Annotated in this window: 39 protein-coding genes and 1 pseudogene (1 of these 40 running past the window's edge); 26 read left to right on the top strand and 14 right to left on the bottom strand. The window is 72.8% G+C overall.

Annotation, left to right across the window (positions count from 1 at the left end; all coding sequences use genetic code 11):
* Positions 1 to 4,611: the 5' portion of a non-ribosomal peptide synthetase/MFS transporter gene (locus tag IEZ08_RS31160; RefSeq protein WP_189243533.1), read on the bottom strand. The gene continues 1,041 nt to the left of window position 1, outside the view; the window shows 4,611 of its 5,652 coding nt (coding positions 1-4,611); its start codon is at positions 4,609 to 4,611; its stop codon lies off the left edge, out of view.
* Complete coding sequence (locus IEZ08_RS31155) at positions 4,608 to 11,255, bottom strand: non-ribosomal peptide synthetase (protein WP_189243532.1); 6,648 nt, start codon at positions 11,253 to 11,255, stop codon at positions 4,608 to 4,610. The genes IEZ08_RS31160 and IEZ08_RS31155 overlap by 4 nt, the downstream gene beginning before the upstream one ends.
* Before the next feature lie 378 nt (positions 11,256 to 11,633).
* Between IEZ08_RS31155 and IEZ08_RS31150 the strand changes: the two genes are divergently transcribed.
* The 3 genes from IEZ08_RS31150 (at position 11,634) to IEZ08_RS31140 (ending at position 14,537) form a co-directional block, all read left to right on the top strand.
* Complete coding sequence (locus IEZ08_RS31150) at positions 11,634 to 12,785, top strand: aromatic ring-hydroxylating oxygenase subunit alpha (protein ID WP_068925896.1); 1,152 nt, start codon at positions 11,634 to 11,636, stop codon at positions 12,783 to 12,785.
* A 37-nt stretch (positions 12,786 to 12,822) separates the two neighbouring features.
* A complete protein-coding gene (locus IEZ08_RS31145; RefSeq protein WP_068925897.1) occupies positions 12,823 to 13,395 on the top strand; it encodes a hypothetical protein in 573 nt (190 codons plus the stop codon).
* 296 nt (positions 13,396 to 13,691) lie between these two features.
* Positions 13,692 to 14,537, top strand: a complete 846-nt coding sequence (locus IEZ08_RS31140; RefSeq protein WP_068925899.1) for a poly(ethylene terephthalate) hydrolase family protein — start codon at positions 13,692 to 13,694, stop codon at positions 14,535 to 14,537.
* A 132-nt stretch (positions 14,538 to 14,669) separates the two neighbouring features.
* Here the strand turns inward: IEZ08_RS31140 and IEZ08_RS31135 are convergent, their stop codons facing one another.
* Positions 14,670 to 15,152 carry an anthrone oxygenase family protein gene (locus IEZ08_RS31135; RefSeq protein ID WP_068925901.1) on the bottom strand — a complete coding sequence of 161 codons (483 nt, stop codon included), beginning with the start codon at positions 15,150 to 15,152 and terminating at the stop codon, positions 14,670 to 14,672.
* A gap of 240 nt (positions 15,153 to 15,392) precedes the next feature.
* On the opposite strand from IEZ08_RS31135, the gene dhbA reads away from it, so the two are divergent.
* Genes dhbA through IEZ08_RS31095 form a run of 8 tightly spaced genes read left to right on the top strand, consistent with a single transcriptional unit; the run spans position 15,393 to position 28,636 of the window.
* On the top strand, positions 15,393 to 16,163 hold the full coding sequence (gene dhbA / locus IEZ08_RS31130) for a 2,3-dihydro-2,3-dihydroxybenzoate dehydrogenase (RefSeq protein ID WP_203863568.1): 771 nt from the start codon (positions 15,393 to 15,395) through the stop codon (positions 16,161 to 16,163).
* 59 nt (positions 16,164 to 16,222) lie between these two features.
* Entirely contained in the window at positions 16,223 to 17,452 is a 1,230-nt protein-coding gene (locus IEZ08_RS31125; RefSeq protein WP_189243530.1) for an isochorismate synthase, read from the top strand.
* Entirely contained in the window at positions 17,439 to 18,980 is a 1,542-nt protein-coding gene (locus IEZ08_RS31120) for a (2,3-dihydroxybenzoyl)adenylate synthase (RefSeq protein ID WP_068925906.1), read from the top strand. Before IEZ08_RS31125 ends, IEZ08_RS31120 begins: the two co-directional genes overlap by 14 nt.
* 4 nt (positions 18,981 to 18,984) lie before the next feature.
* Entirely contained in the window at positions 18,985 to 19,638 is a 654-nt protein-coding gene (locus IEZ08_RS31115) for an isochorismatase family protein (RefSeq protein WP_068925907.1), read from the top strand.
* Positions 19,631 to 19,882 (top strand): phosphopantetheine-binding protein, encoded by a 252-nt coding sequence (locus tag IEZ08_RS31110; protein WP_229803712.1) that lies wholly within the window; start codon positions 19,631 to 19,633, stop codon positions 19,880 to 19,882. Before IEZ08_RS31115 ends, IEZ08_RS31110 begins: the two co-directional genes overlap by 8 nt.
* Complete coding sequence (locus IEZ08_RS31105) at positions 19,879 to 27,030, top strand: non-ribosomal peptide synthetase (RefSeq protein ID WP_189243529.1); 7,152 nt, start codon at positions 19,879 to 19,881, stop codon at positions 27,028 to 27,030. Before IEZ08_RS31110 ends, IEZ08_RS31105 begins: the two co-directional genes overlap by 4 nt.
* Positions 27,027 to 27,221 (top strand): MbtH family protein, encoded by a 195-nt coding sequence (locus IEZ08_RS31100; RefSeq protein WP_068925911.1) that lies wholly within the window; start codon positions 27,027 to 27,029, stop codon positions 27,219 to 27,221. The genes IEZ08_RS31105 and IEZ08_RS31100 overlap by 4 nt, the downstream gene beginning before the upstream one ends.
* A complete protein-coding gene (locus IEZ08_RS31095) occupies positions 27,218 to 28,636 on the top strand; it encodes an MFS transporter (protein WP_068925912.1) in 1,419 nt (472 codons plus the stop codon). Before IEZ08_RS31100 ends, IEZ08_RS31095 begins: the two co-directional genes overlap by 4 nt.
* Here the strand turns inward: IEZ08_RS31095 and IEZ08_RS31090 are convergent.
* From IEZ08_RS31090 to IEZ08_RS31070, 5 genes are all read right to left on the bottom strand, one after another.
* Complete coding sequence (locus tag IEZ08_RS31090) at positions 28,623 to 28,904, bottom strand: hypothetical protein (protein ID WP_068925913.1); 282 nt, start codon at positions 28,902 to 28,904, stop codon at positions 28,623 to 28,625. The two genes, IEZ08_RS31095 and IEZ08_RS31090, sit on opposite strands and share 14 nt — an antisense overlap.
* Positions 28,905 to 29,398: 494 nt before the next feature.
* A complete protein-coding gene (locus tag IEZ08_RS31085; protein WP_229803710.1) occupies positions 29,399 to 30,337 on the bottom strand; it encodes an RpnC/YadD family protein in 939 nt (312 codons plus the stop codon).
* Positions 30,338 to 30,452: 115 nt separating this feature from the next.
* A complete protein-coding gene (locus IEZ08_RS31080) occupies positions 30,453 to 31,589 on the bottom strand; it encodes an amidohydrolase (RefSeq protein ID WP_189243528.1) in 1,137 nt (378 codons plus the stop codon).
* Positions 31,589 to 32,707 carry an enterochelin esterase gene (gene fes / locus IEZ08_RS31075; RefSeq protein ID WP_176728586.1) on the bottom strand — a complete coding sequence of 373 codons (1,119 nt, stop codon included), beginning with the start codon at positions 32,705 to 32,707 and terminating at the stop codon, positions 31,589 to 31,591. Before fes ends, IEZ08_RS31080 begins: the two co-directional genes overlap by 1 nt.
* A gap of 31 nt (positions 32,708 to 32,738) precedes the next feature.
* Positions 32,739 to 34,844 (bottom strand): iron chelate uptake ABC transporter family permease subunit, encoded by a 2,106-nt coding sequence (locus IEZ08_RS31070; RefSeq protein ID WP_068925917.1) that lies wholly within the window; start codon positions 34,842 to 34,844, stop codon positions 32,739 to 32,741.
* 66 nt (positions 34,845 to 34,910) lie between these two features.
* Here IEZ08_RS31070 and IEZ08_RS31065 point away from each other — a divergent pair, with 66 nt between their 5' ends.
* The gene (locus tag IEZ08_RS31065) at positions 34,911 to 35,891 is read left to right on the top strand and encodes an ABC transporter substrate-binding protein (protein ID WP_068925918.1); all 981 of its coding nucleotides are present in this window, start codon (positions 34,911 to 34,913) and stop codon (positions 35,889 to 35,891) included.
* A 211-nt stretch (positions 35,892 to 36,102) separates the two neighbouring features.
* Complete coding sequence (locus IEZ08_RS31060) at positions 36,103 to 36,762, top strand: hypothetical protein (protein ID WP_189243527.1); 660 nt, start codon at positions 36,103 to 36,105, stop codon at positions 36,760 to 36,762.
* On the opposite strand, the gene IEZ08_RS31055 is transcribed toward IEZ08_RS31060, so the two are convergent.
* Positions 36,757 to 37,380 (bottom strand): TetR/AcrR family transcriptional regulator, encoded by a 624-nt coding sequence (locus IEZ08_RS31055; RefSeq protein WP_229803708.1) that lies wholly within the window; start codon positions 37,378 to 37,380, stop codon positions 36,757 to 36,759. The genes IEZ08_RS31060 and IEZ08_RS31055 overlap by 6 nt on opposite strands.
* An 86-nt stretch (positions 37,381 to 37,466) precedes the next feature.
* On the opposite strand from IEZ08_RS31055, the gene IEZ08_RS31050 reads away from it, so the two are divergent.
* A complete protein-coding gene (locus IEZ08_RS31050) occupies positions 37,467 to 38,264 on the top strand; it encodes an SDR family oxidoreductase (RefSeq protein WP_068925921.1) in 798 nt (265 codons plus the stop codon).
* Positions 38,265 to 38,330: 66 nt separating this feature from the next.
* On the opposite strand, the gene IEZ08_RS31045 is transcribed toward IEZ08_RS31050, so the two are convergent.
* Together IEZ08_RS31045 and IEZ08_RS31040 are read right to left on the bottom strand one after the other, a co-directional pair.
* Entirely contained in the window at positions 38,331 to 38,861 is a 531-nt protein-coding gene (locus IEZ08_RS31045; RefSeq protein ID WP_141704207.1) for a hypothetical protein, read from the bottom strand.
* Between the two features lie 65 nt (positions 38,862 to 38,926).
* Positions 38,927 to 40,147, bottom strand: a complete 1,221-nt coding sequence (locus IEZ08_RS31040) for a winged helix-turn-helix domain-containing protein (RefSeq protein WP_068925924.1) — start codon at positions 40,145 to 40,147, stop codon at positions 38,927 to 38,929.
* A gap of 210 nt (positions 40,148 to 40,357) precedes the next feature.
* Between IEZ08_RS31040 and IEZ08_RS31035 the strand changes: the two genes are divergently transcribed.
* From IEZ08_RS31035 to IEZ08_RS31020, 4 genes are all read left to right on the top strand, one after another.
* Complete coding sequence (locus IEZ08_RS31035) at positions 40,358 to 41,437, top strand: NAD(P)H-dependent amine dehydrogenase family protein (protein ID WP_068925926.1); 1,080 nt, start codon at positions 40,358 to 40,360, stop codon at positions 41,435 to 41,437.
* Positions 41,434 to 41,949 (top strand): carboxymuconolactone decarboxylase family protein, encoded by a 516-nt coding sequence (locus tag IEZ08_RS31030; RefSeq protein ID WP_189243526.1) that lies wholly within the window; start codon positions 41,434 to 41,436, stop codon positions 41,947 to 41,949. Before IEZ08_RS31035 ends, IEZ08_RS31030 begins: the two co-directional genes overlap by 4 nt.
* 201 nt (positions 41,950 to 42,150) lie before the next feature.
* Complete coding sequence (locus tag IEZ08_RS31025) at positions 42,151 to 43,794, top strand: GMC oxidoreductase (protein ID WP_084780576.1); 1,644 nt, start codon at positions 42,151 to 42,153, stop codon at positions 43,792 to 43,794.
* A 144-nt stretch (positions 43,795 to 43,938) separates the two neighbouring features.
* Positions 43,939 to 45,846, top strand: a complete 1,908-nt coding sequence (locus IEZ08_RS31020; protein ID WP_068925930.1) for a GTP-binding protein — start codon at positions 43,939 to 43,941, stop codon at positions 45,844 to 45,846.
* Positions 45,847 to 45,969: 123 nt separating this feature from the next.
* Here the strand turns inward: IEZ08_RS31020 and IEZ08_RS31015 are convergent, their stop codons facing one another.
* Entirely contained in the window at positions 45,970 to 46,317 is a 348-nt protein-coding gene (locus IEZ08_RS31015; protein WP_068925931.1) for a hypothetical protein, read from the bottom strand.
* Positions 46,318 to 46,412: 95 nt separating this feature from the next.
* On the bottom strand, positions 46,413 to 48,296 hold the full coding sequence (locus IEZ08_RS31010) for a flavin-containing monooxygenase (RefSeq protein WP_084780578.1): 1,884 nt from the start codon (positions 48,294 to 48,296) through the stop codon (positions 46,413 to 46,415).
* Positions 48,297 to 48,628: 332 nt separating this feature from the next.
* Here IEZ08_RS31010 and IEZ08_RS31005 point away from each other — a divergent pair, with 332 nt between their 5' ends.
* From IEZ08_RS31005 to manA, 8 genes and pseudogenes are all read left to right on the top strand, one after another.
* Positions 48,629 to 49,921: an ABC transporter substrate-binding protein gene (locus IEZ08_RS31005; RefSeq protein WP_189243525.1), complete on the top strand. Its 1,293-nt coding sequence runs from the start codon at positions 48,629 to 48,631 to the stop codon at positions 49,919 to 49,921.
* A 2-nt stretch (positions 49,922 to 49,923) separates the two neighbouring features.
* The gene (locus IEZ08_RS31000) at positions 49,924 to 50,892 is read left to right on the top strand and encodes a carbohydrate ABC transporter permease (RefSeq protein WP_068925932.1); all 969 of its coding nucleotides are present in this window, start codon (positions 49,924 to 49,926) and stop codon (positions 50,890 to 50,892) included.
* Positions 50,892 to 51,770 (top strand): carbohydrate ABC transporter permease, encoded by an 879-nt coding sequence (locus IEZ08_RS30995; protein ID WP_189243524.1) that lies wholly within the window; start codon positions 50,892 to 50,894, stop codon positions 51,768 to 51,770. Before IEZ08_RS31000 ends, IEZ08_RS30995 begins: the two co-directional genes overlap by 1 nt.
* Positions 51,771 to 51,891: 121 nt before the next feature.
* Positions 51,892 to 54,249, top strand: a complete 2,358-nt coding sequence (locus IEZ08_RS30990; protein WP_189243523.1) for a glycoside hydrolase family 2 protein — start codon at positions 51,892 to 51,894, stop codon at positions 54,247 to 54,249.
* Positions 54,246 to 55,211 (top strand): ROK family protein, encoded by a 966-nt coding sequence (locus IEZ08_RS30985; protein WP_189243522.1) that lies wholly within the window; start codon positions 54,246 to 54,248, stop codon positions 55,209 to 55,211. The genes IEZ08_RS30990 and IEZ08_RS30985 overlap by 4 nt, the downstream gene beginning before the upstream one ends.
* A gap of 20 nt (positions 55,212 to 55,231) precedes the next feature.
* Positions 55,232 to 55,390: pseudogene (locus IEZ08_RS30980) on the top strand (family 1 glycosylhydrolase); the annotation flags it as partial.
* A complete protein-coding gene (locus IEZ08_RS30975) occupies positions 55,362 to 55,598 on the top strand; it encodes a family 1 glycosylhydrolase (RefSeq protein ID WP_084781068.1) in 237 nt (78 codons plus the stop codon). The pseudogene IEZ08_RS30980 and the gene IEZ08_RS30975, both read left to right, overlap by 29 nt.
* Before the next feature lie 2 nt (positions 55,599 to 55,600).
* Complete coding sequence (gene manA / locus IEZ08_RS30970) at positions 55,601 to 56,743, top strand: mannose-6-phosphate isomerase, class I (RefSeq protein WP_068925941.1); 1,143 nt, start codon at positions 55,601 to 55,603, stop codon at positions 56,741 to 56,743.
* 230 nt (positions 56,744 to 56,973) lie between these two features.
* On the opposite strand, the gene IEZ08_RS30965 is transcribed toward manA, so the two are convergent.
* On the bottom strand, positions 56,974 to 57,671 hold a 698-nt coding region (locus IEZ08_RS30965; protein ID WP_189243521.1), incomplete at its 5' end, for a LacI family DNA-binding transcriptional regulator.

The raw sequence follows: 57,671 nt of genomic DNA, 5'->3' as shown, positions 1-57,671 counted from the left end.
CAGGTAGACGTGCCACACCTGCAGGTTCCCGGTCCACAGCAGCAGCCCCAGCGCGAGCTGGCTGCCGAACGCCCCGACGTCGCCCGCCAGCATCACCCGGCGCCGGTCCATCCGGTCGACGATCGCCCCCGCGAACGGTGTCACCAGTAGTCCGGGCACCAGCGCGAGCACGGCGAACAGGGTGAAGTTCGCCACGGAACCGGTGGTCTGGTAGATCCAGATCGGCACGGCGAACTCGGTGAGCGCCGATCCGAGGATCGACACGAGCTGCCCGGCGGCCACCGCGGCGAAGCGTCGCACGCTGGGCTCCGACACCTCGCCGGACTCGCGCGAACCACCGGGCGCGCCGGGGCCCTGGCCGCGCCGGGAGACCCCGGCCAGCCGCCAGGTGACGTCCGCCGCTCCGGCGTCGGCGGTCCCGGCGGCCGGGGCCCACGACTCGGGCGTGGACGGTACGGCCCGCAGCGCGGGCGCGGAACCGAACGACGGAACCTCCGTGAGGATCCGGGCCAGCTCAGCGGCCCGGTACTTCAGGAAGAAGTGCCCGGCCTCGCGGATGACGACGAGAACGGAGGTGTCCGTCAGGAAGTGCCACTCGCGGTAGCGCTCCTCGTAGAACTCCGTGGCCGGGTCGCGGTCGCCGACCAGGGTGACCAGCGGGGCGCGCAGCCGTGCACCGGTGCCGGTGCCGGTGCCGGTGCCGGTGCCGAGGTCCGTACCGGCGCCAGCGCCAGCGTCGGTGCCGGTGTCCGTGCCCGTGCCGGTGGCGGGGTCGGTGCCGACGACGCCGGTGAAGTACTCCTCGGCGCGTTCGGCCTCCCGGCGCATGTTCCGCACGATGCGCAGGGCGTGCTCGGGTTCGAGGTCGCTCAGGTCCACGCCCATCGAGGCGAGCCAGTTGCCGTAGGCGCGGTCGGAGGAGACGGCCGAGGCCCGCGCCAGCCTGGACAGTCCGCGCATCAGCCGGCCACGCGGCTTGGTGAAGGGGAAGGCCGCGCCGATGCAGACGGCCTCCAGGTCGCGCCCGGCCGCCTCGGCCCGGCGGGCGATCTCCACGGTGAGGGCCGATCCGACGCTGCTGTGGCCGTACAGGACCAGGGGACCGTCCACCCGGCGGATGATCTCCTCCACGCAGCGTTCGGCCAGTTCCTCGAAGGGCAGCGGCTCCTCGTCCAGCCCCAGGTCGTTGCCGGGGACGGCGACCGCCAGCAGCCGGTGGCCCTCGGGCAGCGCCTCGGCCAGCGGGCGGTAGACCAGCGCGCTGGCGCCGCCGTACGGCACGCACACGTACGTCACCGTCGCGGGTCCCGGGGGGGTGAGCTCGTGCAGCAGCGGGCGCCCGGAGCCGTCGTCCGGGCGGTCGACGAGCGCGGCGAGCCGCCGTACCGTGGGGTTGCGGAACAGGTCCATCAGGGACACGCCGTCGCCCAGCTCGCGGCGCATCCTCGCGATCGCCTTGGTCGCCGACAACGAGTGCCCGCCGAGGTCGAAGAAGTCCTCCTCGGCTCCCACCGCGTCGATCCCGAGCACCTGCGACCAGATCTCCGCGATGACGCGTTCGGTCCCGGTGGCGGGGAGATCGGCGGGCTCCCGGCGTTCCGCCTCCGGGGCGGGGAGGGCGCGCCGGTCGAGCTTGCCGTTGGGCGTCAGCGGCAGCCGGTCGAGCACCACCACGGCTTTGGGCACCATGTAGGCGGGGACGCCGTCGGCCAGGCGTTCCCGGAGCCGGGCCGGTTCGGCGTCGCCGACGACGTAGGCGACCAGCGCGTCCCGGTCCACGACGACGACCGCCTGCGCCACGCCGGGCTCCTCGAGCAGGCGGGACTCGATCTCGCCGAGCTCGATCCGGTAGCCGCGCAGCTTCACCTGGTCGTCGAAGCGGCCCAGGAACTCCAGCTGTCCGTCGGCGCGCCAGCGGACCCGGTCGCCGGTCCGGTACAGCCGTTCCCCCTCCACCACGGGGAACCGCTCGGCGGTCAGCTCCGGCCGGTTCAGGTAGCCGCGGGCCAGCCCGGTGCCGCCGATGTACAGCTCGCCGGGCACCCCGGTGGGGACCAGGCCTCCGGCCTCGTCGAACACGTACAGCGAGGTCTCCGCGAGGGGCCGGCCGATGGGCGGGCGCTCGTCGGAGTCGCGGAGCTCCGCGCAGGTGGCGATGACCGTCGTCTCGGTCGGGCCGTAGGTGTTGACCAGCCGGACCGCACCGCCGAAGCGCCGGTGCCAGGCCCGTACGGCCCACGGCTGCGCCTGGTCGGCGCCGAGGATGGTCAGGCGCAGGCCGGGGGGCCAGGCGACGGCGTCGATGTCGGCGGCGAGCTCGTGCCAGTACGGCGTGGGCAGGTCGAGCACGGTCAGTCCGGCCCCCTCCGCCGTGGCCAGGAAGTCCGGCAGGAACTCGCCCCCGCTGGGCAGCAGGGTGAGCGTGGCGCCGGAGGTCAGGCACGGGTAGACCTCTTCGACGTGGGTGTCGAAGCTGACCGAGGCGAACTGGAGCACCCGGTCGGCCGGGCCCAGTCCGTAGGCGTCGCGCATCCAGCGCACCCGGGCCGCCAGCGCGCGGTGGGTGACCAGCACGCCCTTGGGACGGCCGGTGGAGCCCGAGGTGTAGATGACGTACGCGGCGCGGGCGGGGTCGGGGGCGGGCAGTTCTCCCCCGCCCTCACGCGGCTCCGCCGCGGGGTCGAGCCGCAGCACCCCGGCGGGGACGCCGTCCGCCCCGGGATCACCGTCCGCCCCGGAGGCGCTGCCCGTCCCGGGAGCGCTGCCCGTCCCGGGGGCGCCGACCAGGATCCGGGCCTCGCTGTCGGTGAGCATGTAGGCCAGCCGTTCGGCCGGGTAGGCGGGATCGAGCGGCAGGTACGCGGCGCCCGCCTTCCAGACGGCGAGCAGCGTCACGATCAGCTCGGGCGAGCGCTCCAGGCAGACCCCGACGATCGACTCGGGCCCGGCGCCCGCCTCGCGCAGCGCCCGCGCGAGCCGGTCGGACCGCGCGTCCAGGTCCGCGTAGGTCAGCCGGACGCCTCCGTGGCTCAGCGCCGTCGCGTCCGGGGCCGCCGCGACCGCCTCGGCGATCATGCCGGGTACGGTCGCCTCACCGGCGGGGCCGGCGGGGCCGGTGCCCCACTCCAGCAGGCGGGCCCGTTCCTCCTCGCCCAGCAGGTCGACGGCGGACAGCCGTACCTCCGGGTCGGCCGTCACAGCGCGCAGCAGCCGGACGAACCGGTCGGCCAGCGCCTCGATCGTGGACCGGTCGAACAGGTCGCTGCGGTAGCCGAAGCCGAGAGTCAGCCCGTCCGGGTCGCGCCAGGCTTCCAGGGTCACCTCGAACTTGGCCGCGGTGTACCCGGTGTCGAACCCCTCGACGGTCAGGCCCGGCATGCCGGACGCCTGGCGCGGGTCGTCCTGGGTGTGCACGACGAGCATGGTCTGGAACAGCGCCGAGCGGCTGAGGTCGCGTTCGACCTTCAGGTCGGCCATCACCCGTTCGAAGGGGATCTCCTGGTGGGTGAAGGCGTCCATCGCGACCGACCGGGTACGGCCCAGCAGCTCCCGGAAGGTCGGGTCGCCCGTCAGGTCGCCGCGCAGGACCAGCGTGTTGAGGAAGTACCCGATCAGCGGTTCCAGTTCGAGCCGGGCCCGCCCGCCGGTGGGCGAGCCCACGCAGATGTCCTTCTGCCCGGTGTGCCGCATGAGCAGCGTCTGGTAGGCGGCGAGCAGCGCCATGAACAGGGTGCAGCCCTCGTCCGCGGCGAGCCGTTCGAGCCGGGCGGCCGTGGCGGCGTCCAGGCGGCGGCTCAGGGTGTCGCCCTCGGAGGTCTGCACGGGCGGCCGGGGCCGGTCGACGGGCAGGTCCAGGACGGGGGCGTCGGCGAGCTGCCCGCGCCAGTACTCCAGGGAGCGCCGCGCGTCCTCGCCGCGCAGCTGCTCGCGCTGCCAGAGCGCGTAGTCGGCGTACTGGACGGCGAGCGGCTCCAGCGGCGGCTCCCCGTCCGGGGACTCGCCGTCTGCGAGCTCCCCGTTCGAGGATCCGCCGTTCGAGGGCTCCCCGTTCAGGAACGCCTGGTAGACGACGGCCAGCTCGCGCATGAGCAGGGTGATGGAGACGCCGTCGGCGATGATGTGGTGGCACACCAGGCTCAGCACGTGGTCGTCGTCGCCGAGGCGGAGCAGCGCGACCCGGAGCAGCGGCCCGGTCCCCAGGTCGAAGGGGACGGCCACGCGCTCGGCGATCAGCGCCGGGGCGTCGGCCTCCGGCACCTCCAGATACTCCACGTCCAGGGGGGACGGCGGGTCCACGACCTGGACGGGGCTGCCGTCCTCGTCGACGAAGCGGGTACGGAGGATCTCGTGCCGGGCCACGATGTGGTCGAACGCCCGGCGCAGGACCGGGACGTCGAGCGGGCCGCGCCAGCGCTGGGCGAGGGACATGGCGAACGCGCTGTCGCCGGGGTCGAGCTGGTCGAGGAACCAGATCCGCTCCTGCCCGGAGGAGAGCGGCAGGCTCTCCGCACCGGGCGGGCGCGGGACGATCGAGGGCGGGGCCGGGGTGGCGAGACCGCCTCGCAGCCGCTGGGCGAGCAGGGCCTTCTTGGCCGCCGACAACGTGGTCACGGAGTCTCCGTCTCAAGCAGCCGGGCGGCCTCCTCGTCGGTGAGATCGGACAGCTCCTCGATGAGGAGCCGCTCCACCTCCACCGCGAGGCCGGCCACCGTACGGTTAACGAAAAGCGTGCGAATGGGGACGTCGATCCCGATGGAGGCCCGCAGCCGCGCACCGACCCGGGCGATCAGCAGCGAGTGGCCGCCGAGGGCGAAGAAGTCGTCGAACGCGCCGACCCGGCCGACCCCCAGCACCTCCTGCCAGACCTTCGCCACCAGTTCCTCGGCGTCGTTCCGGGGCCTGGTGAACGGCCGGTCGGCGTCGAGGTCCGGGGCGGGCAGCGCCCTGCGGGCGATCTTCCCGCCCGTGGTCACCGGCAGTTCGGGCAGCACCACCCAGACCTCGGGCACCATGTACGGCGCCAGCCCCTCGGCCAGGTGCCGCCGTAGTTCCTCCGGATCGGCGGAGCCCGCGACGTAGGCGACGAGCCGGTCGTCGCGGGCGGTGACGGCCGCCTGGCGCACGCCGGGGAAGGCGAGCAGGCGCTCCTCGATCTCCCCGGGCTCGATCCGGTAGCCGCGGACCTTCAGCTGGTCGTCGAGACGGCCGAGGAACTCCAGCTGCCCGTCCGGCCGCCAGCGGACCCGGTCACCGGTCCGGTAGAGGCGGTCCCCGCCCTCTCGGGTGGCGTCTCCGGTCCGGTAGAGGCGGTCCTCGCCGTACCGGGCGGTCACGAACCGTTCGGCGGTGAGGTCCGGCCGGTTCAGGTAGCCGCGGGCCAGCCCGGCGCCGCCGAGGAGCAGCTCTCCGGGAGCGCCGGGCGGCACGCGGCGACCGCGGGCGTCGGCGACGACCGCCCGGGTCCCGGCGATCGGCCGCCCGATCGGCGGGCGCTCCCCGGCACCGGTCTCGGCCCCAGCCCTGGCCCCGGCGTCGGCGCCGCTTCCGGCAGGGCCGAGGTCGGCCGCGGTCGCGATGATCGTGGCCTCGGTGGGCCCGTAGGTGTTCACCAGACGGACCCGGTCACCGAACCGTTCCCGCCAGCGGGCCACGGCGGAGGCGTGCACCTGCTCGCCGCCGAGGATGACCAGCCGCAACCGGGCGGGCCAGGCCACCTCGTCGATCTGGTCCACCAGCCGGTGCCAGTAAGCGGTAGGCAGGTCCAGCACCGTCACCGCGTCCCCGCGCGGCCCGGCGAGGACCTCGGGCAGCGTGATGGCGCCCCCGGGCAGGAGCTCCAGCGTCGCACCGGCGGCGAGGGCGGGATAGATCTCCTCGGCGTGCGCGTCGAAGCTGAGCGAGGCGAACTGGACCACCCGGTCCCCCGGCCCCAGCCCGTAGTTCTCGCGCATCCAGGCCACCCGGGCGGCCAGGGCCCGGTGCTCCACCACCACGCCCTTGGGGACGCCGGTGGAGCCCGAGGTGTAGATCACATAGGCGGCGTCGTCGTCCCGGACGGGTTCGAGAGCGTCGGAGCCCTCCGTCCCGGGAAGCGGTTCCTCCGGCGGCGCCGGCCCGTCCCCGGGGAGCGCCCCCTGCGGCAGCGCCTCTTCCAGCGACACCACCGGCACGTCCGACGGCGGCGGGGTGCCGGCCCGAGCGGACGTCACCAGCAGGACGGCTCCGCTGTCGGCCAGCAGCAGCCCGGTCCGCTCGTCGGGAAGCTCGGGATCGACGGGCAGGTAGGCGGCGCCGGACCGCCACACCGCCAGCAGCGCCGCCATGGCGTCGGCCGACCGGTCCAGCCGGACCGCGACGACCGTCCCCCGGGCGGCCCCGTGCTCGCGCAGCAGGGCGGCGAGCGCAGTCACCCGGCGGTCCAGGGCGGCGTAGGTCACCGTCTCCGAATCGGAGCTCACCGCGACGGCACCGGGACGGGCGGCGGTCGCCGCGGCGATCAGCGCGGGCACGAGGGGGCCCGCCGGGCAGGGCTCGGCCTCCTCCAGCTCCCGCAGCCGGGCGTCGTCGCCGTCCGTACGGATCGGCAGCGCGGAGAGCGGGCGGCCGGGGTCGGCCGCGATCGCGCCGCACAGGACGGCGAACCGGCCGGCGAGGGCGGCGACGGTCCCCGCCTCGAACAGCTCGGCGTCGTAGCCGAGCGATAGGGAGAGCCCGCCGGCGTCGCGCCGCCCCTCCAGCATGAGGTCGAACTTGGCCTGGCGGAACCCGGCGTCGAAGTACTCCAGGGACAGATCCGCGAAGGTCGTCCGGGGCTCGCCCTCCTCGTCCTGGGTGTGCAGGATGGCCATGGTCTGGAACAGCGGGGTACGGCTCAGGTCGCGCTCCACGTCCAGTTCCGTCAGGAGTCTCTCGAACGGCACCTCCTGGTGGGCCAGCGCCTCCAGGACGGTCGTGCGGGTACGGCGGAGCAGGTCGGCGAAGGACGGGTCACCCGACAGGTCCCCGCGGAGCACGAGGGTGTTGGCGAAGTAGCCGACGACCGGCTCGAACGCCACGTGGTCCCGGCCCGCCGCCGGGGAGCCGACGGTGATGTCGTCCTGCCCGGTGTGCCGGGCCAGCAGCACCTGGTAGGCGGCGAGCAGCACCATGAACAGCGTCGCGCCGTGCTCCTGCCCGAGCCGCTCCAGGTCCGCCGAGAGCCCGGCCGGGAGCCGGAAGGCGTGGAAGCCTCCCGCGTGGGCGGGCACGCGCGGCCGGGGACGGTCGAGCGGCAGGTCCAGGACGGGGGGATCGGCGAGCCGGTCGCGCCAGTAGGCGAGGGCGGCGCCGTCGTCGCGGCCGCGCTGCCAGAACGCCACGTCCCCGTACTGCAGCGGCGGCTCGGCGAGCGCGGGGGCGGTCCCGTCGCGGTGCGCCGCGTACAGGGCGGTCAGGTCGTCGCCCATGACGTTGAGCGACCAGCCGTCCCCCGCGATGTGGTGGAGCACGGAGCACAGGACGTGGTCGTCCTCGGCCAGGCGGATCAGGGTGACCCGGAACGGGGGCGCCGCGGTGAGGTCGAAGGGGGCGTTGGTGCGCTCGGCGACCAGCCTCCGGGCGGTCTCCTCCGGCCGGGCCGCCCCGGCCGGATCCGGGCCGCCGCCCTCCCGGGCCGGGACCGTCCCGGCGGGCGCCTCCCCGGCCCGCTCCCCGGCGAGCAGGTCCACGTACTCGATGACCGGCCCGCCGTCCGGGACCACGACCGCGACCGGGTTGCCGTCCACGTCGGGGTAGCGGGTGCGCAGGATCTCGTGCCGCGCCGCCAGGTCGCGGAAGGCGCGGGCCAGCGCTCCGGTGTCCAGCGCGCCGCCCAGCCGCCAGACGTTGTACATGTTGTAGGACGCGTCGGCGGGGTCGAGCCGGTGCAGGAACCAGAGCCGTTCCTGGGCGGGCGAGAGCGGCGGCGGCGTGCCGGGCGGGCGCGGGCCCGGAACCGCGGCGTTCCCGGTGTTCCCTGCGTTCCCGGTCTCTCCGGCGTTGCCGGCCTCGCGGGGGCCCTCTGTCAGGCGTTCCCGTACGGCCGCCGCGAAGCCGGCGACGGTCGGCCGGGTGAACAGGTCCCGGAGCGGGATCTCCGCGCCGAGCAGCGCCGTCATCCGGGCGGTGACCTTGACGGCCAGCAGGGAGTGACCGCCCAGGGTGAAGAAGTCGTCGTCCGTTCCCAGCCCGGCCGCCCGGGACTCGTCCAGGCCCAGCACCTCGGCGAAGACCTCGGCGACCTGACGCTCCAGCGGGGTCCGCGGCTCCCGGCCCCGGCCGGTGGGCGACCGGTCGGGCGCGGGCAGCGCCTTGCGGTCGATCTTGCCGTTGGGGGTCAGCGGCAGCGCGGGCAGGTGCACGACCACCGCCGGGACCATGATCGCGGGCAGGGTGCGGGCGGCGTGCTCGCGGAGGTCCCCGCGGTCCCCGGAACCGCCGAGGTCCCCGACGACGTAGGCGACCAGGGTGTCGTCGACGACCGCGGCGACCGCGCGGGAGACGCCGGGGTGCGTCTCCAGGACGGCCTCGATCTCCCCCAGCTCGATGCGGTGACCGCGGAGCTTCACCTGGCCGTCGGCCCGGCCGAGATACTCGATCCGGCCGTCGGCCCGCCACCTGACGTGGTCGCCCGTCCGGTACATCCGCGCCCCGGGCGGGCCGAACGGGTCGGCCGGGAAGCGCTCGGCGGTCAGGCCGGGACGGTTCAGGTAGCCCCGGGCCAGTCCCGCGCCGGCGATGAACAGCTCGCCCACCACTCCCACGGGCACCGGCTCGAAGTCCTCGTCCAGCACGTAGACCCGGGTGTTGGCCAGCGGTCCGCCGATCGTCACCGTCCCCGGTTCTCCGGTCACCGGCGCGAAGGTCGACCAGATCGTCGTCTCGGTGGGGCCGTAGACGTTCCACAGGGCACGCACGCGGCTGCGCAGTTCGCGGGCGAGGGCCGGCGGCAGCGCCTCGCCGCCGGTGAGCGCGGTCACCGACGGCAGGTCGAAGCCCGCGTCGAGCATCGCCTGCCAGCCGGACGGCGTCGCCTGGACGTGCGTCACCCCGTGCCCGGAGGCGAGCCCGGCCAGCGCGGACGCGTCGGCGGCCTGCGCGCTCCCGGCGATGACCAGCTGCCCGCCGGTGACCAGCGGCAGGTACAGCTCCAGCGCGGAGATGTCGAACGACAGGGACGTGAGCGCCAGCCAGCGGTGGTCCGGTCCGGCGTCCAGCACCTCCCGCATCGCCAGCAGCAGGTTGACCAGGGCGCGGTGCTCGATGGCGACGCCCTTGGGGCGGCCCGTCGAGCCCGAGGTGTAGAGCACGTACACCAGGTCGCCGGGGGTGGCCAGCGGCGGGGGCGGGGAGGCGGACTCGGCGGCGAACGCCTCCGGGTCCTCGATGAGCAGGGCCGGTACGGTGCCGTGCGGGAACAGGCCGCGCAGGCGCTCCTCCGTCAGCAGCAGCGCGGCGCCCGAGTCCTCCAGCACGTAGGAGAGCCGGTCGGCGGGGTAGTCCGGGTCGAGCGGCACGTACGCGCCGCCCGCCTTCGCCACGGCCAGCAGCGCGGTCAGCGTCTCCAGCGAGCGGCCCGCGCACACGGCGACGAGGACGCCGGGCCGTACTCCCTCGCGCCGCAGCCGGTTGGCCAGCCGGCTGGCCGCCGTCTCCAGCTCGGCGTAGGTCAGACTCCGTCCCTCGCAGCTCGCCGCGACCGCGCCGGGCGCACCCGCGGCGAGGCCCGCGACGAGGTCGTGGAGCGTCGTCTCCGGCAGGGGCGCGGCGGTGTCGTTCCAGGCGGTGAGCAGCCGTCCGCGTTCCGCCTCGTCCAGGCGGGCGATCTCGGACAGGCGGCGGGCCGGGTCCTCGGCGGCGCGGGCCAGCATGGTCGCCAGGTGGCCGAGCATCCGCTCCGCCGTACCGCGGTCGAACAGGTCGGCGTTGTAGACGAGGTCGAGGTCGAGGCGGCCGTCACGGCGGCCGAACTCCAGGGACAGGTCGACGGCCGCCGGGCGGATGACGACGTCGAGGGGTTCGACGGTGAGCCCGGGAAGCGCCGACCGGATGCCCGCGTAGTCGTGCTGGACGATCTGGGCCTGGAAGAGCGGCGTGCGGCTGAGGTCCCGGGGCAGGTTCAGTTCGCCGACCAGCCGGTCGAAGGGGAGCTCGTCCCTGGTGTAGGCGGAGAGCGCTGCGGAGCGGACGCGGCGGAGCAGTTCGGCGAAGGTCGGGTCGCCGGACAGGTCGCCCCGGATCACGAGGGTGTTGAGGAAGAGCCCGATGAGCGGTTCCAGCTCGGGCCGGCCGCGGCCCGCGACCGGTGTCCCGACGCAGATGTCCCGCTGGCCGGAGTAACGCGACAGCAGGACCAGGTAGGCGCTGAGCATCGTGATGAAGGGGGTGCAGCGCGCCTGCCGGGCGAGCCGGTCGAGGCCGTCGCTCACCGGCCGGGGGAGGCTGAGCGTGACGTAGCCGCCGTTGGCGGTCCTGACCGCGGGACGCGGCCGGTCGGTGGGGAGCTCCAGCGTCGGCGGGTCGGCCAGCACCTTCCGCCAGTGGCCGAGGTGCTCCTCCAGCAGGCCGTCGAGGCGCTCGCGCTGCCAGCGGGCGAAGTCGCCGTACCGGATCGGCAGCGGCGGCAGCGGGGACGGGTCCCCGGCGAGGAACGCCCCGTACAGCGCGGCCAGCTCCCTCAGGAACACGCCGACGGACCAGCCGTCCACCGCGATGTGGTGGAACACCACGCACAGCGCGTGCTCCCGCTCCGCCAGGCGCATCAGGGTCATCCGGACCGGCGGCCCGTTCTCCAGGTCGAACCGCCGCTCGATGCGCTCACGGCCGAGCCGGCACGCCTCGGCCACCCGCCCGGCCTCCGGCAGCCCGGTCAGGTCCAGCAGCTCCAGCTCCGGGCCGTCGCCGACGACCTGGACCGGGGCTCCGTCCCGGCTCGGGTGGCGGGCCCGCAGCACCTCGTGACGGGCCGCGATCTCGGTGAGCGCGCGGGTCAGCGCGCCGGTGTCGAGCGGTCCCCGGAGGATCTCGGCGACGAACACGTTGTGCGCGGCACCGCCGCTCCCGCCGCTTCCATCGGCCCCGGCGGTCCCGGCGGCGCCCGCCGCACGGGGCGCGCCGGTGGTTTCACCGGCCCGGTCCAGGCGGTCGAGGAACCACATGCGTTCCTGACCGGGTGAGAGCGGCGACTCGCCGTTCTCGTCGTGGCTCGGACGGATCTCGTCGTGAACGAGGGACTCCATCGCCATCCCTCCTGCCGGCACCGTACGGCCGGCGTTCCGCTGGGGCGTGTCGCGGCAGCAGGATGGCAGACGGACGGGCGGCACCGCAATGATCATTTTCCCTTACGGTAAAGTAACTTTCCAGTTTTTTCCCCGCGTACGCTGGGGTTTCACGCCCGCGACGAGCCGACAAAGACGATATCCACCCAGCCCCCGCGAGACCCCGCCCGGACCCCCGGCGGTCCCGGCCGGGCTCCCCGCGGCCCCATTGGACGCCCGGGAGCCTTGAATCTCGATCAGAGGGGTTATTACTCTCAATTCGGTCGGCACAGAACGCCTGTCCCGTCCCAGGACGACTCCCCGGGCACCGTGCGCCCGGTGTCATGTTTCGGAGGTACGGTGACACCGGATTCGATCCCTGCAGTCGATCACATCTCGGCCGGATACCACCCCGACCCCGCGCTGTCGATGTCGTTGCACGCCGACGCCTACACGGATCCGGCGTGGTTCGCGATCGACCAGCGGGCGATCTTCGCGCGCACCTGGCAGTGGCTGTGCCACGTGGAGAAACTGCGGGAGCCGGGAAGCTACGTGACGGGCACGGTGGCCGGCATGCCGATCGTCGCCGTCCGGGACGAGGCCGGCACGCTGCGGGCGTTCTACAACGTGTGCAAGCACCGGGCGCACGAGCTGCTGTCCGGCTCCGGCGTCCGGCGCAGCATCGTGTGCCCGTACCACGCCTGGAACTTCGACCTGACCGGCCGGTTGAGGCGGGCGCGCGGCACCGGCGGCATGCCGGACTTCGACACCTCCGCGGTGCGCCTGGACCAGATCCAGGTCACCGAGTTCGGCGGCATGGTCTACGTCAACCTCGACCCCGGGGCGGCCCCCCTGCCGGAGCAGGCCGGAGACCTGGAGGCGGAGATCGAGGCGCGGGCGCCGGACGTGGCCGGGCTCACCCTCGCCCGCCGGCTCACCTACGACATCGCCTCCAACTGGAAGAACGTCGTGGACAACTTCCTGGAGTGCTACCACTGCCATGTGGCCCACAAGGACTTCGTGTCCCTGGTCGACATGAGCACCTACAAGGTCACCACGTACGGGATCTACTCCAGCCACATGGCCCAGGCCGGCACGGCGGACAACTCCGCCTACGACGTGTCCGGCGCGACGGTCACCGAGCACGCGGTCTGGTGGCTGTGGCCCAACACCTGCCTGCTGCGCTATCCCGGCCGCGGCAACTTCATGGTGCTGCAGATCATCCCGGACGGCCCGGAACGCACCCGCGAGATCTGGGACTTCTACCTGGAGACCGCGGAGCCCGACGAGGCCGAGCTGGACAGCATCCGCTACATCGACGAGGTTCTCCAGGCGGAGGACATCGCCCTGGTGGAGAGCGTCCAGCGCGGGATGCGCACCCCCGCGTTCACCCAGGGAAAGATCGTTTACGACCCCGGCGGCTCCGGGCTGTCGGAGCACGCGGTCCACCACTTCCACGGCCTCGTCCTGGACGCCTACCGCCGCGAACACGAACGGTCGCCCACACACTGAGGCGAACCTTTCGCCGCGGGCCGCACTCCAAACGTTCATGAGGACACACCGCACGCTGGCGGCACTGATCCTGCTCGCCGGCCAGCTCCTGGCCGCCCCGCCCGCCCGGGCCCAGGCTCTCCCCGACTGCCCGGCCCCCACCTCGGCAGAGATCAGGCGAGCCGAGGAGGGCCGGACCGACCAGCCGCCGAGAGGCGCCCGCGCGATCGCAGGACTGCGCCTCGGCCACCTCCCGGCGGGCTTCTCCTGGGGGCAGGTCGGCGTCTCCACCCACGACGGCATGACCGAGTACGGCTACCTCTGGTCCGACGACCGGGACGACGTCGACCGGCGCCACCGGTCGCTGTGGGTGCGCGTCGCCTGCTGGCCCGAGGCCACCGGACCGGCGAAGCTGAGAACGGCCCCGTTCCTCGAGGGAACCTTCACGGGCGACGTGCGGCGGGTGAAGGTCGGCAAGCGCACGGTGCTCACCAAGGAAGGGGACGGGGCACTGGGACACGGCCGTTACGCGGGCTGGGTCGAACGCGAAGGCGTCATGATCACGGTAATGGCCAGCCGGCCTCTCGTCCGGGAGCTGAACGAGATCATCAAGGGGATCACACTGCGCTGACGCCCTTTTCGCGGCCGGCGCCGCTTCTATCACAGCGTCCATTACAGCGTCTATCGCAGCGTCTATCGCAGCGTCCGTGTGGCGCCATCGTGGCCAGGGGCTTCACCCGGGCCACACCGGGAGAGCGGCGCTCGAAACGGGCCGCGCGCAATGGGCGATCATCAGGACGGAAAACCATCAGAACAAATATGTGTTTATATCGGTAATATCACCAGTCATGACATTTATTCATTGAGGGTTTTTGAGGGCCTGTGCGAAGGTCGCGGCACTGAGTCGACCCGACCACAGGAGGACTCATGAAGATCAGGCAGCTCATCCGGCGCGTCGCCGCGGCCGGTGCCGGGATCGTGGTGGCCGGCGCGCTCCTGACGGTGCCGTCCGCGCCCGCGCACGCCGCCCCCGGCGGCTCCGGCCCCTACCCGGCCGACTACGAGACCACGCTCCGCCTGCCCCGTCACACGATCTACCGGCCCGCGGTCCTGCCCACCGGCGTTCGCCTGCCCATCGTGGCCTGGGGCAACGGAGCCTGCCGCGCCGACGGCACCCTCTTCGAGAACTTCCTCAAGGAACTGGCCTCCCACGGCTTCCTCGTCATCGCCAACGGCCGGCCGGGCGGCACCGGCAGCACCGACGCGGAGATGCTGACCGACGCCGTGGACTGGGCGATCGCGGAGAACAGCCGCTTCGGCAGCAGGCTCCGGGGCAGGATCGACACCACGAAGGTCGCCGTGATGGGCCAGTCGTGCGGCGGGCTGGAGGCGTACGAGGTCTCGGACGACCCGCGCGTCACCACCACCGGCATCTGGAACAGCGGCATGCTGAGCGACGCCGACAACTACCAGCTCGCCCGCCTGCACGCGCCGATCGGATACTTCGTCGGCGGTCCCAGCGACATCGCCTACGGCAACGCCCTCGACGACTGGAACCGTCTCCCCGCCGGCCTGCCCGCGTTCATGGGCAACCTGGACGTCGGCCACCTGGGCACCTACTCCCAGCCCAACGGCGGGGAGTTCGGCCGGGTGGGCGCGGCCTGGCTCAAGTGGCAGCTCAAGGGCGACGCCGCGGCCAAGGCGATGTTCGTCGGCCCGAACTGCGGGCTGTGCTCCGGCCCATGGCAGGTCATGCGCAAGAACCTCAGCTGACCGCGATCGCCCCCTCGCGTCCGTGACCGGAGCGCCGGTCACGGACGTCGCGGCATGCGCACGCGGTGAGAGCGAGGCGAGGAGCAGACCGTTGCGCGCCCCCCGGGAAGACCGGAGGGAACTCGCGGGAAATCAGCGAGCGGCACTCCGCCGCAGGGCCCACATCGCGACGACGAGGGCCGCCAGGCGGGCCAGGTTGCCACGGTGCCAGGTCTGGAGCAGCTTACGGACTTCCTCCGCGCTCAACGGCTCCTTGCCGCGTAACAGCGTCAGGTTGACGGTCCGCACCAGATGGACCGTCAACACCACCGCCACCACCGTGCTCGCCGCGGCCGTGACGACGGCCCGCCTGTCACCGCCGGATCGCCAGTCATCGATCAGCGTGGCCGCGGTGCCCGCCAAGGTCGGCGGCACCACCGGAAGGTAGTAGCGCAGCGGGCTCCCAGACCCCAGAAGCTCCGGCGCCCGGTTCGGTCGGGCGTCCGCCAGCAACCGGGGCATGTCCACCATCGCCTCGTAGACGTTGCCGAAGAACCAGTGGAGCTGTCCCAGCCGGGCGGCCGCGGACCAGACGGTTCGCGATCGCGCCGCCTGCTTGCGCGAGGGGTTCCGCATGCCGACAGCATCTCAGACCTGTCAACATCCGCCCCGGCCGCCTCTCCCGTGGGTGACGGGATCGAGGCGACGCCCCACGCCGGTTCCCGCCGCCGGCCGCCCAGGTCGTCGCGACCGCCTCATGTCGCCCGTCGGACCGGTGTTCCTCACAACCGACGAGCCGAGTTGACAGATCACCGCAAAGACATCAAATTAGGCGAGGCTAACCTTACTTAGGCAAACCTAATTTGAACGCGAGGTATCCGAGTGGACGGGATCGAAGGCCGCATCGCTCTGGTGACGGGTGCGGGCCGGGGTATCGGGGCGGCCGTCTGCGAGGCTCTGACCAGTGCGGGGGCCAAGGTCGCCGCCGCCGATCTCCGGATCGGCGAGCAGGGGGGGTCCTCCGGCGCGGTGCCGTACCCGCTGGACGTCCGCGACCCGCACGCGGTGGACGAGGTGGTCACCGCCGTCGAGCGCGACCTGGGCCCGATCGGCATCCTCGTCAACGTCGCGGGCGTGCTCCGGCCCGGGCCGGTCGTGGAGACCGGTGACGACGCCTGGCAGCAGACCTTCGCGGTCAACGCCGACGGTGTCTTCCACACCTGCCGCGCCGTCGCCCGCAGGATGCTCCCCCGGCGGGCCGGAGCGATCGTCACCGTGGGGTCCAACGCCGCCTCGGTGCCACGGGTGAACATGGCGGCCTACGCCGCCTCCAAGGCCGCGGCGACCATGTTCACCCGCTGCCTGGGCCTGGAGCTGGGCCCGTACGGAATCCGGTGCAACACCGTCTCCCCCGGCTCGACCGACACCCCGATGCTCCGCGCGCTCTGGGATGACAGGGACCCCGCCGACGCGTGGAGCGCCACCCTCCACGGCGATCCCGCCGCCTTCCGGACCGGCATCCCGCTCGGCCGCATCGCCGAGCCCCGCGACATCGCCGACGCCGTGCTCTTCCTCGCCTCGGACCGTGCCCGGCACATCACCATGCACGACCTCCTGGTGGACGGCGGCGCGACTCTCCGCGCCTGAACGGACGCGACGAGCTCAACGGACTGACGGACTCGACGAACTCAACGGATTGGATCCCCATGCGTTTGCTGACGACCGCCGCGGACCCGCTGGCGGGCTACGAACCCGGTGGCTCGGTGCTGTTCGCCTCGTCCCGGGGCACGCTGCTGACCCGCGGCGTGCGGGCCGTGGCCGGCGGTGATCTCGCCACCCTGGCCGAGCGGGTGACCGCCGTGCTCGGCGAGGTCGGCGGGCACGACGGCAGCCGTCTGGCCGCCGGGGCGGTCGGTTTCGACGGCGCGGCGCACCTGGTCGTCCCGGCCTCCGTCACCTGGTCCGGCCCGCTGGAGCCGGGCGCCGCGCCGTCGCTGGACGGCTGGAGGGTGCGGGCCGTCCCGGCTCCCGAGGACTATGCCAAGGCGGTACGGCTGGCGCTGGAGCTCATGGACGCCGAGAACGGAGGAGCCGCCGGGGACGGAAGCGCGCGGACCGGAGACCTCGGAGACGTCGGGGACCTCGGGGACCTCGGGGACGCCGCGGGCCCCGTCCCGGACGGCCTGCGCAAGGTGGTGCTCGCCCGGACGCTCGAACTCTCCCGCGACGAGCCCGTCGACGTGCTCGACCTGCTGCGTCCCCTGGCCGGCCGGGACATGTCCTTCGCCGCGCCGCTGCCCGGCGGCCGCACCCTCATCGGCGCCAGCCCCGAGCTGCTCGTCTCCCGCCGGGGCCGGACCGTGGTCTCCAACCCCCTGGCGGGTTCGGCCGCCCGCAGCGCCGATCCCGCCGAGGACCGCCGCCGGGCCGCCGCCCTGGCCGCCTCCTCCAAGGACCTGCACGAGCACCGCCTGGTGGTGGAGGCCGTCGCCGACGCGCTCCAGCCGTACTGCGTGGACCTGGACGTCCCGAGCGGGCCCGAGCTGACCTCCACCGAGACGATGTGGCACCTGTCGACGCGCGTCACCGGCGTGCTGCGCGACCCGGACACCCCCGTGCTCGCCCTGGCCGCCGCCCTGCACCCCACCCCCGCCGTGTGCGGGACGCCCCGCGTGCGGGCCCGGCGGGCGATCGAGGAGCTGGAGCCGTTCGACCGCGGTTTCTACACCGGCCTGGTCGGCTGGACCGACGCGGCCGGGGACGGCGAGTGGGCGGTGACGATCCGCTGCGCCGAGGCGGCCGGGCGTCTGCTCCGGCTGTACGCGGGGGCCGGGATCGTGCCCGGCTCCGATCCCGACAAGGAGCTCGCGGAGACCTCCGCCAAGTTCCGCACCATGCTGCGCGCCCTGGGAGTGGACACCGATGCACTGGCCTGACGACGTCGCCGCCCGCTACCGCGCCGCCGGATACTGGCGCGGCGAGACCTTCGGCGGCATGCTGCGCGACCTGGTCTCCCGGTACGGCTCCCGCCCCGCGCTGATCTCCCCGGGAACCCCCGGCGCCCCGGAGGTCCCCGGGGTCCGCTGGAGCTTCCGCGACCTGCAGGAGCGGGCCGACCGGCTCGCCGCCGGGCTGTACGGTTCCGGCGTCCGGCGCGGCGACCGGGTCGTGGTGCAGCTGCCGAACGTGCCCGGGTTCCACCAGGTCTGCTTCGCGCTGTTCCGGCTCGGCGCGTGGCCGGTGTTCGCTCTGCCCGCGCACCGCTCCGCCGAGATCTCCTACTTCTGCGAGTTCACCGAGGCCGCCGCCTACATCTGCCCGGACGACGCGCACCGCGCCTACGCCCCGGGCACTCCCGCGATCACACTGGGCGAGCTGCCCGAGGGCGACCCGGCCGTGCTCGACGGGCTGCCCGGCCCGGAGCCGTCGGACGTGGCGTTCCTCCAGCTCTCCGGGGGCAGCACCGGCCTGCCCAAGCTGATCCCCCGGACCCACGACGACTACATCTACAGCTTCCGGGCGAGCGCGGAGATCTGCGAGCTGACCCCGGACAGCGTCTACCTGTGCGCGCTGCCGGCCGCGCACAACTTCCCGATGAGCTCTCCCGGCGTCTTCGGCGCGCTCAGCGCCGGGGCGGCCAGCGTGCTCGCGCCCGACCCCAGCCCCGGCACCTGCTTCCCGCTGATCGAGCGGGAGCGGGTCACCATCGCCGCGCTGGTCCCGCCGCTCGCGCTGGTCTGGCTGGACGCCGCCGCCTCCACCCCGCACGACCTGTCGAGCCTGCGGGTGCTCCAGGTGGGCGGGGCGAAGTTCAGCGAGGAGGCGGCCAAGCGGGTCCGGCCCGAGCTGGGCTGCGCGCTCCAGCAGGTCTTCGGGATGGCCGAGGGGTTGGTCAACTACACCCGGCTGGACGACCCCGAGGGGATCGTCGTCTCCACCCAGGGCCGTCCCATCTCACCCGACGACGAGATCCTCATCCTGGACGACGAGGGACGCGAGAGCGACTACGGCCACCTGCTCACCCGCGGGCCGTACACCATCCGCGGCTACTGGCGGGCCGACGAGCACAACAGGACCGCGTTCACCGAGGACGGCTTCTACCGGACCGGCGACATCGTCCGCCGTACCCCGGAGGGCTACCTGGTCGTCGAGGGCCGGGCCAAGGACCAGATCAACCGGGGCGGCGAGAAGATCGCCGCCGAGGAGGTCGAGAACCACCTCCTGGCCCACCCCGCGATCCACGACGCCAGCGTGGTCGCCGTCCCCGACGCCTACCTCGGTGAGCGCACCTGCGCCTACCTGATCTGCCGGGGTGAGACGCCGAAGAAGTCCGAGCTCCGGGCGTTCCTCCGGGACCGCGGCATCGCCGCCTTCAAGATCCCCGACATGTTCGAGTTCGTCGACGCCTTCCCGCAGACCGCCGTCGGCAAGGTCAGCAAGCGCCACCTCCGCGAAAGGACCTGACACCATGGCCATCCCCCCGATCACGCCGTACCCCATGCCGGACGTCAGCGACCTGCCCGCCAGCCGGGTGGACTGGCAGCCGGACGCCCGCCGCGCCGTCCTGCTCGTGCACGACATGCAGAACTACTTCCTGCGGGCCTTCACCCCCGGTCAGTCGCCGCTGGTCGACCTGATGTCCAACGTGCTGGCGCTGCGCGCGCGCTGCTCCGACCTCGGCATCCCCGTCGTCTACTCGGCGCAGCCCGGCGGGCAGAGCAGCGAGCAGCGCGGGCTGCTCCTGGACTTCTGGGGCGGCGGCATCGGCACCGACCCGCAGGAGGCGGAGATCACGCCCGAGCTGGCGCCGCGCGCGGGCGACGTGCTGCTCACCAAGTGGCGCTACAGCGCCTACCAGCGGACCGAGCTGGCCGAGCTGATGGCGGCGCAGGGCCGCGACCAGCTCATCGTCTGCGGGATCTACGCGCACATCGGCGTGCTGATGACGGCCTGCGAGGCGTTCATGCGGGACGTGCAGCCCTTCGTGGTCGCCGACGCGGTGGCCGACTTCTCCGCCGACCACCACCGGATGGCGCTGACCTACGCGGCCGAGCGCTGCGCGGTCACGGTCACCACCCGGCAGATCAGCCGTGCCCTCGCCCGGGAGGTGGCCGGTGTCTGAGACCCCGCCCGAGATCCCGTCTGGGATCCCTGCGACCGCCGTACGGCTCCGCGCCGAGATCGCCGAACTGCTCTACCTGGACCCGGAGGAACTGGACTTCGACGAGAACCTCATGGACGCCGGACTGGACTCGATCCGGGTGATGACGCTGATCGAGCGCTGGAAGCGCGAGGGCGTCGAGCTCGGCTTCCCCGACCTGGCGGAGAGGCCCACCATCGCGGCCTGGGCGGAGCTGCTCGGATGAGCCACGAGGCGTTCCCGCTGACCGGGGCGCAGGCGGGCATCTGGTTCGCCCAGCGGCTGGACCCCGCCAACCCCGTCTACAACACCGCCGACCGCGTCGACATCCGCGGCCCCGTCGACCCGGTGCTGTTCGAGCGGGCCCTGCTCCGGTGCCTGGCCGAGGCGGAGCCGCTCCGGCTGCACTTCACCGAGGAGCCCGCGCAGTACCTCCCGGCCTCCGACTGCCTGCGCGACATGGTCACCGTCCTCGACCTGGGCGGTGAGCCCGATCCGGAGGCCACCGCCGAGGCGTGGATGCGCGCCGACCTGGGCACGCCGGTGGACCCGGCGGATCCGTCCACCGGGTCGATGGTCCGCAACGCCCTGATCCGCCTGGCCGATGATCACTTCGTCTGGTACCTGCGCGTCCACCACCTTCTGATCGACGCCTACGCGCTGTCGATGCTGGTCTCCCGGGTGGCGGAGATCTACGGCGCGCTGGCCGAGGGCCTGCCCCCCGGCGCGAGCCCGTTCGGCGGGCTGCTGCCCGTACTGGAGGAGGAATCCGCCTATCTCGCCTCCGAACGCCGTGACAGGGATCGGGCCTACTGGCTGGACCAGATGGCCGGCGCCCCGGAGCCCGCCGGGCTGGCGGGCGTGCCCGCGATGTCCGCACGCGAGGTGGTACGGCACCGCGAGGCCCTGCCGCCGGTCGGGCACTGGGACGCGCTCGCCCGCGAGACCCGGGCGACCTGGGCGGAGGTGGCCGCCGCCGGGCTGGCCGTCTACCTGTCACGGCTCACCGGGACCACCGACGTCCTGGTCGGCCTGCCGCTGATGAACCGTTCCGGCGCGGCCCTGCGGGTGCCGTGCCTGACGGTCAACGTGGTCCCGCTCCGGCTCGACGCCCGCCCCGGGACCCGGCTCGGCGACCTGGTCGGTCAGGCGGCCCGGCGGCTGGCCGAGGCCCGCCGCCACGGCCGCTACCGGATCGAGGACCTCCGCCGTGACCTGGGCCTGTCCGGCAGCTCGCGGGCGCTGTTCGGACCGATGCTGAACATCAAGCCCTTCGCGTCCGACGTGAAGCTCGGCGCCGTCCCGGCGGAGGTCCGCAACCTGGCCGCCGGCCCCGTCGACGACCTGGCCGTCACCCTGCTGCTGGACGGCGACCGCCTCACCCTGGAGCTCGACGGCAACGCCGCCCTCTACACGGAGGAGGCGCTGGCCGTCCACGCCCGCCGGCTGGCCCGGCTCCTGTCGTCGCTGGCCCTCACCCCGCCCGACACCCCCGTCGGCCGCCTGTCCCTGCTCACCGAGGAGGACGAGGCCGCCCTCCCGGCCGGCGCCGTCCCCTCCGCGCTCCCCGCCGCCGCACTCCCCGCCGCCGCGCTTCCCTCCGGTCCGGGCTCACCCGCCTCGGATCCGCCCGCCGTGCTTCCCGCAGCCGCACCGCGCACCGTGATCGAGGCCTTCGACGAACAGGTACGGCTCACGCCCGACGCGACCGCGCTGACCTGCGCCGGCGAGTCGCTGACCTTCGAGGAGCTGGGCGCCCGGGCCGACCGGCTGGCCCGGCGGCTGGTCCGGGAGGGGGCGGGTGCCGAGCGGATCGTCGCGCTGGCGCTCCCCCGCTCGGCGGACCTGGTCGTCGCGTTGCTGGCCGTACTGAAGAGCGGCGCCGCGTTCCTGCCCGTCGACCCCTCCTACCCGGCGGACCGGCGGGAGTTCATGCTCGCCGACGCCCGGCCGTCGATCGTCGTGACCCCGGAGTGGCTGGCGGCGGGCGACGATCTCCGGTTTCCGGAAGGCCGTGATCCGCAGAACTCCGCCGGCGGTCAGGACCCGGCGGAACCTACGGCCCTTCCGTCCCCCCGTCCCGGCGACGCCGCGTACGTGATCTACACCTCGGGCTCGACCGGACGGCCCAAGGGCGTGGTGGCGACCCACCGGGGGCTCGCCGCGCTGTTCGCCGGCCATCGCGAGCGGCTGTTCCCCGCCGGGGCGCGGCTCCGGGTGGCGCACACCGCGTCGTTCTCGTTCGACGCCTCGCTCGACCCGGTCCTGTGGATGATCGGCGGGCACGAGCTGCACCTGCTCGACGACGACACCTACCGCGACCCCGAGGCCCTCACCGCCCACGTGCGCGAGCACGGCATCGACTACCTCGACCTGACCCCCTCCCACCTGCGGGAGATGCCCGCCCTGCTGGCGGACCCGCCCCGGATCACGGTGGTCGGCGGCGAGGCCGTGCCGGAGGCGCTGTGGCGCGCGCTCCGCAAGAGCGGCACCCTGGCCGTCGACCACTACGGTCCCACCGAGGCCACCGTCGACGCCTACACCTGGTTCGGCGACGGCACCGAGGGCCCCGTCCCGGGCACCCGCGCCCACGTGCTCGACCACGCCCTGCACCCGGCCCCGCCCGGGGTCGCGGGCGAGCTGTACCTGTCCGGGGACGGGCTGGCCCGCGGCTACCTCGGGCGGCCGGAGCTGACCGCCGAGCGGTTCGTGGCCGGGCCGGGCGGCTCGCGCCTGTACCGCACCGGCGACCGGGCCCGCTGGACTCCGGACGGGCGGCTGGAACTGCTCGGCCGCACCGACGACCAGATCAAGGTGCGCGGGGTCCGGATCGAGCCCGGCGAGATCGAGGCCGTCCTGGAGGAGCACCCGGCCGTCGCCGCCGCCGCGGTGACGGTGCGCGGGGGGCGGCTGCTGGCCTACGCGGTCCCGGCCGGGGAGTCCCGTACGGCGCAGGCCGCGGATCCGCCCGCCGGAAAGACCGCCGCGGAGCGGCCCGAGCCGGAGACCACCGGCACCGGGCAGGACCTCCGCGAGCTCCGCGAGTTCGCCGCTGTACGGCTGCCCGCCGGGATGGTGCCCTCGGCCGTCGCCTGGCTGGACGCGCTGCCCCGCACGCCCAACGGGAAACTGGACCGGGCCGCGCTGCCCGACCTCCAGGTGGCCGCCCGGCCCCGACGGGAGCCTGAGACCGGCGAGGAGCGCGCGATGTGCGAGCTCTTCGCCGAGGTGCTCGGCCTGCCCGGTGCCGGGGACCCGGACCTGCCCGGTGCCGGGGCCGATGCCGGCTCCTCCGCCGGGACGCCCGCGCGCTCCCCCGTCGGGGCCGACGACGGCTTCTTCGACCTGGGCGGGCACTCGCTGCTGGCCGCCCGGCTGGCCGTGCGGATCAGGGAGTCCTTCGGCGTCCGCGTGCCGATCGCCACGATCTTCGAGGAGCCGACGCCCGCCGGGCTCGTCGCGCGCCTGCCCGCAGGGAAGGCCGTCCGGCCGCCGCTGCGGCCCCGTCCCAGACCCGACCGGATCCCGCTCTCGTCCGCGCAGGCCAGGCTCTGGTTCCTGTACCGGATCGAGGGCCCGAACCCGACCTACAACATCCCGCTCGCCGTCCACCTGACCGGACCGGTGGACCACTCCGCGCTCCGGGCCGCGCTCGCCGACGTCGTGGCCCGGCACGAGATCCTGCGCACGGTCTTCCCCGAGCGGGACGGCGTTCCCGAGCAGCGGATCCTGGACCCGGGGCCGGTGGCGCTGCAGGTCTGGCAGCCGGGCGAGCACCTGGCCGAGGCGATGCGGACGGTCACGCGGCACGGATTCGACCTGGCCGTCGAGCCGCCGCTGCGCGCCACCCTGCTCCGGGGCGAGGCCGGCGAGCACGTGCTGATGCTGCTCCTGCACCACATCGCCGGGGACGGCTGGTCCACCGGGCCCCTCGTCCGCGACCTCATGACCGCCTACGAGGCCCGCAGGTCCGGCGCGGCTCCCGCGTTCGAGCCGCTCCCGGTGCAGTACGCCGACTACGCGCTCTGGCAGCTCGACCTGCCCGGCACCGACCTGTCGTACTGGACCGAGACGCTCGCGGGCCTGCCCGACCGGCTGGAGCTCCCGGCCGACCGGCCCCGTCCGGCGGTGTCGAGCGGCGCGGGCGGCACGGTCCCCGTCCACCTCGGTCCCGAGCTCGTCGCCGGAGTCGGGGCGCTGGCCCGCGCGAGCCGTACGAGCGTCTTCATGGTCCTGCACGCCGCGCTCGCGGCCCTGCTCACCCGGCTCGGCGCGGGCACCGACATCCCGATCGGCACTCCGGTCGCGGGCCGGACCGACAGCGCGCTGGACGACGCGGTCGGCTTCTTCGTCAACACGCTCGTGCTGCGGACCGACACCTCCGGCGACCCGTCCTTCGCCGAGCTGCTCCAGCGGGTGCGGACGGCCGACCTGGGCGCGTTCGACCACGCCGAGACGCCGTTCGACCGGCTGGTGGAGGCGCTCAACCCGGCGCGCGCCCGCAACCGGCACCCGCTCTTCCAGGTGATGCTCGTCCACCAGGAGGCCCCCGAGGCGGGAGTGGAGGTCGTGCACACCGGCACCGCCAAGTTCGACCTGACCCTGAACCTCGACCCGACCGGCTCCGGGTTCCTGGAGTACAACGCGGACCTGTTCGACCACGCCACCGCCCGGACCCTCGCCGAGCGCTTCACCCGCCTGCTGGCCCGCGCCGTCGCCGACCCGGACCGGCCGATCGGCCGGCTGGACGTCCTGGGCGAGGGCGAGCGCCGCATGCTGGTCGAGGAGTGGAACGGCGACCTGGTCAGCGCGCCCGGCGCGACCCTGCCCGACCTGTTCGAGGCCCAGGTCCGCCGGACCCCGGACGCAACCGCCGTGGAGGACCTCACCTACGCCGAGCTGAACGCGCGGGCCAACCGGCTGGCGCACAAGCTCATCGCGCACGGCGCACGGCCGGAGAGCGTCGTGGCGCTGTCCCTGCCACGCTCGGCCGACCTGGTCGTCGCGCTGCTCGCGGTCGTGAAGGCGGGCGCCGCCTACCTGCCGCTCGACCCGACCTACCCCGCCGACCGGCTGCACTACATGATCGCCGACGCCGGACCGGTCTGCGTGGTGGGACCGGACTGGCTGGAGAACCTGGACGACTGGCTCGACCACGACCCGGAGCGGTCGCTGGAGCCGGGCAACGCCGCCTACGTCATCTACACCTCCGGCTCGACCGGGCGGCCCAAGGGCGTGCCGGTCACCCACCACAACGTGGTCCGGTTGATGTCGGCCACCGACCACTGGTTCGGCTTCGGCCCCGGCGACGTCTGGACGCTGTTCCACTCCTACGCGTTCGACTTCTCGGTGTGGGAGCTGTGGGGGGCGCTGCTGTACGGCGGACGCCTGGTCGTGGTGCCGTACGAGGTCAGCAGGTCCCCGAAGGACTTCCTGGAGCTGCTGGCGCGCGAGCGGGTCACCGTGCTGAACCAGACGCCGTCGGCCTTCTACCAGCTGGTCGCCGCCGACGACGGGCGGGAGCTGGCGCTGCGGTACGTGATCTTCGGCGGGGAGGCGCTGGAGCTGTCGCGGCTGGGCGAGTGGTACGCCCGCAGGCCGTACTCCTCGCGCCTGCGTCCCGAGCCGAACGCTCCCCTGCTGGTGAACATGTACGGCATCACCGAGACGACCGTGCACGTCACGTACATGCCGCTCTCCCCGGACCACCGCGAGGGCAGCCTGATCGGCCAGGGCATCCCCGACCTGCGGGTCTACCTGCTGGACGACGCGCTGCAGCCGGTGCCGCCGGGGGTGGTGGGCGAGATGTACGTCGCCGGGGACGGTCTGGCCCGCGGCTACCTCGGCCGCCCGGAGCTGACCGCCGGACGGTTCGTCGCCAACCCCTACGGCCCGCCCGGCTCGCGCATGTACCGCTCGGGCGACCTGGCCCGGTGGAGGCCGGACGGCACCCTCGACTACATCGGCCGCGCCGACCAGCAGGTCAAGGTCCGCGGCTTCCGGATCGAGCTGGGCGAGATCGAGGCGGCGCTGCTGTGCCACCCCGCGGTCGAGCAGGCGGCGGTGGTCGTGCGCGAGGACCGGCCGGGCGACAAGCGCCTGGTCGCCTACGCGGTGCCCACGGCAGCCGGGCTGGACACGGTATCGGTGGCATCCGGGCTGGACACGGTATCGGTGGCATCCGGGTTGGACACGGCCGAGCTGCGGGCGTTCGCGGGGCGGACGCTGCCGGACTACATGGTCCCGGCGGCGATCGTGGAGCTGGAGGCGCTGCCGCTGACCGTCAACGGCAAGCTCGACCGCCGGGCGCTGCCCGCGCCCGCCGCGCCCGCCGCCTCGGGGCGGCCTCCGGCCACGCCGCGCGAGGAGACGCTCTGCGCGCTCTTCGCCGAGGTGCTGGACCTGCCCCGGGTCGGGGCCGACGACGGCTTCTTCGACCTGGGCGGACACTCGCTGCTGGCGGTACGGCTCGTCTCCCGGATCAAGGAGGTGCTCGGGGCCGAGGTGACCATCGGCGCGCTCTTCGAGGCGCCCACGGCCGCCGGGCTCGCCGCGCTCACCGAGAGCGGCTCCCGGACCGACCCGCTGGCCGTGCTGCTGCCGCTGCGGGAGTCCGGATCGCGGCCGCCGCTGTTCTGCGTGCACCCGGCGGGCGGGCTGAGCTGGTGCTACAGCGGCCTGATCCGGCACATCCCGGACCGCCCGATCTACGGCCTCCAGGCCCGTCACGACCCGCTGCCCGCCTCGCTGCGGGAGCTGGCCGCCGACTACGTCGAGCAGCTGCGGGCCGTCCAGCCCGCCGGGCCGTACCACCTGCTGGGCTGGTCCACCGGCGGCGTCATCGCGCAGGAGATGGCCGTTCAGCTCCGGCTCGCCGGGCAGGAGGTCGCGCTGCTCGCGGTGCTGGACGCCTACCCGGCCGAGGGGCTGCGGGACCTGCCGGTCTCCGACGAGGCCGAGGCGCTGGAGGCGCTGCTCACCATGGGCGGCTTCGCCCCGGACGCGGTCTCCACGCTGGAGGAGGCGATCGAGGTGCTGCGCCGGGAGGGCAGCCCGCTGGCGGGCCTGCCGGTGGAGACGCTCAGGTCGCTCAAGGACCTGTACCTCAACACCAACCACCTGGTGCGCGGCCTCGACACCCGCGTATTCGACGGTGACGTGCTGTTCTTCCGCGCCACCGTCGACACGATCGACGACGCGCTGACCGCCGAGACGTGGCGGCCGCACGTCACCGGGGTGATCGACAACCACGACGTGGCCTGCAGCCACAAGGACATGACCCAGCCGGGACCGATCGCCGAGATCGGCGCGATCGTCGCGACCCGGCTGCAGGAACTCCAGGACCTTCAGGAACTTCAGGAGCTGAACCCGTGAACCCCTTCGACGACCCCGACGGCGCGTTCCTCGTCCTGGCCAACGACGAGGAGCAGCACTCCATCTGGCCGTCGTTCGCCGAGGTCCCGCAGGGCTGGGCGGTCCGCTTCGGCCCCGAGGTCCGCGCCGCCTGCCTGGCCTACGTCTCCGCGCACTGGACCGACCTGCGGCCCCGGAGCCTGACCCGGTGAACGAGGCCACCCCCGTGCAGGACTCCGTCCGGACCGGTGAGTCCGCCTCGACGGAGACGTCTGATCCCGTGATCTCGCGGGACCGGACGGGCCCCGGCCCATCGGGAACGGAAACGACGGCGGGACCCGGCCCGTCAGGAACGGACGCAGCGGCGGAACCGGATCCGGCAGGAGCCCGGTCGCCCGCGCGCGGGGCCGTACTGACCGTCTACGTCGTCGCCATGTGCATGAACGGGCTGGACGCGACGATCGTCAACCCGGCCCTGTTCGTCATCGCCACCGACCTGGGCGTCACCCCGGCCGCCTCCAACCTGGTGGAGGGGGCGTTCCTGGCCACCCTCGCAGTGATCATGCCGGTCGCCGGGTGGTTGTGCGACCGGTACGGCGCGGCGCGGGTGTTCCTCGGCGCGCTGGCGCTGTTCACCGCCGCCTCGGCGCTGTGCGGGATCGCCTGGAACCTGGAGTCCCTGGTGGCCTTCCGGGTGCTGCAGGGCATCGGCGGCGGGGTGCTGACCCCGGCCGGGATGACCATGCTCTTCACCGCCTACCCGCCCGAGGAGCGGATGCGCCTCTCGCGCTACATCGTGGTGCCGACCGCCCTCGCACCGGTGCTCGGCCCGGTCCTGGGCGGACTGCTGGCCGAGCACCTCTCCTGGCGGTGGGCGTTCCTCATCAACGTGCCCTTCGGGCTGGCGGCGGTGACCCTGGGCCTGGTGGCCATGGGCGGCAGCCTGCGGGCCGTACCCGGCGCAGCGGAGAGGACAGCCGAGGACACGGCCCCGGAGCCCGGGACAGCCGACGGAGAGGTGCCGGAGCCCCGCGGATCCGGTCGGTCCGGACTGGCCGGGCTGCTGGCCCTGCGGGTGCTGGCCGACCGCGGCTTCCTGCGCGGCACCGCCACGGCGTCCCTCGCCGCGGCGGGCCTGATGGGCATGCTGTTCGCCTTCCCGCTGATGTACCAGGACGCGCTGGGCGCCTCGGCGGCGGACGCCGGGCTGGTGGTCTTCCCGGAGGCGCTGGGACTGATGGCGGCCGGGTTCCTGGTCGACCGCACCTGCGCCCGGTGGGGTGAGCGGCGGGTGACCGCGCTCGGCCTGCTCGGAGGCGCGGCCCTGTTCGCCGTCCTCGCCCTGACCACCCCCGGCCCGTGGACACTGAGAGCGATCATGTTCTCCGTCGGTCTGGTCCTCGGCCAGGCGGTCACGGCGGTCCAGGTGTCGGCGTTCACGAGCATCGGCCCGGAGGTGATGGGCCGGGCCATGACCCTGTTCCAGTCGCTGCGCATGCTCGCCGGCGCGCTGGGCGTGGGCGCCTGCGGCCTGGTCCTCCCCCTCGGCTACCCCGCCGCCCTCCTGCTGTCCGCCGCCTTCCTCCTGTCCGCCTTCCTCGCCTCGGTCCTGATCACACCCAGGTGATCAGATAGAGCGCGGCGAAGGGGATGGCCGGGAGGACGCGCCACGGCAGGGCGAGGCGGGGCATGGTGACCAGGGCGGCGAACGGGTAGGCGATGGCGCCGCTGAGCACGATCAGTGTCACGAGATCACCGGCACCGGTCTCGGCGAGGCGCCAGATGGGCATCAGGAAGACGGGAGCCACCAGCGCGACGGTCCAGGCCGGGCGCACCCGGAGCAGGTACAGCAGCGGCCAGGCGAGGATGATCGCCGCCAGGGGGCCCCCGCCCACGCGTAAGCGATGACCTGCAGGCACCCGAAGTGCCCGCACTGCTCAGGTTCCGGGAGAATGGCGACCGCCGCGAACACTCCCGGCAGAACGATGAATGGAAGGATTATCCCGGCCAGGCCCGCGAAGACCATGCGCTCGGCGGGCCTCTCCCTCACCGAGGACGCTCTCACCTTCATGTGGGTCACCGAAAAATGGTGACATTATGAAGATTATTCCCCCATAGGGGAAATATCGATCTTAACCGAACCGGTACGGCGGTCTCCACGCCGAGATGATCGTGCATCGATACGGACGCATCCGCGAAAGCTGTGGATGCGGCGACGGCGGCGAATGACCCCTGAATCCCCGCCCTACCCCCGGAGCATCCGTCACACCTTCATGATCCAGGAAGTCACGTCTCCCGCGACGAGGCGCGACTCCCCGGATCACAAGTTTTCCCTCAGCTCAGCCCGCCACCGGGGTCCCGCGCCCGAGGCGAGCCCCAGGTCCAGCGGTCAGCGATCCTCTCCGGCCGTCTCGCCGAACAGATCGTGCACGGTCGAGGCGGTCACCGCGCGACTTGCCCAGGCCTCCAGTTGCGCGAGGTCGGCGCAGGTGGTGATCCGCTCCCGAGCCTCGTCCGGCACCTCCAGGCCGCGAGCGGCCAGCACCAGCAGCACCATCCGGGCCGCTTCCCGCTCCCTGCCCTTCGCCTCGCCTTCCACTATGCCCTCTGCCTTGCCCTCTGCCTTGCCCTCGGCTCTGCCTTCCTCCCGGCCACGGCCGTAGTGCTCGCGGGCGAAAGGGCTGTAGACGGGCCAAGTGGTGGACTTCATGATCTCCTCCAGGAGTCGCCGAACGTCGGGCGCGGACATGCTGTAGGCGTATTCATAGTACTTCGGAGCGTGATCGTCCGGCAGATCCGCCAGCGCCGCGGCGAAGGCCTCCACCACCTTGCGCTCGCGGCCGTGCACCATCACCGCCAGGGTCGCCAGCTCCGGCTGGGCCGCGGCCTGCTGCGGGTCGGTGATGGCCGGGATGTCATCCGGGCCCAGCACGCACGCCTGCAGCCGGTAGCCGGGCAGGCCGGAGTCGATCGGCCGGGCGTAGTGGGCGGCCGTACGGACGTCGGGGCAGACCACCAGAACGGTGACCGCGCAGCGCAGCAGCAGCCAGGATGCGGCGGCGTAGCGGGCCAGCTGCCGGGGATCTTTGGACGTGTCCTTCTGGATCTCGACGACGATGGCGTGCACCGGACCGGCCGGCGGCCCCAGGACGAGGACCAGGTCGGCCTCGAGGTCGTCGGAGGGCCGGGTGTTGAACGTCGAATTCTCCTCCCGGACCAGCGTCGTGGCGGGCAGGTCACGCCCCAGCAGGTCGCGGAGGATCTCCACGGCCAGCTGCGGGCGATTGCGGAACAGGTCGATGAGTGAGTCATGTTGAGGGGATGGCAAAGCAACTCACTGTAGTGTATCGAACACGTGTAGCAGCCGAATTCGCGAATGAGCGCAGACCTGCGAGACCGCAGTGACAGCACAGGGATTCGGGGACGCCTGAAAGGCGAAGGTGTCATGATCGTGCCAGGTCGGCGGCGGTCCAGGCGAGCAGGACGGCGGCGTCGAGGAGGGCGCGGTCGGCGGCCGGGGTGACCGCGGCCGCGGCGAAGGCGGGATCGTGCGGGACGGCCCCGCCCGCGCCGATGTCGAGCATCGGGTGGATGGCGCGGACCGCGTGGGAGACGTTGGCCATGTCGGTCATCGCGAACGGCTCGCGCTCGACCGGAGCAGGACGGCCGAGGGCTGCGGCGTTGGCCGCGTACAGCCCGGCCAGGCCCGCGTCGTCGCGAAAGTCGAGGTAGTCGGGTTCCGGGCGGGTCAGCCTCAGCTCGCAGCCGGTCGCCACGGCCGCGCCCCGGAAACAGGCCTCCACCCGCTCACGCAGCTCCGCGAGGTCCTCGGCCCTGGCCGCCCTGATCTCGTAGCTCGCCGCCGACCGGGCCGGGATGACGTTGGGCGCCTCCCCCGCCGCCGTGACCACGCCGTGGACGTGCCAGTCGCGCGGGAGCTGCTGGCGGAGCAGCCCGATCGCGACCTGGGCCAGCGTCATCGCGTCGGCGGCGTTGCGGCCCTCGTGCGGGGCGAGGGTGGCGTGGGCGGGTCGGCCGAGGTACTCCGCGTCCAGGGTGCCCAGGGCGAACGAGCGGAACCGTACGGTCTCGAACGGTCCCGGGTGGACCATCATCGCCGCGTCCACGCCGTCGAAGACGCCCGCCTGAAGCAGCAGCGCCTTGCCTCCGCCGCGCTCCTCGGCGGGGGTGCCGACCACCTTCACGGTCAGGCCCAGCTCGTCGGCGAACGGTGCCAGCGCCAGGCCCGCCCCGGCGGAGGCGGCGGCGATGACGTTGTGCCCGCAGGCGTGGCCCAGCCCGGGGAGCGCGTCGTACTCGGCGCAGAACGCCACGGTCACCGGGCCCGAGCCGGACGAGGCCGAGAACGCGGTCGGCAGCCCGCCCGCTCCCGCCTCCACCGCGAAACCTGCCGAGCGCAGGACGCCGGCCGTCCACTCCGCCGCCCGGCGCTCCTCGAACGCGGTCTCGGGGTGGGCGTGGATGCGATGGCTCAGCCCGGTCAGCACCTCGGCGTGGTCCATGACCCGCGCACGGACCGCCGTCTTCAACCCGCCGGTCTCCATCCCGCCGACCTCCATCACAACCACCCCGCGGCCAGCCCCGCGAGCCCTCCGGCCAGACCGCCGAGCCAGCAGGCCGGGTCGTGGCCGCCCCGGTACTCGGTGAAGGTCACCTCGTACCCCTTGGCCGCCAGCGTCTCGGCGAAGCGGCGGTTCTCCGCCAGGAGCATCCACTCCAGCCGCCCGGCCTCCACGTGGAAGCGGACCGGGAGCCGGGGTGAGCGCTCATACCGCCGGGTCAGCCACTCCGGGTCCTCGTCGCTCCACCAGTAGGAACCGGACTGCGACAGCACGTTGCCGAAGCGCTCCGGGGCGACCAGCGCCGCGTAGGAGGAGGTGAGCCCGCCGAAGCTCTGCCCCGCGACGACGGTCAGCTCCGGATCCCGCGTCACCCGCCACTCGCGTACGGCCCAAGGCAGCAGCTCGCCGGCCAGGTGCCGGACGAACGGCTCGTGGCAGGCCATCTCCCTCAGGCGGGTCGGCCGGTCCACCGCGTCGGGCAGCAGCACGACCATCGGCGGGATCCGGCCCTCCACGATCAGGTTGTCCATCGTCGGTGCGATCCGCCCGGCCCACACGTCCCCGTCGAGCAGGACCATCACCGGGTACGGCCCGCCCGCGCCGTCTCCGGGGCCGTACCCGGGCGGCGTGTAGACCCAGACCCGCCGCCCCGCGGCCTCGCTCTCGTGGACCCTGCCCTCGGGGACTCCGGCCCGCCGGTCCCGGTACGGCTGCGCGGGGGCGTCCGGCAGTTCCAGCAGGGAGGAGGGGTTGCGGCCGTGGCTCCCGGGGACCCGGACGGGGTTTCCGGGGTCGGGGAGCGCGGTCGTCATGACGCGGAGCCAGGAGTCGCGGTCGGTGCCGGGGATCTCCGCACAGGGCAGGATCTGGTAGCTGGCCCGCAGGTCCGCGTCCAGTTCGTAGGTCAGCCGGAGCACGTCGTCGCCCGGCGTCCGGCGCATCACGTGGCCGCTGATGTCGCCCGCGTGGCGGTCCCGGTCGGTCAGCGTGTTGATCAGGACGACGGCCTTCTCGTCCTCGCTGCGGGCCCGCCACAGGAACGTGACCCGGTTCCTGCCCGGTGTCGCGGCGGGTTCGATCAGCGGGGTGATCCGGTTCTCCGGCCCTACCGGCATTTCATGATCTCCGATCCGGTCGAATGACATTTCATGGCCTCCGGTCCGACAGCAGGGTCCACAGCAGGAAGGGGCCGCCCAGGATGCTCGTCACGACACCCGCCGGGACCTCCGCGCCGGAGGTGACGACGCGGCCGATCGTGTCGGCGGCCACGACGAGCGCGGCTCCGACGAGCGGGGCCCCGACCAGCGGGAGCCGTACGGATCCGGACAGGCGGGCGGCGAGGACGGGAGCGGCCAGCGCGACGAAGGCGACGGGCCCGCCGATGCCGATCGCGAGCCCGGCCAGGACGACGGCCAGGGCGAGGACCGCCGGCCGGGTCACGCGGGGACTCGTCCCGAGCACGGTGCCGATGTCCTCGCTGAAGCGCAGTACGGCCAGCCTCCGGGAGACGGCCAGGGCGGCGGGGAGCAGCACGGCCAGCCCGGCGGCGACGGGCAGCGCCACCGGGTAGCCGCGCCCGGCGAGGCTGCCGACGCTCCAGGAGTGGATGGCCGTGGCCGCGCTGAGGCCGTTCCAGGCCAGCACCGCCTGGGTGACGGCCCCGCCCAGGGTGGTGACCGCCAGGCCCGTCACGATGAACCGGTAGCCCTGGGTGCCGATCCCACCGGAGATCGCGAAGACCGCCACGGCCGCGACGAGGGCGCCGAGCGGCCCGGTCCACCAGTGCTCGAAGAGCGTCGCCGCGGACGACAGCAGCCCGGAGATCATGATGGCGATGACGGCGCCCTGGTTGACGCCCAGCATGTCGGGGGTGGCCAGCCGGTTGCGGGCCAGCGCCTGGGTCAGGCAGCCCGACAGCCCCAGTGCGGCCCCCGCCACCAGCCCCGCGACGATCCTGGGCAGCCGGATCTCCTGGACGAGCATGACCTGCCCGCCGGTGCCGATCCCGCGCAGCGCGTCCAGCGCCTGTCCCGCCGTCATGGCGGACTGCCCGGCCAGGATCGCCGCCAGCACGGCCGCGCAGGCGAGCAGGGCCAGCGCGACGGCGGCCAGGCAGGAGCGGACCGGGACGAGGGCCGAGCAGGCGCCGAGCCGTACCGGGAAGGTGTCGGAGGGGCGTGGCCGGAGCCGGTCCCCCGCGGGGAGGACGCGGATCCTCCGGCCGCCGCGCGCGGCCTTGTCCGCGAGCAGGTCGCCCGCGCCCGCGGAGACCGACCGGGAGCGGGCGACCGCGATCAGCACGGGCCCGCCGATGACGGCGACCAGCAGCGAGACGGGGGCCTCGTACGGGCGCATGACCACCCGGGCGAGCACGTCCGCGCCGAGCAGCACCGTGGCCCCGGCCAGCCCGGACAGCACGATCCGGGAGCCGACCCTGTTGCCGAGGACGGTCCTGGCCAGGTAGCCCGCGAGCAGCCCGAGGAAGCCGATCGGCCCGGCCACCGCCACGGCGGCGGCGCTGAGCAGGGTCACCGCCACCGTCACCGCGGCCCGGGTACGGCCCGGCCGGTGGCCCAGCGCGACGGCCACGTCGTCACCGAGGGAGAGCGCGGCCAGCGGGCGGGCGGCGAAGGCCGCCATGACCAGCCCGGCCAGGATCGCCGGGGAGACCGCCAGGACCCGGTCCATCGGGATCCCGGCGAGCGATCCGAGCACCCAGAACCGGTACCGGTCGAAGGTGACGGGGTCGGCGACCAGCAGGGCCGAGGTGATCCCGGTGAGCGTCGCCGAGAGCGCCGCGCCCGCGAGGACCAGCTTGAGCGGGGAGAACCGGGCGCCGATCAGCAGCACGACGCCGGTGGTCAGGAGCGCGCCGCCGAGCGCCCATGCCAGGTAGGCGCCTCCCGTCTGCGCGCCCGCGTAGACGATGCCCAGGACGACGCCGAGTGCGGCTCCCGAGTTCACTCCGAGCAGGCCCGTCTCGGCGAGCGGGTTGCGGGTGACGGCCTGCAGCAACATCCCCGAGACGCCGAGGGCCGCGCCCACCGCGAGCGCGGCGAGCGTCCGGGGCAGCCGGATCGTGGTGACCACCATCTCCAGGTGGGCGTCCCCGGCGGCGCCCAGCAGATAGTCCACGACCTGTCCGGTGCCGATCCGGCCGGCTCCGGTCAGCATCGAGGCCGCCAGGAGGACGGCGAGCCCGGCAACGTTCAGCCCGAACACCAGGAGGGGACGCCGGAGTTGCGTAAACATAAGGTAAGGCTAACCTAATATAGGAAAGCCTTACCTAACCTATACGTAACCTATACGGGAGTGCCCATGTCCCCCCTCCGCAGGGTCGGCGGCCTGTTCGCCGCCGCTCTCGCCGCCCTGACCGTCGCAGCGTGCGGTTCCTCCTCCACGGGGTCCTCCACGACGTCTTCCGCGGCGCCCGCCGCAGCCTCCTCGTCGGCGGCCCCGGCCGCCGCCACGCGCGAGGTCAAGGACGCCACCGGCACCCTCATCAAGGTCCCCGCCGAGCCGAAGCGCGTGGTCACGCTCACCCAGGAGGACCTCGACGCCGCACTGGCCCTCGGCGTCGCCCCCGTGGGCATCACCAACGGCCAGGGCATCGACACTCCCCCGGCGTACCTCGCCGACAAGGTTCAGGGCATCCCCGTGGTCGGCAACCTGCTCCAGCCCGTGATCGACAAGGTCGTCGAGGTCCAGCCCGACCTGATCCTCGCCGGCGACATGCAGGACCAGCAGATCCTCGACCAGCTCCGCAAGATCACTCCTGCGACGGTCGTCACGATGGCCCCCACCGACGACTGGAAGCTGTCGTTCATGGGCATCGCCAACACGCTGAACAAGCTCGACGCCGCCAAGCAGGTCCTGGCCGACTACGACGCCAAGATCGCCGAGGCCAAGGGCAAGGTGAAGCCCGCCGAGGTGAGCATCGTGCGGTGGAACCCGCAGGGCCCGAGCTGGATGGAGAAGCGGCAGTTCGCCAGCTTCGTCGCCACCGACCTCGGTCTCACCCGGCCCAAGGCCCAGGACAAGGACGGCACCGCCCACTCCATGCCGCTCAGCCTGGAGGCGCTGGCCGACATCGACGGTGAGTGGCTGTTCGTGTCCAGCCTCACGGCCGACGGCGAGAAGGCCCTTGAGGACGTGAAGAAGACCCCGGCGTTCAAGGAGCTGAAGGCCGTCAAGAACGACCACGTGGTCTCCGTCGACGGCTCGGTCTGGAGCACCCGCGGCGCCCCGCTCGCCGCCCAGATCGTCCTCGGCGACTTCGTCAAGGCCCTGGCCGGCTGACGCACGCAGGACCGGCGACCCGAGAGATCGCCGACCGGAGAGGCCGCCGACACCGCCAGGCGCCCGGCGGCCTCTCCGTCCGCCGTACGGGTGGGTACCGGTCATCCGGCGGGTCCGCCTGTGGTCGCACCTCCTTCCGCGGAAGTCGTACATCCCGGATCGCCTTTTCAGCCGAAGCGCCCGCGGCCGGGGCGCCGGAAAGATCCTTGGCATGCCGACCTCCGTTCTTCCTTCGGCCGATCCCGCCCGCCGGGAACCGGTTTCCACACGCCGGATCGTTCTCGGCACCGCCGCCGTGGCTCTCGTTCCCGTCGTCCTGGCCGCGGCCGGCCTGCTGCATCCGCACCACCTGACGCAGGACACCGCCGGACGGTGGATCACCCTGCACCTGCTGCTCCTGCCGGTGTTCCCCCTGCTGGCGGGCTCGTTGCTGTTCCTCCTGCGAGGGCTGCGGGGTCCCTGGGTCACGGTCGCGCGGGTGGGCTCCTATCTCTACGCGATCTTCTATACGGCCCTCGACGCGATCGCGGGGGTCGCCTACGGCACCTTGCTCGCCAACACCGACGACCCTGCGTCCCTGACCCGTGCCGGTACGGCCATCGACGTGGTCGGCGGGGCGCTCGGCCTGATCGGGTCGTCGGGCTTCCTGCTGGCCTCGGTCGCGACGACCGTCGCCCTGGCCTCGCGGTACGGCACCCGGCGCGTGGCCACCGGCGGCACGATCCTGATCGCCGCCTCCGTCCTGTGGCTGGGCAGCCACATCTACTGGCCCGAGGGCGTGATCACCGTACTGTGCCTGGGGCTGGGAGCCGGGCTGCTCAACATCGCGCGGGAAGGCGCCCCGTCCGGCCCGGCTGCGGCGGTCTCATGAGTCCGGCCTCCGGCCGGGCCAGACGGTCAGGGCCAGTTCGGCGATCTCGGTGAGCTCGGCCGGACCGGCTCCGTCCCGGGAACGCTGGGACATGCCCTGGACGACCGCGGCGAAGTATCCGGCCAGCGCCCGGGGGTCGGCCCCGGCGGGCAGTTCGCCCTCGCGTTGCGCCTCACGCAGGCGGTCCCGGAAGGCGGCGAGGTTGGCGTTGCGCAGGTCGCGCAGGAACACCGCGATCCCGGTGTCCTGGACGGTGACGTTCGTGGCCGCGCTGATGGTCAGGCAGCCCGCCGGGTGCGAGGGGTCCGGGTAGATCGCCGCGGCCTCGCGCAGGATGCGGGCGAACGCCCGGTACGCCGTGGGCTCCTCGCTCAGGGCCCGGCCGATGAAGGCGCCGACGGGTGAGCGCCCGTAGGCGTGCACCACCTCCCGGAACAGCCCCGCCTTGTCACCGAAGGCGGCGTACAGGCTGCCCGGCCTGATGCCCATCGCCTCGGTCAGTTCGCCCACCGAGGTCGCCTCGTAGCCGCGTTCCCAGAACAGCCGGGTGGCCGCGGCCAGAGCGGCGTCCCGGTCGAAGCTGCGCGGACGGCCCCGCGCCGCACCCGTCTTCTCCACACCCGACATTGTAGAACGCTCACTCAAAAAACTGTGCTACCGTACTTCTTGAGTGATCGTTCAAGAAAGAAAGGTGGTCGACGCCGATGGTCGCCCGTACGCTGAACGACGAGGCCGTCCGCACGCTGGACGGCAAGGTCGCCCTCGTCACCGGGGGCAGCCGGGGGATAGGCCGGGCCATCGCGGAACGGCTCGGCCGCGACGGAGCCGTCGTCGCCGTCGCCTTCGCCCGCGACCGGGCCGCGGCCGACGGGGTCGTCGAGCGGATCCGCAAGGACGGTGGTCGCGCCTTCCCGATCCAGGCGGAACTGGGCAGGCACGGTGACGCCGCCGCGCTCTGGGCCGCCTTCGACGCGCAGATCGATCAGCACGCACCCGGCGGAGGCGTCGACGTCATCGTCAACAACGCGGGCATCGGCCGCAGCACGGATCTGGCCTCGCTCACCGAGGAGGGCTTCGACGAGGTCTTCGCGGTGAACGTCCGGGCACCGTTCTTCATCGTGCGGGAAGGTCTCCGGCGGCTGCGCGACGGAGGCCGGATCGTCAACATCTCCAGCGGCGCGGCCCGCCTCGCCATGCCGGAGATCATCGCCTACGGCTCCACCAAGGGCGCCCTGGACACCTTCACCCTCAACCTGGCCAAGCAACTGGGTCCGCGGGGCATCACGGTGAACTCGGTGGCCCCGGGAATCGTCGACACCGACGTCAACGCGGGATGGCTGCGCGGCAACGCCCAGGCCGAGGCCCACGCCGCGTCCCTGGCCGCCCTGGGCCGGGTCGGGCAGCCGGAGGACATCGCCGACATCGTGGCCTTCCTCGCCTCCGACGACGCCCGCTGGGTCACCGGCAGGGTCATCGACGCGACGGGCGGCGCCGGACTGTGACCCCTCCCCCGCGCGCACCCGTCGCGGCTCGGGAGGACTTCGCGGACGTCCGTACGGACTGCGGCCTCACCCACCCGTATTGAAGATCACCTTGAGCTGCGGGGCGTCCAGCCATTCCACGTCGAGATGGGCGCCGCTGTCCATCTCGACGAGCGCCATGGCGCTCGCGTGCGACAGCCGGGTGAACGGCTCCGGCAGGAAACGCAGCAGGTGGTCCAGCGCGTGCGGGTCCGGTCCGCGAGCCTCTCGCGGGTCCAGTTCGCTCATGGTGAGGCGGACGCGCCCGTCGGCCGCGTAGACGAGGCAGGAGCCCCCGTTGACGTTCCACGACAGGTTCCACAGACGGGCGCCGAGGCTGAGCCGTTCCAGCCCCGCGGGCTCATACGGTGAGAGGAAGCCGCCTTCGAGGTCGAGGAGCATGATCGACGGACCGGACTCGTCGACGAAGACGTCGTCCCCCTCCACCTCCGCCTCCCGGAGCTCGTAGTCGGGCCCCGCGATCAGCTCGACGACGTCTTCGATCTCCATCGGCTCGGCGAGTGGCTGGATGACGGTCCACGACATCCCGACATCCAGCCACTGGGCGACATTGAGCAAACCCTGACAATGCGCGACAGGGTCTGCGTGCGGCATGCGCCAATGATCGCAGACCGCACCCGCGCTCACCTGACTCCGGCCGGTCGCCACGGCCGCGCCACCCCGTCCCCGTAGGCGACCTCGCGGGCCCCGGTGAACGCGGCCAGTTCGGCGACCGCCCGCCCGACGGCCCCGGTGACCGCCTCGTCCGCGGGCGTGTCCGCCTCGGGGAACACCCCCTCGACCTCCAGCACGCCGCGGCGGCGGTCCAGGCGCGGCACGAGCCTGCCGATCAGCCGGTCGCCGTGCAGGATCGGCATGATGTAGTGGCCGTACTGCCGCCTGTGCCTGGGCACGTACATCTCCGTGCGGAACGCGAAGCCCCACAGCCGCTCGGTCCGCTCCCTGTCGCAGATGAGGTTGTCGAACGGCGACAGCAGCGTGGTGCGCGGCTCCCAGGTGTGCTCCAGCAGGCCCAGGACGTCACGGTGGACGTACCAGCGCTCGGCGCCGCCCTCGACCTCCGCGGGAACGACCTGGCCCGCGGCCTCCAGCCGCTCCAGCACCCCGGCGAGGCCGGGATAGCGCTCGCGGGTGAAGTGCCGCTCGATGTCGGCCGCGCGGGCCACGCCGAGCGCACGCAGGGCGTGCCCGGTCGCCCGCGCGACCGCCTCCTCCGGCGGTGGCGGCTCGGTCCCGGCCCACTCCGGCAGCCAGTTGCCGGCCAGATCCCACCGGCGCCTGCGCCCCTCCCGCCCCGCCACCATGATGTGGCCCTGAAGCCACAGGAAGTCCAGCATCCGATCGACGCTCCGGCCGCCGGTCCACCCGCTCGACTCCCAGGGCACGGCCGCGAGGTCGTCGAAACCGGCGGCCGGGAGCGGCCCCTCCCGCCGGAGGCGGTCGAGCACGTGGTCGCGGAGCGCGGCGTTCGCCTCCAGCCAGTCGCGCACCCGCTGCCCGTAACGTGAGCGGGCGGACGGATAGCCGCGCATCATGACCTGGTGGATCGGGTAGTCCTCGGCCAGCACGATCGACGCGGCATGGGCCCAGTACTCGAACAGCCAGCGTTCCCGCCACAGCAGCGCGTCGAGGTCGGCCGGGTCGTAACCGCCGACCCTGCTCCAGAGCACCAGCAGGTGGCTGCGCGCCACCACGTTGACCGGGTCGAGCTGCAGGCACCGCAGCGTGCGCAGCACCCGCCGCAGTCCTTGCGGGTCACCGCCGGGCCGGGGCCCGGCCAGGTGCTGGCAGGCGACGGCCAGCCGCCGCGCGGACTCCAGGCTGAGATCGAGGGGGGATGGCATACCCGCCGAGTGTAATCGAAAAAAGATTCGAATACCGGCGATACACGCCATGCCGCGACACCCGCCGAATGCCGCCGTCACCGGAAAACCGCGGCATGTCCGGCGGCGTGTCCGGCGGCGCACTCCGGGAGGCGTGACGTTTCCCCGGTTGCGGAGAATCGTAAAGATTAGTATCTATTCAGTCTACCAAGCGCTTGCTACGCTCCGGTCATGACAGCCACCATCGTCTGGGGCACCGGCAACGTCGGCCGCGCGGCCATCCGCGCCGTCGAGGCGCACCCCGCGCTGGAGCTCGCGGGTGTGGTCGTCCACGACCCGCGCAAGGTCGGCCGCGACGCGGGCGACCTCGGCGGGCTCGGCCGCGATCTGGGGGTCGCGGCGACCGGCGACGTCGACGCGGCGCTGGCCGCCGGTCCCGGCGCCGTGGTGTACGCGGCCTCCGGCGACGTCCGACCCGACGAGGCCCTGGCCGACGTCGTCCGGGCGATCCGGGTCGGGGCCGTGGTCGTCACCCCCTCGCTGTACGCCCTCTACGACCAGCGCGGCGCCCCGCCGGAGGTGCGGGAGCCGGTGCTGGCCGCGATCGCGGAGGGCGGCGGCTCGCTGTTCGTCTCCGGCGTCGACCCCGGCTGGGGCAACGACGTCCTGCCCCTGCTGATCAGCGGGCTCGGCACCGTCGTGGACGTGATCCGCTGCCAGGAGATCTTCGACTACTCCACCTACGACCAGCCCGACTCCGTCCGGTACCTGGTCGGCATGGGCCAGCCGATGGACTACGAACCGCCGATGATCGCGCCGACGGTCCCGTCCATGGTCTGGGGCGGGCAGGTACGGCTGATGGCCCGCGCCCTCGGGGTCGAGCTCGACGAGATCCGCGAGACCGTGGAGCGGCGTCCGCTCGGCGCCGCGGTGAGCACCGAGGCGATGGGCCGCTTCGAGGCGGGGACCCAGGGCGCGGTCCGGTTCGAGGTCCAGGGCGTCGTCGAGGGCGAACCCCGCATCGTCATCGAGCACGTCACCCGCATCCACCCGTCCTGCGCTCCGGACTGGCCGGTGCCGCCCGGCGGCGACGGGGCACACCGGGTGATCATCGAGGGCCGCCCGCGCATCGAGGTCACGGTCGAGGCCGTCGACGAGGGAGGCAACCGGTCCGCGGGCGGGAACGCCACCGCGGCCGGCCGGCTGGTGGGCGCGATCGACTGGCTGCTGGAGGCGGGACCCGGGCTCTACGACGCGCTCGACGTCCCGCTCCGTCCCGCGGCCGGCAGGCTCGGAAGGAAGCAGTTATGAGGATCGACATTCCCGAGGGAAAGGACCCGATCGCGTACGTGTGGGGGGAGATGGTCCCCGGCATCGGGGCCGCCGCCTCGAACTTCTCCCTGTCGGTGTACGCCCACACGACCCTCGGCCTCCGCGAGTTCGAGGCCGCGCGGCTGCGGATCGCGCAGCTCAACGGATGTGCTTTCTGCCTCGACTGGCGGACCGAGCGGGACGGGCAGAGGGTCGAGGAGGAGTTCGCCGACGCGGTGAGCGAGTGGCGCACCACCAGCGCCTTCGACGACCGCACCCGGCTGGCCGCCGAGTACGCCGAGCGGTACGCCCTGGACCACCACGGCCTCGACGAGGAGTTCTGGGCGCGGATGACCGCGCACTACAGCCAGCGCGAGATCGTGGAGCTGAGCATGAGCATCGGTTCCTGGCTGGCGTTCGGCAGGCTCAACCGCGTGCTGGGCCTCGACACCGTGTGCGTGCTGCCCGGCGGCTCGTCACCCCGGCGGGGGAACGGCCACGCCGCGGCCTGACGTCCCGGGCACGCGGACCGAGTTTTCAGCAGACCCATCTTCAACGGACCGAGTACCAGCAGACCGAGGCGCGACGGGCTGAGTTGTGACAGACGGATTTGTGACGGACGGATTTGTGACGGCTACCACGACCACGCAGTAACTCAAGGCGCGAGCACTGTGCAGGGCTTGTTCTCAGCTTGTTGAGAGTGAGGAGCGTCAATGAGTGCCCGCGCCCCGGAAAACCCCGTCCTCCGAGAGATCTCACGTCGCGGATTCATCGCCGGAACCGGCTCCGTCCTGGGAGCCACCGCCCTCGGCGTCCACGCCGCCCCGGCCCGCGCGGCGGCCGCCCCCGCACCCGCGCCGATCGCCGACGGGGCCCGCGTCCCGGTCCTGGTGATCGGCACCGGATACGGCGGCTCCGTCGCCGCCCTGCGCCTCGCCCAGGCGGGCGTCGACGTGCACATGGTCGAGATGGGCATGGCCTGGGACACCCCCGGCCCGGACGGCAAGATCTTCTGCAACACGCGCGAGCCGGACTACCGGTCCTACTGGCTGCGCACCCGCACCAAGGCGCCCCTGAACTACTTCCTCGGCCTCCCCATCGACCGGGACATCCCCCGCCACACCGGGATCCTGGACGCCGAGGAGTTCGGCGGCATCACGGTCTACCAGGGCCGCGGCGTCGGCGGCGGTTCGCTGGTCAACGGCGGCATGGCCGTCACCCCCCGGCGCGAGAACTTCGGCGCCGTCCTGCCCTCGGTCAACGCCGACGAGATGTACGGCGTCTACTACCCGCGGGCCAACGCCGAGCTCGGGGTCGGCGTCGTCGACCCGGCCTGGTTCGACTCCACCGCCTGCTACCAGTACGCCCGGGTCGGCCGCAAGCACGCCCAGCGCTCCGGCTTCCCGTTCGTCTTCGTGCCCGACGTGTACGACTGGGACTACATGGAGCGGGAGGCGGCCGGGACCGTCACCAGGTCGGCGCTGGCCGGGGAGATCCTCTACGGCAACAACCACGGCAAGAGATCACTGCAGCAGACCTACCTCGCCCGCGCCAGGGCCACCGGCAGGGTCGCCATCTCACCCCTGCACCGGGTCACCTCGGTCGCCCCGGCGGCCGGCGGCCGCTACACGGTCGTCATCGAGCAGATCGGCACCACCGGCGCCGTCACGGCCGTCAAGAACGTGACCGCGGACCGGGTGTTCTTCGCCGCCGGGAGCGTCGGCACCAGCAAGCTGCTGGTCAGGCTGAAGGCCACCGGCGCGCTGCCCGGCCTCAACGGCGAGGTCGGCAGGGGCTGGGGCGACAACGGCAACGTCATGTGCGGCCGCGCCAACCACATGTGGGACCCGACCGGCGCGCTCCAGTCGGCCATCCCCTGCTGCGGCATCGACAACTGGGCCGCCGGCGGCGCGTTCGCCGAGGTCGCCCCGCTGCCCACCGGGATCGAGACCTACGCCTCGTTCTACCTGTCGATCACCAACAACCCGAACCGCGCCCAGTTCTCCTGGAACGCCTCGGCCGGGAAGGTCGAGTTGAACTGGCAGGCCGCCTGGAAGCAGGCATCCATCACCATGGCCAAGACGATCTTCGACAAGATCAATTCCAGGGAGGGGACGATCTACCGGACCGACCTGTTCGGCGTCTACAAGATCTGGGGCGACCACCTCACCTACCACCCGCTCGGCGGCGCGGTGCTGAACAGGGCCACCGACAACTACGGCCGTCTCACCGCCTATCCCGGCCTGTACGTCATCGACGGCGCGCTGATCCCCGGCAACACCACCGTCAACCCGTTCGTCACCATCACGGCGCTCGCCGAACGGAACATCGAGAAGATCATCGCCACCGACCTGTGACGGCGCCCCGGAGGGAAAACCGTTCGGCCCGGCGGATGCGGCCCCGGTAGCGTGGGGCCTCCACGAGACCTCGGGAGGATCAGATGCGGCAGAGCTTCGCGACAACGCAGCGTCCTGTCCGTCCGACCGAGGTCTCAGACATCCATGCCCACTGTGAACATCGGCGTGCTCGCGCACGTCGACGCGGGTAAGACCAGTCTCACCGAACGACTTCTCTTCGACTCGGGCGCCATCGGCAGGCTCGGCAGCGTCGACGCCGGAGACACCCAGACCGACACCGGCGGCATCGAGCGGCGCCGCGGCATCACCATCCGCTCGGCCGTCGCCTCGTTCGGCATCGGTGATCTCCAGGTCAACCTCATCGACACCCCCGGGCACGCCGACTTCGTCGCCGAGGTCGAGCGGGCTCTCGGCGTGCTCGACGGCGCCATCCTGGTGATCTCCGCGGTCGAGGGCATCCAGGCGCAGACCCGGATCCTGCTGAAGGCCCTGCGGAAGATGCGCCTGCCCACCCTGCTGTTCGTCAACAAGATCGATCGGATGGGCGCGCTCCAGCGTGACATCCTCGCCGGGCTGCGCGTCGTCGCGGTGAACGCCGTCGCAGCGGACACGAGCACAGCGGATATAAGCACAGCGAACGCAGGCGCGGTGAACGCCTGCGCGTCCGGCGCGGTACGGCAGGTCCGCGTCGTGCCGGTGCCCCTCGACGCCGAGGTTCTCGCCGAGCACGACGACGCCCTGCTGGAATGCCTCGTCGAAGGACGCGCTCCCGGACCGGACGAGCTGCGTGCGGCGCTGGCCGCGCAGACCGCCGCGTGCCTGGTCCATCCCGTGTTCCACGGATCGGCGATCGGCGGCCAGGGGGTGGCCGGGCTCATGGGCGGCATCCGCGATCTGCTTCCCGTGCCCGTCCCCCGGGACGGCTCCCTCCGAGGAACGATCTTCGCCATCGAACGCGACCGGGACGGGCGGAAGGTCTCCTACCTGCGCCTGTTCTCCGGCGAGGTGCACCGGCGGCAGAGACTCGGATCCGGCCGGGTGACCGGACTGCAGGTCGTGGGCTCCGGCGCCGACGACCGGCTGGCGGCGGGTGACATCGCCAGGATCTGGGGTCTGTCGCGCGCCCGCGTCGGCGATCACCTGTCCCCCGGCGGGAGCCGGACGCCCGCCTTCGTCCCGCCCAGCCTGGAGACCGTGGTGCGGGCGTCGCACCCGGGCGACGCCTCCCGCCTGCACGCGGCCCTGCTCTGGCTGGCCGAGCAGGATCCGCTCATCGGCACCCGGGCCCGGCCCGGCGGCGGTACCTCCGTGCTTCTCTACGGCGAGGTCCAGAAGGAGGTGCTGGCCGAGCGGTTGCGCGAGGAGTTCGGCGTCGAGGCGGTCTTCGCCGACAGCACCCAGATCTACCTGGAGAGACCCGTCGGCGTGGGAGAGGACCACACGGAGTTCGACAGGCACGGTGACCACGACTTCTGGGCCACCGTCGGCCTGCGCGTCGAGCCCGGAACGGGTTTCACGTTCCGCCGGGAGGTCGAGCTGGGCTCGCTCTCGCACGCCTTCAACCAGGCGATCGAGGACGCCGTACACGCCACTCTCCGCGAGGGCCTGTACGGCTGGCCGGTCACCGACTGCACGGTCACCCTGACCAGGTCCGGTTTCCAGCCTCCCGTCAGCACCGCGGCCGACTTCCGCAACCTGACCCCGATGGTGCTGATGTCCGCCCTGTCCCGCGCGGGCACCCAGGTGTACGAACCCTGCCACGCCTTCGAGGTGGAGATCCCGCCCGGGGTGTTCGGTCCCGTCGCCGCCAGGTTGTCCGCGCTGGAGGCGGAGCTGGCCGACGTCTCCCCCTCGCTCGTCACGGGTTCGATCCCCGCTCGCCTGGTCAACGAGGCCAGACGCCACCTGCCGGGGCTGACCCGCGGTGAGGGCGTGTGGTGGTCCCGGCCCTCGGGTGACAGGCGGGCCCGCGGATGGCCGCCCACCCGCCCCCGGACCGACGGCAACCCGCTGGACCGGACGGAGTACCTCCGGTACCTGGCCATGTCATAGGGGCACGGGGTTCACCGTCATAGGGGACACGGGCATAGGGGGCACGGGGTTCACCGTCATAGGGGACACGGGCATAGGGGGCACGGGGTTCACCGGCGAGCCGTCCGGGGGACGGCAACGGCGTCATCCGGATTCTCCCGTTCCGCCGGCCTGCTCGACCAGCAGCTCCACCGCGGTCCGCCGCCACACCTGCCCGACCGGCTCGCCGCGCTCGCGCGCCAGCTCCCCCAGCAGATGGGCGATCACGTTCATGTACGCGTTCTGCACCGCGGCGACGCCGCTGTCCGACCGGTCGTCCACGGTGGGCAGGAACTCCGCGACCACGTCGGCGACCAGGTCCTCGTCCATGTCCGGGGAGTGGATGTACGCGCTGATCAGACCGACGACGGCGAGCCGCTTCTCCCGCGTCAGCGCGGCGAGGTCGCGCGCCGCCTCCGGACGCCCGTCCCGGCCGCCGGGAGGATCGTTCATGGCCGGCCTCCGGTCTTCCCGCCGCGTGGTGGGTGCCGCGACGTCGCCGTCCGTATTATCCCAGTTCGGGATGGAAAGACAGCGACCGGCCGTACCTAAGCCGCGCCCCGGCGGAACTCCAGGCCCTCGAAAGTCCCGGACGCGCGCCACCGGTCGAGGTAGCCGAAGTAGGCCGTCGCCCCGTGCGGGTAGCCGACGTTGAGCCGTCCCCGCGGTCCCGGGTCCTGTCCCTCGTTGTTGTAGTAGCCCGGTGTGCAGTCCGGCGACCCCAGCAGCGTCCCCGGATGCCCCAGCAGGAGTCCGACCCACGCGTCCTCGGCCTCCTCGGTGACCTCGACCTCGTCGAACCCGTTGTCCAGGGCGTACTTGACGATCATGGCGATCGTGCCGCCCGCCTCCGTGAGGTTGTGCGGGATGTTGGAGATGAGGTTGGCGCCCTGCGTCGGCTGCACGATGAAGGCGTTGGGGAAGCCGTGCACGTGGGTGCCGTGCAGGGTGCGCATGCCCTCGGCCCAGTACGCGGAGAGCTTGACGCCGCCCCGGCCGGTCAGGTCGTAGCCGGCCCGCCGCGTGTACTCGGTGCCGACCTCGAAGCCGGAGGCGTAGACGATGCAGTCGACCTCGTACTCCCGTCCCGCGGCGACGACCCCCCGCTCGGTGATCCGCTCCACGCCCCTGCCGTCGGTGTCGACGAGGTGGGTTCCGGGGACGTTGAACGCCTGAAGGTACTCGTCGTGGAAGCACGGCCGCTTGCACAGCTGGCGGTACCAGGCCTTGAGCCTCCGGGCGGTCTCGGGATCCTCGACGATCGCGTCGACGCGCGCGCGGATCTCCTCCATCTTCTCGAAGTCGGAGTCCTCGTAGGCCTCCAGCATCTTCTCCGGGGTGCGGTCCTCGGGCGCGAGCTCCATGATCCTGGAGCGCACCCGCCGGGCGATGTCGGTCCAGCCGTCCATCACCAGGTCCTCCGCCGCGACGCCGCCGGTCTGGTTGGCCGTGAAGTTCTCCAGCCAGCGCCGTTGCCAGCCGGGGGTCGCGATCCGGGCGAACCACTCGGGGTCCGTCGGCCGGTTGCCGCGGACGTCGACCGACGACGGCGTGCGCTGGAACACGTACAGCTCCCCGCACGCCCGTGCCAGGTGGGGCACGCACTGCACGGCCGTCGCCCCGGTCCCGATGACGGCGACCCGCCGGCCGGCGAGCCTGTCCATCGGCGCTCCCGAGGGGTCGCCGCCGGTGTAGCCGTAGTCCCACCGGCTCGTGTGGAACGAGTGCCCCGCGAACGAGTCGATCCCGGGGATGCCCGGCAGCTTCGGCACGTGCAGCGGGCCGACGCCCATGGCGACGAACCGGGCGGTGAACTCGTCGCCCCGGTCGGTACGGATGATCCAGCGCGACCGCGCCGCGTCCCATTCGAGGTCCGTGACCTCGGTGTGGAAGAGCGCGTCGCCGTACAGGTCGTAGTGCTTGCCGATGCGCCGGCAGTGTTCGAGGATCTCGGGCCCGTGCGCGTACTTCTCCGTCGGCATGTGGCCGGTCTCCTCCAGGAGCGGCATGTAGACGAACGAGGCCGTGTCGCACTGCGCGCCCGGGTAGCGGTTCCAGTACCAGGTGCCGCCGAAGTCGCCGCCCTTCTCGACGATGCGGACGTCACCGACGCCGGCCTCCTTCAGCCGGGCGCCGGTGACGAGGCCGGCGAAGCCGCCGCCGATGAACGCGACGGTCACGTGGTCGGTCCTCGGCTCGCGCGGGACCCGCGGCGTGTAGGGGTCGTCGAGGTAGTGCGCGAACCTGCCGGTCAGCCGGATGTACTGGTCGTTGCCGTCGGGGCGGAGCCGCTTGTCGCGCTCCTGACGGTACTTCCGGCGCAGGGCCTCCTTGTCGACCGCGCCGCCTGCGGCGGCCTTGACACCGGCACTGTCGTCGGCGCCGCCTGCGGGGATGTCATCGGCTCTGGCGGGACGTCCGGCGACGGTCATACGCGCTCCCGGGGGCATGGCGGAGGTCGGGCGGCCGGGACGCCGGGCGGCCGCGGACGATCGCCGCGGCGTCCGCCCCCAGCGGAACCAGAATGTCATTCGGTGACAACCCCGACAAGAGCCGTCCACCCGGGCGCGGCCGGGCCGGGTGCCGTCGGGCAGCATATCGACCGGATAAGTGAACCGGTTACGCCACCTCCTATCACAACATCATAACTGGTCAGCAGCCATCACTTACCTATTTTGTCCTGTTGACAACGTTGTCACTGCGGTCATATCGTCCCGGTTACTTATCCGGTTCAGCTGCCGCCCCCCGACCACAGGAGAGCTATATGCGCGCTCGACTCACGCTGCTGACCGCCGGTCTTCTTCTCGCCACCGCCGCCTGCGCGGGCAACGGCCCGGCGACCGAGCAACCGGCAGACGCCAAACCCTCCGGCACCATCACCGTCCTGACGAACCGGACCGACCTGGTGGACACCGCGTTCAAGGAGTACGCCAAGCGGTTCACCGAGCTCCACCCGGGCGTCGAGGTGAAGTTCGAGGGCATCACCAACTACGAGGACGAAGTCCGCATCCGGATGAACACCCCGGAGTACGGTGACGTCCTCCTCATCCCCAACTCGGTGACGCCCAGCCAGCTCCCGTCCTTCTTCGAGCCGCTGGGCAGCACGCAGGAGCTCGGCAAGAAGTACCGCTTCATCAACGAGCAGGCCTACGACGGCAAGGTGTACGGCATCGCCACCTTCGGCAACGCCCAGGGCTTCGTCTACAACAAGCGGGTCTTCGAGGCGGCCGGCGTCACCGACTGGCCGACCACGCCCGACGAGTTCATCGCCGACCTCAAGCTGGTCAGGGAGAAGACCGGGGCGATCCCGTACTACACCAACTACGCCGCCGGGTGGCCCCTGACCATGTGGGAGTCCTTCCGCGGCTCGCTCAGCGCCGACCGCGACTACGTCTCCGGGCTCGCGCACACCGACGCGCCGTGGGCCGCCGGGACCGACCACCACACCATCGACTCGCTGCTGCACCGGATCGCCGCCGAGGGCCTGATCGAGAAGGACCCGACGACGAGCGACTGGGAGGAGTCCAAGAAGCTCATCGGCAGCGGCAAGGTCGCCTCGATGGCGCTCGGCTCGTGGGCGATCGTCCAGATGCAGGAGGCCGCGGCCAGCCCCGACGACATCGGGTTCATGCCGTTCCCGCAGCAGAACGCCGGAAAGTTCCACGCGACGATCGCCGGTGACTGGAAGATCGCGATCAACAAGCACTCGGAGAACAAGGTCACCGCGCGCGCCTGGCTGGACTTCTTCGTCGACCGGTCCGGCTACGCCGCGGACTCCGGCTCCATCCCGCCGGTCGCCGACGCCCCGCTGCCCGAGCAGCTCAAGCCCCTCGAGGACAAGGACGTCCAGTTCGTCGAGCAGAACCCCGCTCCCGCGAACGAGACCGGCCTGACCAACGACATCGACGAGAAGTCGGAGATCGGCCTGAACCAGCCCGAGTACCGGCAGCGCATCGTGGACGCCGGGCGCGGCGCCTCCGAGGAGAGCCTGGAAGCGATCTTCACCGACCTCAACGCCAAGTGGAAGACGGCGCGGGCCGCGCTGGCCGGGAACTGACGATGGTCCGATCCCGCACCGGCCACCCGGCCCCGAAGGTCGCGGAACCGGCCGGGGCCGCCGTGCCCGCAGCCCGCCACCAGCGGGTGCGGCGGCCCCTCGCCGAGCGCGCCCGGCGGCGGGCCACGCCGTACCTGTTCATCGCGGCGGCGCTGGTCCTGCTCGTGGTGTTCACCTACGTGCCCGTCGTCAGCATGTTCGGCTACAGCCTGCTCGACTGGGACGGTCTGGACCCGGTGAGCGAGTTCGTGGGCGCCGGCAACTACGCCGAGCTGGTCACCCGTCCCGAGTTGTTCGGGGTGTTCACCGTCAGCCTGTACTACTTCGGCGGCACCGTCGTCCAGCTCGCGGCGGCGCTCTACTTCGCCGCCATCCTGAGCTTCAAGGTCAGGTTCCGGAACTTCTTCAAGGGCGTGCTGTTCTTCCCCTACCTGATCAACGGCGTCGCGATCGGGTTCATCTTCCTGTACGTCTTCAAGCCCGACGGCGTCCTGGACACCCTTCTCGGCCTGCTGGGCGTGGAGGACAAGCCGCTCTGGCTCGGCGACCGGTCGGTCGTCAACCACTCGCTGACCGGTGTCTCCATCTGGCGGTACTTCGGGCTGAACCTGGTGCTGTTCCTCGGCGCGATCCAGTCGATCCCGGCCCACCTGTTCGAGGCGGCGCAGATGGACGGCGCCACCCGGTGGCAGCAGTTCAGGCACATCATCGTGCCGGGCATCCGGCCGGTCATCGGCCTGAACCTCATCCTCGGCGTATCGGGCGCCCTGTCGGTCTTCGAGATCCCCTACATCATGACGGGCGGCGCCAACGGCAGCGCGACGTTCGTCATCCAGACCGTCAACACCGCGTTCAAGTACCACAAGGTCGGTCTCGCCTCCGCGATGGCCGTCGTCCTCCTGGCGCTGGTCCTGATCGTCACCTGGATCCAGCGGCGCACCATCCCCGACGACACGACGGAGCTGTCGTGATGACCACGCGAGCCCGCACGCAGACCACGCGAGCCCGCGCGCGGACCACGCCGGCCCGTGCCCGGCTCGCCGTCACGCTGAAGTACGCGTCGCTGGCAGCGGGGTGCCTGGTCGCCGCCGTACCGTTGCTGGTCGTCTTCCTCGCCTCACTGAAGAGCGAGGACGAGCTGTACGGAGAGACGCCGTTCGCGCCGCCCGCGAACTGGTTCAACCTGGACAACTACCGCACGGCCTTCGAGGAGGGCCAGCTGGTGGACGCCTTCGTCAACACCACGATCATCCTGGTCATCTCGCTGACCGGCACGGTGCTGATCGGGTCCATGGCGGCCTACGCGGTGAGCCGGTTCGACTTCCGCGGCAGGCGGCTGACGATGTTCCTGTTCCTGCTGGCGGCGCTGGTGCCGGGCGTGACCACCCAGGTCGCCACCTTCCAGGTGGTCACCGGGCTCGGGCTGTTCAACACCCGCTGGGCGGCGATCGCGCTGTTCACGGGGACGGACATCATCTCGATCTACATCTTCCTGCAGTTCCTGCGCGGGATCCCGCGCTCGGTCGACGAGGCCGCGATGCTCGACGGCGCCACGCACTGGAAGATCTACCGCACGATCATCCTCCCGCTGCTGAAGCCGGCGATCGTCACCGTGGTGATCGTCAAGGGCGTGGCCGTCTACAACGAGTTCTACATCCCCTTCCTCTACATGCCCTCGCGCGACCTGGGCGTGGTGTCCACCTCGCTGTTCCGCTTCCAGGGGCCGACCGGCACGCAGTGGGAGGTCATCTCCGCCGGGATCGTCATCACCGTCATCCCCACATTGATCGTCTTCCTGGCGCTCCAGCGCTACATCTACAACGGCTTCACCAGAGGCGCCACCAAATAGGTCCGAACAACTGTCGATCGACGTCGGCGGCGGGCCCGGGAGTGGCCGCCTCACCGTCGACCAGGTCGTCGCCTACCCCAGCCGCCTATCCCAGGAGTGACACAACCCGATGAGGAGTCCGATGTACCGTCCGCTGCACGAAGGCTGGACCCTGTCCGGAGCCGGGCACCACGACATCCCGGCGACGGTGCCCGGCTGCGTGCACACGGACCTGCTCGCGGCCGGGCTGATCGACGATCCGTACCTGGACGACAACGAGAACCGGCTGGCCTGGATCGGCCGGGCGGAGTGGTCCTACCGGACCGCCTTCACCTGGCGGCCGGACGGGTCCGACCGGACCGACCTGGTCTGCGAGGGACTCGACACGGTGGCCACGGTGCTGCTCAACGGGGTGGAGGTCGCCGCCACCGCGAACATGCACCGGTCGTACCGCTTCGCCGTTCGGGACCTGCTCCGGGACGGTGAGAACACCCTGGAGGTGCGGTTCGGCTCGCCGTACCGCTACGCCGAGCGGCGGCGGGCGGAGCTGGGCGAGCGGCCCGGGGCGTACGCCGAGCCGTACCCGTTCATCCGCAAGATGGCGTGCAACTTCGGCTGGGACTGGGGGCCGACGCTGGTGACCAGCGGGATCTGGCGCTCCATCGGCCTGCACTCCTGGTCGGAGGCGCGGCTGGCCGAGGTCCGCCCGCTGGTCCGCGCCGACGGCGTGGACGTGCACGTGCGGGTGGAGCGGGCCGGGGACGCGCCGGTCACCGTCACCGCCGACGTCGCGGGCGTCGGCGCCGAAGTGAAGCTCGACCGCGGCCAGAACGAGGGGGTGCTCCGCCTGGACGTGCCCGGCGCCGAGCTGTGGTGGCCGCTCGGGTACGGCGCGCAGCCGCTCTACCCGCTCACCGTCACCGCGGGCACCGACCGGTGGCGCAAGGAGATCGGCTTCCGCACCGTCGAACTCGACGAGGACGCCTTCCGGCTGATCGTCAACGGCCGTCCCGTCTTCGTCCGCGGGTTCAACTGGATCCCCGACGACTGCTTCCCCGCCCGGGTCACCCCCGAGCGCCTGGCCGAGCGCTTCGGGCAGGCCATGGACGCCGGCGCCAACGCGCTGCGGGTCTGGGGCGGCGGCGTCTACGAGTCCGAGGACTTCTACGACCTGGCCGACCGGCACGGCCTGCTGATCTGGCAGGACTTCCCGTTCGCCTGCGCGGCCTACCCGGAGGAGGAGCCCTTCCGCTCCGAGGTCGAGGCCGAGGCCCGCCAGAACGTGGCCCGGCTGTCGGCCCACCCCAGCCTGGTGCTGTGGTGCGGCAACAACGAGAACATCGAGGGCCACCAGCACTGGGACTGGCAGGAGCCGCTCGGCGAGCGCAGCTGGGGCGCCGGCTTCTACTACGACCTGCTGCCGGGCGTCGTCGCCGGGCTCGACCCGACCCGGCCGTACTGGCCGGGCAGCCCCTACTCCGGCGCGCCGGACCGGGACGTGCGCGACCCCGCCACCGGGACGATCCACATCTGGACCGTGTGGGGCTCGCGCGACTACACCCACTACGGCGACTACACGCCGCGCTTCGTGGCCGAGTTCGGCTACCAGGGGCCGCCGTCCCACGCCACCCTCCGGGCCTCCGTCTCCGACGAGCCGCTCACCCCGGACTCCCCCGGCGTCCTCCACCACCAGAAGGCGGTCGACGGCAACGCCCGGCTGCTGACCGGGCTCGGCGAGCACCTGCCGCAGCCGGAGACCTTCGACGACTGGCACTACTACACCCAGCTCAACCAGGCCCGCGCCGTCGCCTTCGGGGTGGAGCGCTTCCGCTCGCTCATGCCGTACTGCATGGGCACGGTGGTCTGGCAGCTCAACGACTGCTGGCCGGTCACCTCCTGGGCCGCCGTCGACGGCGCCGGCCGCCGCAAGCCCCTGTGGTACGGCCTGCGCCGCGCCTACGCCGACCGGCTCGTCACCCGCAGGGACGACGAGATCGTCCTGGTCAACGACACCGACGGGGAGTGGGCCGGGACACTCCGGCTGGCCCGGCGCGACCTGTCCGGGCAGGTGCTGTCCGGCCGGGACGAACAGGTCGCCGTCCCGGCCCGCGCCACCCTCGGTATCCCGATGCGGGAGACGCCGGACGACCCGGCCGCGGAACTGCTCAGCGCGGAGCTCGGCGAGCGGCGCGGGCTGTTCTTCTTCGCCGAGGACCCGGCCGTCGCCTACCCCCCGGCGGAGTTCACCGCGACCGTCGAGCCGGTCGGCGGTGATCCGGAAAACGGCGGGCTGGAGGTCACCGTCACCGCCACGACCATCCTGCGCGAGCTGGCGATCTTCCCCGACCGGCTGGACCCCGCCGCCACGGTCGACGACCAGCTCGTCACCCTGCTGCCGGGGGAGAGCGTCACCTTCCGCGTCACCGGCGCGCGGGACCTGGATCCGGCCGCGCTCACCGCCTACCCGGTGCTGCGCTGCGTCAACGAGGCCCGGCCGTGACCGCCGTGCTGGCGCTCGACATCGGCGGCACCACCTTCGCCGCCGCCGTGGTCGACGCCACCGGCGCGGTCCTGGCCCGCCGCGAGCTCCCGGTGGGCCCCGACCCGACCGCCACGCTCGGCGTGCTCGTGCGTGAGCTGGCCGTACCGGGACTGACCGGCGCGGGCATCGGCTCGGCCGGGCCGGTCGACCCGGTGCGCGGCACGGTCAGCCCGGTCAACATCCCGGCCTGGCGCGGCTTCCCGCTCACCGCGACGGTCTCCGGCCTGCTGGGCGGCCTCCCGGTCGCCCTGGCGGGTGACGCCCAGTGCATGGCGCTGGGCGAGTGGTGGCGCGGCGCCCGGGGCGAGGACACGCGGGTCCTGCTCGGCGTCGTCGTCTCGACCGGCGTGGGCGGCGGTCTGGTCGTCGACGGCGTCCCCTACCTGGGACCGACCGGCAACGCCGGCCACATCGGGCACATGCCCTCCCCCGCTCTCCCCGGCGACGCCGGTGCCGAGCCCTGCCCGTGCGGCGGCACCGGGTGCGTGGAGACGATCGCCAGCGGCACCTCGATGGCCCGCTGGGCGCTGGCCGGCGGCTGGCGTCCCGCCCCCGGCGCGGGCCGGGACGCCCGCGCGCTGGCCGCCTCCGCCCGCGCGGGGGATCCGGTCGCGGTCGCCGCCTTCGACCGGGCCGCACGGGCCCTGGCCGGGGCGCTGCTGTCCGCGGCGGCGCTCTGCGACGTCGACCGCGTCGTCATCGGCGGCGGGGTCGCCGCCGCGGGCGAGACCCTGCTGGGCCCGTTGCGCCGGGCCGTCGCGGCCGGGGCCGGGATGGGCTTCCTGCGCCGCCTGACGGTGGAGCCCACGGCCCTGGGCCGGGACGCCGGCCTGTACGGCGCCGCCGCGCTGGCCCTGCACCCCCCGGCCGCCCTCACCCGGGAGGAGAGCCTCCCCCTCCACCCGCTCGACGCATTCTGAGACACGAGAAGGATCATCCGATGCGCTTCCGCTGGGGAGTGGCGACCTCCGCCTACCAGGTCGAGGGCGCCACGACCGCCGACGGCCGCACCCCCTCGATCTGGGACACCTTCTGCCGGACGCCCGGCGCCGTGGCGAACGGGGACACCGGTGACGTGGCCTGCGACCACTACCGCCGCGCACGTCGATGCGGTGCGGCCGGCCCGGGAGAAGGGCGCCGACGTGCGGGGCTACCTCGCCTGGTCGTTCCTGGACGACTTCGAGTGGGGACACGGCTACGGTCCCCGGTTCGGGCTGGTCCGGGTCGGCTACCGGACGCAACGCCGCGTCCCCAAGCAGAGCGCGATCCGGTACCGCGAAATGATCAAAAACGACAGGGACGGCTGACTGTGGACGTATTATCCAACCCCGTCAAGGACTACCCCTGGGGATCCCGGCACCACATCGCCGGGCTGACCGGGCGGCCCTCCGGCGGGCCCGAGGCCGAGATGTGGCTCGGCGCCCACCCCGCCGGTCCCTCCCGCCTGGTCAGGGACGGGCGGCGGCGCACCCTGGCCGAGGTGATCGCCGACGATCCGGTGGCCGAGCTGGGGCACGAGACGGTCCAGCGGTTCGGGGAGCGCCTGCCGTACCTCGTCAAGCTCATCGCGGTGGACAGCCCCCTGTCCCTGCAGGTGCACCCGACGGCGGCGCAGGCCGCGGCCGGGCACGCGGCGGGCGACCCGCACTACGCCGACCCCTGGGCGAAGCCGGAGATGATCTACGCGCTGAGCGACTTCACCGCGCTCGCCGGGCTCCGGCCCGCCGGGCAGGCCGCGGAGCTCGTGGCGCGGCTCGCGCTCGAACCGCTGCGCCCGGTGCTCGAAACCCTGCGCGAGGGGACCGGCGGGGACGGCGGGAAGGACGGTGGGGGAAACGGCGGGGAGAGCACCGCCGCGGCGCTGCGGACGCTGCTGGAGTGGCCGGCCGGTGAACGGCCCGCGCTGGTGCGGGCCGTCGCCGACGCCGCCGGGCCACTCGGCGGGCCCGGCTTCCGGCTCGTCCGGCGGCTGGCCGAGCGCTACCCGGACGACCCCGCCGTGCTGGCGCCGCTCCTGCTGCACCGGCACGAGCTGGCCCCCGGGCAGGCGCTGTTCCTGGGGGCGGGCGTGCTGCACAGCTACGTCAGCGGATTCGGCGTGGAGGTCATGGGCGCCTCCGACAACGTCCTGCGCGCCGGGCTGACGAGCAAACCCGTCGACGTGCCCGGCCTGCTGCGCGTCCTCCGGCCCGACGCCCAGCCGCTGCCGGTCGCCGGGGCCGGCGGCCACCACCTGCCGCCGGCTCCGGAGTTCAGGCTCGCGGTGTACGGCCCCCGCCTCGGCCACAGCCTCGACCGCCCGGTCCCGCGCATCGTGCTGTGCACGTCCGGCTCCGTCACGCTGGAGGGCGGGACGCTGGGAGCCGGGCAGTCCGCCTTCCTCCCGGCGAAGGACGGCCGGGTCACCCTGCGCGGCACCGGCGTCGTCTTCTGCGCCGAGCCGCACCTGTGAGGGAACCCGCCGGGCTGCGCGCCCGGGGAGCCGGGGAACCGCCGCGCCCGCCGCCACCGCCAGACGGGAGGAGCCTCTGCCGTCATCTCCACACCACCTCGCAGCAAACGCACCGGTAACCGGCGATGGGGTGCTTGCTGAGAAGTTACCGGCAGATGGAGTGGAAAGTCTGGTGTGCAGGGATTTTGCTGATCACATCGTTTGCGGAGGCGAGGCCGGGCGCTCCCCGGTCATCCGCGCAGGCTCGGCTCGGCCGCGCCGGCGACCCGGTGGGCGACGCCGCCCGAGACACCGGTGGAGACACCGGTGGACTCGCGCACGACGAGGGTGGTCTCCAGCCGGGCCAGCGTGGACGTCCCCGAATCCCCGGCGCTGACCGCGGCCAGCAGCAGGTCGACCGCCATCCGCCCGGCGGCCGCGGTCGGCATCGTGATCGTCGTCAGCTTCGGCCTGTTCAACCGGCCGGGCAGGCTGTCGTCCACGCCGATGACGCTCACGTCCTCCGGCACCCGCAGTCCCCGCTCGCGCAGCCCTTCGATCAGGCCCAGCGCGACCAGGTCGTTGTAGCACAGCACCCCCGTCACCCCCGAGGCCGCCACCCCCGCGGCCGCCGTCAGCCCGCCCCGCTCGGTCGGCTCGTTCGGCCGGAGCACCGTGAGCTCCACGTCGAACTCCGCGGCGGCGGCGGTGGCGGCGACGTGCATCTCCTCACTGGTCCAGGAGCCGCTCGGCCCGGACAACAGACCCACATGCCGATGCCCCAGCTCCGCCAGATGCCCCACCGCCGCCCGCACCCCCTGACCCACATCCATCAACACCGTGGCCAACCCCTTCACCCGCCGATTGACCACCACGAACGGCACCTGCGCCCGCAGCCGCTCAATCACCCGGTTCGACAACCGCGGCGAACACAACAACACCCCGTCCA

Origin of the sequence: Planobispora rosea (genome assembly GCF_014648175.1) — a bacterium.
Classification (GTDB): domain Bacteria; phylum Actinomycetota; class Actinomycetes; order Streptosporangiales; family Streptosporangiaceae; genus Planobispora; species Planobispora rosea.
Note: the sequence above shows the minus strand (reverse complement) of the source record. Positions and strands in the feature narration are given on the sequence as shown.

Coding starts and splice junctions, on each gene's coding strand:
- IEZ08_RS31155 (WP_189243532.1), bottom strand. CDS start 11,255: ATGGAGTCCCTCGTTCACGACGAGATCCGTCCGAGCCACGACGAGAAC.
- IEZ08_RS31145 (WP_068925897.1), top strand. CDS start 12,823: ATGAGGACACACCGCACGCTGGCGGCACTGATCCTGCTCGCCGGCCAG.
- IEZ08_RS31140 (WP_068925899.1), top strand. CDS start 13,692: ATGAAGATCAGGCAGCTCATCCGGCGCGTCGCCGCGGCCGGTGCCGGG.
- IEZ08_RS31135 (WP_068925901.1), bottom strand. CDS start 15,152: ATGCGGAACCCCTCGCGCAAGCAGGCGGCGCGATCGCGAACCGTCTGG.
- IEZ08_RS31125 (WP_189243530.1), top strand. CDS start 16,223: ATGCGTTTGCTGACGACCGCCGCGGACCCGCTGGCGGGCTACGAACCC.
- IEZ08_RS31120 (WP_068925906.1), top strand. CDS start 17,439: ATGCACTGGCCTGACGACGTCGCCGCCCGCTACCGCGCCGCCGGATAC.
- IEZ08_RS31115 (WP_068925907.1), top strand. CDS start 18,985: ATGGCCATCCCCCCGATCACGCCGTACCCCATGCCGGACGTCAGCGAC.
- IEZ08_RS31105 (WP_189243529.1), top strand. CDS start 19,879: ATGAGCCACGAGGCGTTCCCGCTGACCGGGGCGCAGGCGGGCATCTGG.
- IEZ08_RS31080 (WP_189243528.1), bottom strand. CDS start 31,589: ATGGAGGTCGGCGGGATGGAGACCGGCGGGTTGAAGACGGCGGTCCGT.
- fes (WP_176728586.1), bottom strand. CDS start 32,707: ATGCCGGTAGGGCCGGAGAACCGGATCACCCCGCTGATCGAACCCGCC.
- IEZ08_RS31070 (WP_068925917.1), bottom strand. CDS start 34,844: ATGTTTACGCAACTCCGGCGTCCCCTCCTGGTGTTCGGGCTGAACGTT.
- IEZ08_RS31065 (WP_068925918.1), top strand. CDS start 34,911: ATGTCCCCCCTCCGCAGGGTCGGCGGCCTGTTCGCCGCCGCTCTCGCC.
- IEZ08_RS31060 (WP_189243527.1), top strand. CDS start 36,103: ATGCCGACCTCCGTTCTTCCTTCGGCCGATCCCGCCCGCCGGGAACCG.
- IEZ08_RS31050 (WP_068925921.1), top strand. CDS start 37,467: ATGGTCGCCCGTACGCTGAACGACGAGGCCGTCCGCACGCTGGACGGC.
- IEZ08_RS31040 (WP_068925924.1), bottom strand. CDS start 40,147: ATGCCATCCCCCCTCGATCTCAGCCTGGAGTCCGCGCGGCGGCTGGCC.
- IEZ08_RS31035 (WP_068925926.1), top strand. CDS start 40,358: ATGACAGCCACCATCGTCTGGGGCACCGGCAACGTCGGCCGCGCGGCC.
- IEZ08_RS31030 (WP_189243526.1), top strand. CDS start 41,434: ATGAGGATCGACATTCCCGAGGGAAAGGACCCGATCGCGTACGTGTGG.
- IEZ08_RS31025 (WP_084780576.1), top strand. CDS start 42,151: ATGAGTGCCCGCGCCCCGGAAAACCCCGTCCTCCGAGAGATCTCACGT.
- IEZ08_RS31020 (WP_068925930.1), top strand. CDS start 43,939: ATGCCCACTGTGAACATCGGCGTGCTCGCGCACGTCGACGCGGGTAAG.
- IEZ08_RS31015 (WP_068925931.1), bottom strand. CDS start 46,317: ATGAACGATCCTCCCGGCGGCCGGGACGGGCGTCCGGAGGCGGCGCGC.
- IEZ08_RS31010 (WP_084780578.1), bottom strand. CDS start 48,296: ATGACCGTCGCCGGACGTCCCGCCAGAGCCGATGACATCCCCGCAGGC.
- IEZ08_RS31005 (WP_189243525.1), top strand. CDS start 48,629: ATGCGCGCTCGACTCACGCTGCTGACCGCCGGTCTTCTTCTCGCCACC.
- IEZ08_RS31000 (WP_068925932.1), top strand. CDS start 49,924: ATGGTCCGATCCCGCACCGGCCACCCGGCCCCGAAGGTCGCGGAACCG.
- IEZ08_RS30995 (WP_189243524.1), top strand. CDS start 50,892: ATGACCACGCGAGCCCGCACGCAGACCACGCGAGCCCGCGCGCGGACC.
- IEZ08_RS30990 (WP_189243523.1), top strand. CDS start 51,892: ATGTACCGTCCGCTGCACGAAGGCTGGACCCTGTCCGGAGCCGGGCAC.